The organism is Vreelandella zhuhanensis (genome assembly GCF_009793355.1).
Taxonomy (GTDB): Bacteria; Pseudomonadota; Gammaproteobacteria; order Pseudomonadales; family Halomonadaceae; genus Vreelandella; species Vreelandella zhuhanensis.
On sequence record NZ_WTKP01000013.1, the window covers coordinates 1 to 57,671 of the forward strand.

A 57,671-nucleotide genomic window follows, 5' to 3' on the forward strand; every position below is an offset into this window, starting at 1 on the left:
GTGGCGTCCCATAGGGGGTTCGAACCCCTGTTACCGCCGTGAAAGGGCGGTGTCCTGGACCACTAGACGAATGGGACACTTTTCTGCCTCGTCGAGGTGGCGCGTATAGTACTCAGCGCTTGATTGACTGTCAAGCACTGCGCCACACTGGCGAAGCGATCCAGGATCACGCATGCTAAACCTCAGGCCTATACCGCCCCGCTGTCATGCGCCTTAATGCACGAAGGAGAAACACATGGCCAAGATCAAAAAAACCCCTGAACAATGGCGTGAGCAGCTAACGCCGGAGGCGTATCACGTCACCCGTGAAAAAGGCACCGAACCGCCCTTCAGCGGCAATCATCGCGCCAGCGACGAAATCGGCATCTATCATTGCGTATGCTGTCATGCGCCGCTGTTTGAAAACGAACACAAGTTCGATGCCGGTTGCGGCTGGCCCAGCTTCGACCGTCCTTTGGGCAGTCGCAGCGTGGAAGAACATACCGACGCCAGCCATGGCATGCAGCGCACCGAAGTGCTCTGTTCGCATTGTGACGCCCATCTGGGGCATGTGTTTCCCGATGGGCCGCCGGAAACCACCGGCCTGCGCTATTGCATCAATGATGTGGCGCTTGAATTTCATCCCGGCGAATGACCAGGCATATCTCATAAGCATAGCGGGCGCCATCTGCTAGAATGGCAGCCCGCTTTTTTGTGCTTGCAGGAGAATGCCATGCTCGGTTGGTTCCCGGGACATATGAACAAGGCCCGCCGCCAGATAAAGGAGGCGCTGCCGGAAATCGACGTGGTGATTGAAGTACTCGATGCTCGTCTTCCCTACTCCAGTGCCAACCCCATGCTTGCGGTGTTGACCCAGCATAAACCCGTGCTGAAGATACTGTCGCGGGCGGATCTGGCCGACCCGATACGCACCCAGGAATGGGTCGATTATTTCGATGCCCAGGACGCCACGCGCGCCTTGGCAGTCACCACCACCAACCTGCGCGAACTCAAGCAGATTCCCAAGCTTTGCCATGAGCTTGCCGGACATATTCGCGCCGACCGTGACGTGCGCGTCATGGTGATGGGCATTCCTAACGTGGGGAAATCCACCTTGATCAACGGACTGGCCGGCAGAAAAATCGCCAAGACCGGCAACGAGCCTGCGGTAACCAAGCGCCAGCAAAAGGTGCGTATCGGCGGGCGCGTGGCCTTGATCGATACTCCCGGCGTGTTGTGGCCGAAAATCGAGGATCAAGCCAGCGCCTATCGCCTGGCCGCCAGTGGCGCCATCCGCGATACCGCAATCGAATACACCGATGTGGCCATCGTCACCAGCGCAGAACTAGCCAAACGCTATCCGGAAGCGCTCAAGGCCCGCTTCAAGCTCAAGGCACTCGCACCCTATGCTCCCGTCGAACAACCCCATGGCGTGGACGCAGACGGCCCGCAAAAGCCGGATTTCCTGGCGCTGGCAGGTTTTGATGGCTACGCCATTCTCAAGGAGATTGCTGCTCGGCGTGCTGGCCTGCGCCCTGGCGGTGAAGTCGACTTGCACCGAGGCGCAGAAGTCTTGCTGCATGAATTGCGTGACGGCAAGCTCGGGCGCTTGACGCTGGAAACGCCACAGGATATTCCGGAGCCTGCGCCTCCCGAGCAAGACAATGCCGAGCCTCCCATCGCATAATACGTTGCGCTACGTTGTGTCGGCCCGCCTTGTCGGGCCGCCCCTGGACCCCCTTTGGATACGCTACATGGATACCCCGCAACCCCTCGAATCACAAAAGCTTCGGAAGTCCGATAAACTCGCCAATGTCTGCTACGACATCCGCGGTCCGGTGCTGGATCATGCCAAACGCCTGGAAGAGGAAGGTCAGCGCATTCTCAAGCTCAACATCGGCAATCCCGCGCCGTTCGGCTTCGAAGCGCCGGAAGAAATTCTGCAAGATGTCATGCGCAACCTGGCCACCGCCCAGGGTTACTGTGATTCGAAAGGGCTCTACTCGGCACGCAAGGCGATCATGCAGGAATGCCAGCGCAAGGAAATCCCCGGCGTCGGTGTGGAAGATATCTATATCGGCAACGGCGTATCCGAGCTGATCGTGATGGCAATGCAGGCTCTGCTCAACGACGGCGATGAAGTACTGATTCCCGCCCCGGATTACCCTTTATGGACCGCTGCGGCGAATCTTTCCGGCGGACATGCCGTGCATTACCTTTGCGATGAACAGGCGGGTTGGGCACCGGACATGGCCGATATTCGCGCCAAGGTGACCAGCCATACCCGTGCGATTGTATTGATCAATCCCAACAACCCCACCGGCGCGGTTTACCCTCCAGCCGTGGTGCGTGAACTGCTGGACATCGCCCGCGAGCACAATCTGGTGGTGTTTTCCGACGAGATCTACGACAAGATTCTGTATGACGGCGTGGAGCACATCTCGACTGGCGCCCTGGCCGATGATGACCAACTGGTCATTACCATGAACGGCTTGTCGAAAAGCTATCGCTGCGCCGGGTTTCGCTCGGGCTGGATGATCATTTCCGGGGATATTGCCAAAAAACGTGCCGCCGATTATATCCAGGGGCTGACAATGCTGGCCTCGATGCGCCTGTGTGCCAACGTACCGGCACAGCACGCCATCCAAACGGCACTCGGCGGTTACCAGTCGATCAACGACCTGATCCTGCCCGGCGGGCGCCTGCTTGCCCAACGCGACATTACCTTCGAAAAGCTCAATGCAATTCCCGGGGTGTCCTGCGTCAAACCTCAGGGAGCGCTATATGCCTTCCCGCGGCTTGATCCCAAGGTCTTCAATATTCAGGACGACCAACAACTGGTATTGGATCTGTTGCTGCAAGAGAAAATTCTGCTGGTACAGGGCACCGCCTTCAACTGGCCGGAGCCGGATCATGTGCGCATCGTGACCCTACCCTGGGCCGAGCAACTGGGAGACGCCCTGGATCGCTTCGCCAACTTCCTGTCGCGTTATCGGCAATGAGTTAACGTCATGCCCGAGTTTGAAACTCGAGCGCGGCCGCCGCATCTAAGCCATCGTTTAGACACGGCTTCCTACATGTCCCACGGAGAATGTGCACCATGATGAGAATCCTGCTTTTTCTGGGAACCAACCTGGCGGTTATCATCATCGCCAGCATTACCCTGCGCCTGCTCGGGGTGGAGAGCTATCTGCGTGGGCAGGGCATCAACTTTACCAGTCTGCTGATTTTCTGCTTTATCTTCGGCATGGCGGGCTCGATGATCTCGCTGTTTATCTCCAAGTGGATGGCCAAACGCAGCACCGGCACGGTCGTCATCGAGACACCCTCCAATTCCACTGAAAAGTGGCTGGTGGACACCGTGGCCGAACTGGCCCGCGAGGCAGGCATCAAGACGCCGGAAGTGGGAATATTTCCGGCCCAGCAATCCAACGCCTTTGCTACCGGCTGGAACAAGGATGACGCCTTGGTGGCAGTGTCCGCCGGTCTGCTCAACCGCATGCGCCCGGACGAAGTACGCGCGGTGCTGGCTCACGAGATCGGCCACGTGGCCAACGGCGACATGGTGACCTTGGCACTGATTCAGGGCGTGCTCAACACCTTCGTGATGTTCTTCGCCCGGGTGGTCGCTCATCTGGTAGACAACTTCCTGCGTAGCCGCAGCGAAGGCGGAGGCTTGGGATTTATCGGCTATTTCGTGGTGGTTATCGTGGCGGAAATCGTCTTTGGCCTGATTGCCTCGATCATCGTCGCCTGGTTCTCGCGCTTTCGCGAATACCGTGCCGATTCCGCGGGGGCACGCCTGGCCGGCACCGGTGCCATGGTCAACGCTCTGGCACGCCTGAAAGCGGAAACCCAGATGCCCGACGAGATGCCGGACACCCTGACTGCCTTCGCCATCACCACCGGCCAGACCCGCAAGATCATGGAGCGCCTTTTTGCCAGCCACCCGCCGCTGGACGACCGCATTCGTGCCTTGAAAGAAGCCGCCTATCGTCAATAAGCGGTAACAGCCACGTTGCTTGCCAGCCATTTCCTGAGGATAAAGCCTGCTTATGCAGGCTTTATGTTTGTTGGTTGACTTGAAATCCCGCGGCTTGCAATAAAGACGCCAGTCTCAGGGCCTCCCCGCTCAGATTCACCTTCAATGTCGAGAACTCACGGCGTAGCGGATAGTCGGCTCGGCAGTGATCAAAACCCAGCGTGATTCCTTCCTCATGCATCTGACGCCACAGGCGGTCATGGTCTCTGCGCACGTCATATACCGCACGGACACACAGCCGGAGCGCGTCTTCGGCGTCCAATGCCTGCGCCAGGCTGAGCTCGGCGAGCGCCGGTGGCGGCAGCAGAGCGTCCAGGCTCAACGGTGTGCGGCCGGTCTTGGCGGCAAGCGCTGCGTGAATCATCCAGCTGCCGCGCAGCTTGCCATCCAGGCTGTAACCGGCGATATGCGGCGTGGCCAGCGCTGCCAGATCACGCAACCCGGCATCAATGCCGGGTTCGTGCTCCCATACATCCAGCACCGCACTGATACTGTCCCTGCCTACCAAACCTCTACCTGCCATGCCCCTGCCCACCAGGCATTGGCGAAGCGCCAGCCCATCGATACAATCGCCACGTCCGGCATTGAGCACGATGCTTCCCGGCGCCAGCCTGTCGAGCTCCTGGGCGCCCAGTAGATGATGGGTCGCATGCCGGCCGTCTGGTACCAGTGGCGTATGCAGGCAAATCACATCGCAGCGCTCGAGTAAGGTAGCCAAGCTGTCATAACCGTCTTCGCCTTCCTTCTCCGCCCGTGGCGGGTCACAGGCGAGCGTCGCCACGCCCATGGCTTGAAGGCGCGAGCGTAGCCGGCTACCCACATTACCCACCCCGACGATGCCGACACAGCGCTCTCCCAGCTGCCAGCCTCCCCGCTCGGCCAAGGTCAAAAGGCTCGAAAGCACGTAATCCACTACCGCCTCGGCATTGCACCCTGGGGCACTGGCAAAGGCGATATCCCGCGCCTTGAGAGCGTCGAGATCGATATGATCGGTGCCGATGGTGCAGGTTCCCACGAAGCTGAGCGCACTGTTCGCCACCAGAGCGGCATTCACCGGAGTAACCGAGCGCACGATCAACGCATCCGCATCGCGCACATCCGCCGGGGTTATCTCACGCCCCGGCAAACGCAGCATCTCCCCGAAAAATCCAAAACAGCGTTCAGCCGCCGGAACATTGGCATCGACAACGATTTTCACGGACGACTCCTTGTAGTTTCTTAGCCGTAAATAGGCGGATGTGAATAGGCTTTGGCGCTGGTCGGCTTTACAATAGGCGCGCCTTTCACCTACCCCTGCCCGGAGACATTTTGTGATCGTACGCTGGGAAACCGACCACGACTATGTACTGGTGCATATCCATCAGGATATGTTCGGAGACTGGATATTCAGCCGTGCCTGGGGCCAGATCGGCACCCAGTACGGCGGGCTGAAACATCAACTGGCCGAGCATCACGGCCAAGCCAGGATGTGGCTGGAAGACGAAACCACCATCCAGGCCTCGCGTGGCTTTTGCAAGGTACTGGATGTGGATGACGAGAGTCCCGAGGGCGTCGCGGCCATGCGCCAGCTATCGCTGCTGGACATGCTCTAGCTAGCCCAGAAACCGCCGCCCATGGCGCTGATACGCCGCTTTGGGCGAAGGGGCCGGGGCCGGGCCGGTAAACTTTGCCAGCGCTACTTCATCCAGCCAGCCGCGTACCTTCAACCATTCGCTCAAGCGTTCCAGCTCGAATCCACGGTCCAGCTCTTTCCCCACCTCATCCATCACGACCGGAATACGCATGCCGTAGCGCGCCATCAAGGCCTCGTCGTCGCTGATTTCAATAGGCGACAGTACGACCTCGTCGTTGGCCAGGGTATGAACCAGGGCTTCCAGCTGTTCGCACAGATGACAGCCTAGGGTGGTGTAAAGGCGAAGATGAATCACACCCCCTCCCGATGACGCAGCAGGAACACATGGTGCAGGTTGGTGCGGCGCTGGAAATCAGGATCAAAACTTTTCGCCGATATATCCTCCACCTGGTAACGCTCGGCCACCGCCCCATGCAGTTTGAAACGGCGCTGGTTGTTGGAAAACACCAAGGTACCGCCGGGAGCCAAACGGGCCATGGCCAAGTCCAGCAAGCGCGGGTGATCGCGCTGGATATCCAGGGTTTCCTGCATCTTCTTGGAATTGGAAAATGTCGGCGGGTCCAAGAAGATCAGGTCGAATTGGGTAGAAGCGGTTTCCAGCCAGTGAAAGCAGTCCTCTCGCACCAGGCGATGCTGGGCAGGGTCCAGGTCATTCAGGGCAAAGTTGTCCCGTGCCCAGTCCAGATAGGTATTGGACATGTCCACACTGACGCTGTCGCTGGCACCCCCCAGTGCGGCCTGCACCGTGGCGGTGGCGGTGTAGCAGAAAAGGTTGAGAAACCGCTTGCCGTCGGCCATTTCTTTCAGCATGCGACGCACCGGACGGTGATCGAGAAACAGACCGGTATCCAGATAATCGCGCAAGTTCACCCATAGCCGGGCATCGCCCTCGCGCACTTCAAAACGCTCGCCACTGGCGCCGCGCTTTTGATACTGAGCCTTGCCGGTCTGACGCTCGCGCTGCTTGACATAAATATTGCTGGCATCCACCCCCAAGGCTTCAGGCAATACTTCCAGGGCGTCGTAGAGGCGCTTTTGCGCTTGGGCGGGATTGATCGAACGCGGCGGCGCGTATTCCTGCACATGGACACGGTCGAGATAGCAGTCAATCGCCAAAGCGTACTCAGGCATGTCGGCGTCGTACAGGCGATAGCACGTCTCACCGCTTTGCTTGATCCATTTCTTCAGCCGCTTCTGGTTCTTGCGCAAGCGATTGGCAAACATCTGGGCGCCTTCGCCTGGCTCTGCAGCACTCTCTCCTGGCTCGCCTTCCGCTATTTCTTGGGTCGCTTCTTTCATCCCCACGCTCAGGTTTTCACTCACATCTTGCGGCATGCTTTTTGGCGACGTTTGCACGGCCTGCTCGGAGGTATCGGGAATATTCATGAGCAGCAGCTTGGCATCCAAAGGCCCGTTCTTTAGCGCGTACTGCTTATGGGCACGCAAGCCGAGGCGATGCCCCAAGTCAGGGTTGCCAGTGAATAGGGCAAGCGTCCAGCCGGGAAATTCTGCCTTGACGCGCTCACCCAGCTTTGCATAAAGCGTGACCAGCTCGGGTAATTCACCCAAGCGTTCACCATAGGGCGGGTTGGTAATCACCAGTCCCCGGTCAGTGTCTTCCAGGGATGCGGGACGCTGCAGTTGCGTTAGGCTTGCCCCTTCAAACTGGATCAAGGCAGGAATGCCTGCGCGCATGGCGTTGGCATTGGCGGCTGAAAGTGCCGTCGGGCTCTGATCGAATCCGAACAGTGGGGACTTGCAGCGCTTGCGCCCAAGGCTGGCACGCTCTTCGGCCTGTTTCTTGACGTCTATCCAGACATTTTCCTGATGCCCGGCCCAACCGTGGAAACCGAAACGCTGGCGCGCCAGGTTGGGGGCGACATCCGCCGCCATCATTGCTGCCTCGATCACCAGGGTGCCGGCACCGCACAGTGGATCAAGCAGGGCTTCGCCTGCTTCGGCCCGCTTGGGCCAGCCAGCTCTTACCAGCAAGGCGGCGGCAAGGTTCTCCTTCAGCGGCGCATGGCCCACCTCACGGCGATAGCCACGCCGGTGCAGGCTTTCCCCGGAAATATCTATACCCAGGGTCAGGTTGGCGCGATGCAGGTTGGCGTAGAGACGTAGGTCGGGCATTTTCAGGTCGATATCGGGACGTGGCTGGCCAGCCAGCTGCAGGGCATCCACCACGCCGTCCTTGACGGTCTGGGCGCCGAAACGGGTATGGCGAATCTGGTCGCTGCGTCCGTGAAAATCCACTGCAAGGGTGCGGCCCGGCACCACATGCTGCGCCCAGTTCAAGGCCGCAGTTGCCATGCGTAGCTGTTCCGGGGACTCCACCATCGATTCGCGCACCAGACACAAGATGATGCGATTGGCTAACCGGGACCACAGGCAGATGCGGTAAGCCGTTTCCAGGCTAGCGGTAAAATAAACGCCGGCGACGGTGGTCTTTCCAGGTGTGGCACCTAGGTCGGTGAGTTCATCGGCCAGGAGAAGTTCGATGCCTTTGGGGCAGCTCGCCAGCAGATTCAGAGGGGATTCGTGGGTCGGCTCGGTCATGGTATGTGTGGCGGCTCGGCGCCTATTCCTATTTATAACGATTAAGTTTACGTCTTATGACAATTTGGGGGTCGACAAAGGGGACCATAATGAGCTAACAATAACAGGGTAGCTACACAAAACGCATGCGTTCCTTGTCACGGTAACGGTATGGTTACCGCTGGCCAAAATGGGTACTTCATAGCCGGTCATTTCCGCTAGTATAGGTACCTTCTCTTGAAAGATAGCTCTTGAAATAAAAGCAGCAGTAGAGGCAGTGCTTCAAAAATCCAGCACGTCGAAACAGGCTTTTATTTTTAAAAAAACGGCTTTCATGATAAGAGGTTAGCCAATGAAACGACAAAAACGTGATCGCTTCCAGCGTGCTTATGTTCACGGTTATAAGGCAGGGCTTACCGGTCGTTCCCGCGATGATTGCCCCAGTCAAGAGGTCAATCTTCGCGAATACTGGATGAGTGGTTGGCGTGAAGGTCGGGGAGACCAATGGGATGGAATGACCGGCGTTTCCGGCATCCATAAAAACCCCATGGTCATGTAACCGACTCAGCCACCTTTCATCTTTTAATTGGCTCCATGCCTGGTTGAGTTGTGCACCTAGCCCGCGTTTTCGCGGGCTTTTTGATGCTATTAAGCCTCCTCCTTGTCTTTCTGGGCCAATGCCTTGGCGCACTCCTGAACAAGTTTGGGGCCACGATAAATCAACCCCGAATACAGTTGCACCAGATCCGCACCGGCCTCGCGTTTGGCTAACGCTGCTTCCTTGTTATCGATCCCGCCCACCCCGATGATCGGAAGTGTCGGCAGGTGGCGTCTCAGTTCACGAATGACGGTATTGGATGCCTCGAGCACCGGCCGCCCGGATAGCCCGCCCTGCTCTTGGGCATGTTCCAGGCCAAGTACTGCCTCGCGTGACACCGTGGTATTGGTGGCAATCACGCCGTCCAGGGCATTGTCACGAATACTTTGAGACACCAGTTCGACTTCTTCCGGCGTCATGTCCGGGGCGATCTTGATAAGCAGCGGCACGCGCCGCCCGCTTTGTTGATCCAGCCGGGTGGCTTGTTCACGCAGTGGCTCCAACAGCGCATTGAGTTGCTCACCAAACTGCAACGTGCGCAACCCCGGGGTATTGGGGGATGAAATGTTCACGGTGATGTAACCCGCCACCTCATGTACCTGGTTCAAGCACACCAAGTAATCATCCAAGGCACTTTCCACCGGTGTGGTCAGGTTTTTGCCGATATTGATACCTACCACGCCGGTATAACGGTGCTTTTTCACCTGGGCGACCAAATGCGCCACGCCGGCGTTATTGAAGCCCATCCGGTTGATGATGGCACCCTGCTCGGGCAGACGAAACATGCGCGGCTTGGGATTGCCTGCCTGCGCCTTGGGGGTCACGGTGCCTACTTCGACGAAACCGAACCCCAAGGCGCCGAGTGCATCCAGATGGTCGGCATTCTTGTCGAGCCCCGCCGCCAGACCTACCCGGTTGGGAAAGGTAAGTCCCATCAAGGTGACCGGGTCTGCGATTGCCTTGCCTGCCAGGCGCTGCACCAACCGCAGCCGATGTAACCGATCCAAGGCACTCAGGGTCGTGTCATGAGCGGTTTCCGGATCCAGGCGAAACAACAGCGAACGGGCCAATGCGTACATAGATGCTCCAAAGCAGGCGGGCGACAAATAACGATGCGCGGCGAGTATAGCGTAAAGCCGCATAACGACGAACCCCGCGCTCGGTAACGAGCACGGGGTTGAGGTTGCCGAGAACATCCGGCCATTGCGGCAGTGCTAGCTTTCGCTATCGCTCTCGGCCAGGTCCACCAGCTCGCGTACCGCGACGGCAAACAAGGCAAAACCGCCTTCGTTACCGCTGCGCACCTCTTCGATCAGGCGGCACCAGCGCTGATGCAAGTGAGCATGAAGCGCCAGCCATTGCGCCACCCTCTCCTGAGTGTCGCGATTTCCGGCCTCTAGTTTGAGCACGCTACTGGTAAGCGCCAGCTGTTGACGATCGATATCGTCGCGGAACGTTTCCCGCGCTTGCGCCTGCCAGCTGTCACGCACATCCAGCTCGGTGACCTGCTGAATCATCCACGGCAGTTCCAGGCGACTGCCGATTTCGTAGAACACCTCCGCCACTCGCTGAGGTTTTTCATTGGTCTGGCGTGCCGTCTGAATAATACCCAGCCCGGCATAGAGGCTCGGCGCAGCCGCCACCGAGGCAGCCAAGGTAGCCGGGGCACCGGCCCCGAGCAGCTGGTCACGGCGCTGCTCCCAACGCGCCTGTTCTTCGCCACGCAGAAGCTCACCGATATCTTCCTGCAATTGCCCCAGACGCGGGCCAAAGTACTCGATGGCCTCCCGAGTCGCAAGACCCAGATGTTGACGCAGGAACCAGCGCGTCGCGCGGCGCAACATCCGCATCACATCCAGCATCATGGAATACTGCACCTGGCTTTCGACCTGATTGTCCAAGGCTTCGATCTGCTGCCAAAGCTCGGATAAATTGAAGCTGTCGCGGGCCACGATATAAGCACGGGCGATATCGGCGCGCCCCGCCCCCGTGGAATCCATCAAGCGACGAGTGAACACGATGCCCATGTGGTCAACCAGGTCATTGGCTACCTGGGTCGCCACAATTTCACGCCGGAGGCGGTGATCGTACATCTCGGGCTTGAAGCGCTCGACCAGCACCTTGGGGAAAATGCGTTCCAGGTAGCGGGTAATGATCGGATCATCCGGTACTTCCGAGGCAATCAAGTCGCCTTTCAGGGTGCTCTTGGCATAGGAGATCAATACCGACAATTCCGGCAATGTCATTCCCTGGCCGCTTCCGGCACGCTCCTTGATCACTTCATCGGTAGGCAGAAATTCCAGTTCACGGTCAATTTGACCCGTGGCTTCCAGCTCGCTGATGAAACGCCGGAAAGGCCCGATGCTTTGACGCGATAGCAGAGCCGATAAATCCAGCGCTTGAGTCTGGCGATAATTATCCCTGATGACCAAGTCAGCGACTTCTTCGGTCATGTCCGCCAGGAGCTGATTGCGCTGCTTCTCGGTCATGTCACCGCGCTTGACCACTTCATCGATCAATATCTTGATATTGACCTCATGGTCGGAGCAGTTGACCCCACCTGCATTATCGATGAAATCGGTATAGAGCAGCACGCCTCGCTCAGCGGCTTCCATGCGCCCACGCTGAGTCAGGCCCAGGTTGCCGCCTTCGCCGACCACTCGACAATTGAGATCGGTGCCGTTAATGCGCAAGGCGTCATTGGTCTTGTCGCCCACATCGGCATCGCTTTCCTCGCTACTTTTGACGTAGGTTCCGATACCGCCGTTCCAGATCAAATCCACCGAGGATTTGAGCATGGCACGAATCAATTCATTGGGAGAAAGGTGGGTTTGCGTAATGCCCAAAGCACTTTGCATCGGCTTGGTAATCGCGATGGATTTGGCGCTGCGACTGAAGATACCGCCGCCTTCGGAAATCAGTTCACGGCTGTAATCATCCCAACTGGAACGCGGCATGTCGAACAGGCGCTTACGTTCCGCAAAGCTGGTTTGCTCATCCGGGGTGGGGTCGACAAAGATATGCAGGTGGTTGAACGCCCCCACCAGGTGAATCTTGTCGGAGAGCAGCATGCCGTTACCGAAGACGTCACCGCCCATGTCACCGATGCCCACCACCGTGAAGGGCTCTTGCTGAGTATCGATATTCAGGCTGCGGAAATGACGTTTGACCGACTCCCAGGCACCACGAGCGGTAATCCCCATTTTCTTGTGGTCGTAACCATTGGCGCCCCCCGAGGCGAAGGCATCCCCCAGCCAGTGGCCGTACTCCAGCGAGATTTCATTGGCAATATCGGAAAAAGTCGCCGTGCCCTTGTCGGCGGCCACCACCAGGTAGGCATCGGCTTCATCATGACGCACCACGCTCGGCGGCGGCACCACTTCACCGCCCACCAGGTTATCGGTTACGTCCAGCAGTGCCCGAATGAAGGTCTTGTAGCAGATGATCCCTTCGCGTTGCAACGTATCGCGGTCAGGGTTTTCCGGCATGCGTTTGCATATAAATCCACCCTTGGCGCCCACCGGCACGATCACCGCATTCTTGACTTGCTGTGCCTTGACCAGACCCAGCACCTCGGTACGGTAATCCTCATGGCGATCCGACCAACGCAACCCACCGCGTGCCACCTTGCCGCCACGCAGATGCAAGCCTTCGACCCGGGGCGAACACATGAAGATTTCATACATCGGGCGCGGCTTGGGCATCCCGGTGACTTTGGAGGGCTCCAGCTTGTAGGCGATGTAATCCTTGGGTTCACCGCTCTTGGTCAATTGATAGTAATTGGTACGCAGCGTAGCCATTATCAATTCTATAAAGCGACGAATCAGTTGGTCGTCGTTCAAGCTCGCTACGCTATCAAGCTGTTCATGCAGACGTGCCAGGCAAACCTCGGTATTCGCCTCTTGCTGAGATGGATCAAAACGCAGGCGAAACAGCTCTACCAAGTTGCGAGTAATATCGGGGTGGTTGGCCAGCGTGGCGGCAATGTAGTCCTGGGACATACCGAAACGAATCTGCTTCAGATAACGTGCGTAACCACGCAGCATGGCGACTTCTCGCCATCCCAGATTGGCGCCGATGATCAAGCGATTGTAGGCGTCATTTTCGGCTGTTCCCGACCAGATATGCCGGAAGGCCTCGACGAAGGAATCACGCATTTCACTCAAGCTCACGCTCACGCTACGGCTGTGCTCAAGTTCAAAATCATGAATCCAGTAACGCATATGGGTTGCATCGATTTCATAGGGCCGCTCACCCACCACTCTCAAGCCCAGGTTTTCCATCATCGGCAACACATCGGAAAGCGGGATCGGGGTCTGCTTATGAAACAGTTTGAGATTGACCCCACCGCCTTGCTCTTCCAGTGGCCTATATAACGACAAGGACAGGTCTTCGCCGCCATCCAGTTCCACTAGGTGCTGCATATCAAACACTGCGGTACGCGCACCGTAATCATCGCGATAGCTTGCGGAAAACGCATCGCGAAAATCATCCATCAAATGGTTAGCTTGTTCTTCGCCGAACCCCTCGATCATCGCGGCATGCAGTTCATCTCGCCAGCTGCGCGCCAGCTGCGCCACCTTGGCTTCCAGGCGCTTGAGATCGAAATCTTTGGGCGTTTCGCCATTGAAGCGCAATACCAGCTGAATGCGTGCCAATATCGATTCGGAGAGGTAGGTGTTGAAGTCGCCAAAACTGGCATCCAGTTCTTCACACAGCATATTTTGCAAGCGTTGGCGCAAGTCGGTGGAAAACACATCACGCGGCACGAACACCAGGCAGGAATAGAACTTACCGCTGAGATCAGCGCGAATGAACAACCGCACCTGCCGTCGCTCACGGATATTGAGAATCCCCAAGGCGGTGCTGGCCAGCGACTCGGTATCGATATGGAAAAGATCGTCACGGGGAAAGACTTCCAATACCTGCAAAAGCTGCTTGCCGTTATGCCCCTGCGGGTTGAAACCGGCAATGTCCATCACCGCCTTGAGCTTGCGCCTGAGTAGCGGAATATTGCGGGGCGATTCGTTATATACCGTGGCGGTGAACAAGCCGAAAAAGCGCCGCTCGCCAAGCACGTTGCCTTGTTCATCATAGCGGTCGACGGTGATGTAATCGGGATATGTCGGGCGATGTATCCGGGAATGATGAGCACTTTTGGCAAACGAGAGTAGCTGCGGCACCACGACATAGCCGTGAGTATCATCGATCCCTTCAGAGGTCCGAATGCGCTCGCGGTAACGCGGCTGGTTCAATCGGAACACCCCCAGCACACTCGACTCATCGCGCTTTAGCTCACCTTGCTCAAGCACATATTCGTCGTACCCCAACAGGGTAAAATTATCCTTGAGTAGCCACTCAAGAAAGGCAATCGCTTCTTCATGGTCATCCGGATCGACCTGCGGAGGGCAGACCCTTTCAGTTTCCTGAATAGCCGCCCTGATACGCTCACACATGGCGTCGTAGTCGCGCACGGCCGTGCGCACATCTCGCAGAACCTTGTGTAGCTGAACTTCGATATCATGCAGCGCGGAAGGATCGGTATGGCGGTCGACCTCGATCACAATCAGGGATTCCCGCATCGGCGGGGCATTTTCATCACGTGGCGAGGCCAAAGCTTGCAACTGGTATTGGCTATCACGCTCCACCGCCAATACCGCATTCTGAATGGCATGTACCGTCAAGCCATGGCGATTAAGCTCAATACGTACCGAGTCGACTAGAAACGGCATGTCCTCATGCAATACTGCCACGAAGGTATGCGTGGATTGCCAGCCATGCTCTTCGAAATCAGGATTGAAGACGCGAACCTTGGGCTTTTCCGGGTCATGCCGTTGTAAAAACTGCCAGACCGAAAGGGTCGCGCCATAGAGGTCATCCAGGCGGCGATCGATAAGGTCTTCGACCGGTACGGTGGCATAGAAATGACGGGCAAACGCCTCAATCGCAGCAGCGCGAGGGGCATCCAGGCGGCTTTGCAGACGTTCACGCAACTGCTTGAGTATATCTTGCCGGCTTTCTTCGATTGCAACGTAATGCATCCATCACCTCGACTGCCTGGGCCAGTAATTTGGCCGAAAAACACATGACAACAGGCCATTGGCCCACTTTGAACTCTAGCTTACTCTAGTGAGTCGCCACACCCTAACCCCTGCCATCTTGCTCATAACGCATACCGATCAGGCATCAAGCCCGTCATGCTGTACCATCGATTCGCTGCAGCAGCACGCCACATTCACAATGCTTGGTAAATGGGAACTGGTCAAATAAGGCAAATCGCGTTATTCGGTGAGTGCTCGTCAGTACCTGCAAGTTGTCAAGCAAGGTAGCGGGATTGCATGAAATATAGACAATTCGTTGATATTCGCTAAGTTGCCGACAGCTCTCCTCGTCCAGACCGGCACGCGGCGGGTCCACCAGTACCGTTGAAAATGCATAGGCTTCCAGCGCCATCTCGGCCACCCGCCGACCTTTTTTCTCGCCTTTCAATGCTTGCGAGAACTCCTCTGCGGACATGCGCGCCACCTGAGCGTTACTCACCTGATTGGCTTGCAGGTTGACGTTGGCACTTGCGACTGAAGTACGTGAAATTTCCGTTGCCAATACGCGGCGAAAATTTCCCGCTAACGCCACGGTAAAATTACCATTGCCGCAATAAAGCTCCACCAGATCCGCTGATTCGCTCCCTTGGGTCACCTCAAGCGCCCAGCTCAACATGGCCCGGCATATCTGCGCATTGGGTTGAGTAAAACTATTTTCCACTTGCTGATAAACCAGTTCTCGGCCACCCACTTCCAGCCGTTCCCATACATGGTCATGACTGAGTACCAACCGTTGCTTGCGCGAACGACCGATAATCATGATTCCCAATCGAGCTTCCAGGGCGCGCGCCTGAGCCTCCCAGGCATCCTCCAGCGGGCGGTGGTACACCAGCGTGACTAACGCTTCACCGGAAAGCGTGGTTAGAAATTCCACTTGAAAGAGCTTGCGTCGCAAGACATCGCTTTCCAGAAACGCTTCACGCAACTGAGGCATCAACTCATTGATTCGGCGGCTCGCCACTGGGTATTGATCCATTCGCACGGTGCGTTTGTCTTTGGGGTTTTCCGGATCAACCTCAAACATGGCATAAAATAGATCGTCGCCTTCATGCCAGATGCGAAATTCGCAACGCTGACGGTAATGGCTGGGAGGCGAGGTGAATACCTCAAGCTCGGGGGGCTCGAAACAGGCAAAGTCGTGGATGATCTGCTCACGCTTTTCAGCTAATTGTGCGGTGTAATGTGCGGGGTCAACAACGGGAATAGCCAAAGGAGCTCCTCTCAATGACGGCATGCTAGGTCGGTGTAATGCAAGTCGAATCAATACGGTGAATTAGTCCGCAACGGGCCAATAAAAACGCTTCGTACCTATGGTCGGCCAAGACGGGCATCAGGATATTTGGGGTATGTCCAGCAGATGAAAATCGACAAAGCCGTAGGCGGCAAGCCTGGGCTCAAGTGGCGTAATCGGTGCTGTGGTAAAGCAGCTGCCATCAAGCGGGTGAGTGGCTAGATCCGGGGCTACCTGAGCGACGCGGCGGGCAATCGCCGGGCTGGAATCGATCCAATTCAGAGGGCATGGGGCAAGTTCGACCAACCAGGGCAGCAACAATGGAAAATGGGTGCAGCCAAGTACCACCGCATCCATTGGCGGGGTCTGGCGAGTGGCTTGCCAAATCGGGCTCAAAACGGCGTTGATTCGCGTGGTATTCGGCGCCTTCCCCGTCGCCAAAAGGGTTTCCGCCTCCACGACCAACTCATCGGCAGCGACTCGCGTTACCTGGCAGTCAGAAGCGAAGGCATCGATCAAGCGATGGGTATAAGGCCGAGCGATGGTGGCACTGGTGGCCAGAAGCCCGATGTGATGCGTTCGGCTTGCCTGGGCGGCAGGCTTTATCGCCGGCACCGTCCCCACGACGGGAATGCTCAAATGTTCGCGCAGCTTGCCCAATGCCAGCGTACTGGCGGTATTGCAGGCCACAACCAGTATGCTCGGACGACAGGCATCCACGGCGGCACTGCATACCGCAAGAATGCGCGCAGTCAGCCAGTTATCTTCGCGGGTCCCATAAGGCAACATGGCATTATCACAGGCGTAGCACAGGGCCGCTTCAGGGTTATGAGCGCGCAATTCAGCGACAACGGACAACCCACCGACACCGGAATCAAATATCAGTACCGGCCCGGCCATGGCGCTTTCGACAAGCATCAAAACATCCACTCGGCCCTAAAAACCGCCATGCTACCATGCCTTGATCAGGTGATAACGACTTTAACTTCGCTCAAAAAGATGGGACTTCTGCCTCACGCAACTCCGCGTAAATCTCGGGGTAGGCTTCTTGCAAGCGCTTGAGCGCTTGCTCCGTGCCATCTGGCAGTGTCTTCTTGAGCTGCTGCATTTCTTCTTCATTCAAATGCTCGCGAATCAAGGGAAACAGCTCTTCACGTTCCTGGCGCAGGTAACGACGATGCGTTTCCACATAAGCCTTAAGGTCGGCAGCGAAGCGATCCATCGGCACTATCGCATCCATCAGGATCATGTCGATATCATTGGAAAGACGCTTGAGGCGACCGTGAAGTGCTCGGTAATCTTCCGCCATCTGCTTGCCAAGCTCGGCATATTCGGGCGCCTTGGTTTGAAGATAATCGACGCACACCCGTTCGATCGGCTGGGTAAACCCTTCCATGTAAGACAGGATGTAGTCGACGACTTCCCGCATCAGTTGGAAATTCGGGCGCTCCCCTTTGTCCAGGGTTTTATACTTAAGCTGCAAAACGTGCAGAATACGCGCCATATTGGCATGATCTTGACGTAGTTGACTTAACATCGAATCATCTCCTTTCTCAACTCATGCCGCTCGACTGGCTTCAGCCACTCAGTGACACATAATGCTGATGGTCTGATCGGCGAGTGCCAATGCCTAAGGTAGCCCGCTATGTAGGCTATTACCACAGGCAGCGCCTAAAAAGGCGGTTGTTCTACGGAGTTTCTCATGGATCTTTTTAGTCGCGCCACCCCTCACGACCAAGCACCGCTGGCATTTCGGATGCGCCCGCGCAATATGGACGACTATGTTGGCCAACAAGCTTTGGTCTCAGCCGGAAAACCCCTGCGACGCATGGTGGAAACCGGTGTTATCCGCTCCATGATTCTATGGGGACCACCAGGCGTAGGCAAAACGACCCTGGCCGAGATACTCGCAGCCGAGTCCGGTGCGCATCTGGAGCATCTAAGTGCCGTGATGGCGGGGGTCAAGGAGCTGCGCGCCGTGGTGGAGCGCGCCCAGGCTCTCGCACCCACGCCGGTCCTGCTGTTTCTCGACGAGATTCATCGGCTCAACAAAAGCCAGCAGGATGCCCTCTTGCCCCATGTAGAATCTGGGCTGGTTACCTTGATCGGCGCGACGACCGAGAACCCTTCCTTTGAAGTCAACTCCGCCTTGCTTTCGCGAGCCAGGGTCTATGTGTTGAAGCCGCTGAGTGATACTGAGCTGGTCGAGGTAATGTATCGAGCCTTACATGACCCAGCCCGCGGGCTGGGAAGCAGGTCAATTCAGGTAGATGAAGAGATATTGCGTGTATTGGCGCACGCCAGTGGCGGCGATGCCAGGCGTGCCTTGGGGTTACTTGAAACCGCCTGTGATTTCACTCAACAGCAAAACGGCCGGGAAGTACTTAGCCAAGAGGCGCTGGCCGATGTACTGGGCCATCAGGCTGGCGCCTTTGATAAACAGGGCGATGTCTACTACGACCTGCTTTCGGCGATTCACAAGTCCGTGCGTTCCTCACGTCCGGATGCAGCACTGCTTTACATGGCCCGTTTCATGCAGGGCGGCGGCGACCCTTTGGACGTGGTACGCCGATTGGCAGCCATCGCCTCGGAAGATGTCGGCAATGCCGACCCACGCGCCCTACCCTTGGTCATGGCCGCCTGGGATGCCTATTTACGTTTAGGCGATTACGAGGGCCAGCGCGCCTTGGCTCAGGCGGCGATTCACTTGGCGGTAGCCCCCAAAAGCAACCGTATCGATAGCGCCTGGAAAGCGGCCAATGCCTTTGTCAGGCAACAGCCGCAACTGGAAGTCCCTACGTACTTACGCAATGCCCCAACGGCGCTGATGAAAACCCTAGGGCATGGTCAGGGCTATCGCTACGCTCACAACGAACCCGGAGGCTACCCGGCGGGTAGTGAACATGATTGCTGGCCGGACGCACTACCTCATGAGCAGTTCTACCAGCCAAGCGATTTGGGACAGGAAAAGCGCTTCGCCGAAATTATGGCCTGGCGAGCCAGGCAGGATGACGAAGCGGGTCAAAAAGGGTGAATCACAAGAGATTGAATCAATAGGTGTCGCGAATTACATCGACCCCATCTGGCACGCTAAAAATGAAACGTTCAGGATCAATATAACGGTTGTAGTCGATATCGCTGAAAGTGATGGCCGTGCGCTGACCGGTGCTATCGGTCATCAACAGACGCGTCAAGGTGTCGTCATCGAAGAACATGGTGAGTTCTTCAAACAGGGTATCAGCTCCCATCGGTACCAACGTGAACACATCGCGGCCTTCTTCCCGGTTATGGAACACTTCATAGTTTTCCGTGAGCTCAGAACTACTGCCGGAAAGTAGCAGTGCCGGGGTATGGGTCACACGCTGATCCACTGCCTGAACGGTCACCTGCTCCAGGTCCGGGTCATACATGTACACTTCATCGCCGGTCGAGACCACCACTTGAGAATAAGGCGCTTCCACTTCCCAACGCAGAAGTCCGGGACGAGCCAGCCACATTTCACCTTGCGCTTCCTGGAGGCGTTCACCGGCACTGTCCAGAATCAACTGTTCGAAATCCGCGTGATAGGTTTCCAGCGGGTCGAGACGCTCGGTCAACATTTGCCCGGCATCGGCCCAAGCCATCGGTGCCATCATCACCCCTGCCACTGCCGTGATCAGGGTGGCGTAATGCTTGTATCCCTTCTGGGCGGTTACTTTCATGGCTAACTCCCTTGGCACTCTGTGCCTTGATTATTCAACTGGCTATTCAACGAATCACGTTGAAATCCGAAGACCTTCTCAAGAACTTATTCAGCAATTTGCTCAGTAACTTACTCACTAAGACGACAAAAGCGCCGCCGGGTTTCCTGACCGGCGACGCTTTCACGTTTCATGCACGATTGTCACATGAAAGACTGCTTCATGAGTGACCAGTTTAATGACCCACAGGCGGTGGCGCTAACACTTCCCGCGCGCCATTCGTTCCCATTGAGGTCACCACACCCGCGCTTTCCATGGCTTCCACCAATCTGGCCGCCCGGTTGTAACCGATCTTGAATCGCCTCTGTACTGCGGAAATCGACGCACGCCGGGTTTCCGTCACAAACTGCACGGCTTCATCGTAAAGCGCATCCTTTTCCGCGTCGTCGCCGTCCACACCCTCGGCCTCCAGGCCAGTCAAGGCATCGGCGGAAACCCCTCCTGAAAGAATTTCCTCGACGAATTCCGGTTCGCCGCGCCGCTTCCAGTCATCCACCACGCGATGGACTTCATCATCATCGACAAAGGCACCGTGGATACGATTGGGGGGACCTGAGCCCGCAGGCAAATACAGCATGTCACCATGGCCCAGCAAGCTTTCCGCCCCGCCCTGATCCAGGATGGTGCGCGAATCGATCCGCGACGACACCTGAAATGCCATGCGCGATGGAATGTTGGCCTTGATCAAGCCGGTTACTACGTCCACCGAGGGGCGCTGCGTGGCCAGAATCAGATGTATCCCGGCGGCACGTGCTTTTTGTGCCAGCCGTGCAATGAGCTCTTCGACCTTCTTGCCCACGATCATGAACATGTCGGCGAACTCATCAATCACCACCACGATATACGGCAGTTTCTCAAGAATCGGCGGCGTCTGGTGCATTTCCCAGGGCTGAGGCTCCCATAAGGGATCCGCCACCTGGGCACCGGCTTGCTTGGCTTCGTCCAGGCGCGCATTGAAACCCGCAATGTTGCGCACGCCCATGGCCGCCATCAACTTGTAGCGTCGCTCCATTTCTGCCACACACCAGCGCAGGGCATTGGCCGCTTCCTTCATGTCGGTGACCACCGGCGCCAGCAAATGCGGTATGCCGTCATAAACCGACAGTTCCAGCATCTTGGGGTCGACCATGATCAGCTTGAGCTCATCCGGGGTGGCTTTGAGCAACATGGAAATCAACATGGCATTGACCCCGACGGATTTACCCGAGCCCGTGGTGCCGGCGACCAAAAGGTGTGGCATCTTCCCAAGGTTGGCGACAACCGGTCCACCGCCGATGTCCTGGCCCAACGCCATGGTCAACGGGGAGGTTTCCTGTTGATAGCGCTCGGAGTCGATCACTTCGCGCAGGCGGATCATCGCCCGGTGCGGGTTGGGAATTTCGATCCCCACCGTGGGTCGCCCTGGAATCACCTCCACCACGCGCACGCTCTTTACCATCAAGGAGCGTGCCAGATCCTTGGCCAGGTTGCTGATTTTGGAAACCTTGACCCCGGCGGCGGGCTTGATTTCAAAACGGGTAATCACCGGCCCAGGCCAGGTATCCACCACTTCGGCCTTGACCCCGTATTCCCGCAGCCTGACCTCCAGCAGCTCGGCCATATCCGCCAGTTGCTGCTCGGTGTAGTTGGGCTGGTGCGGCGTCGGTGGGGTGAGCAATCGCAGGCTGGGCAGCTCACCTTCAGGCTCGGGCATATCTTCAAATACCGGACGCTGACTCTGCAGGTGCTCTACGGTCCATAGCGCCGGCTCATCCCCGCTATTCGCCGTTGGCGCTACCTCTTCCGGGGCCTCTCGCTCGGGCGATTCGGGAATGGAAACCTCGGGAGGAGACACATGGCGCTCTTCCTGGCGTGGCTCCTCAGGCGGCTTCTCTCGCGGTGCTGCCGGAGTTTGCCGAAAAGTGGGCAGGGGCTCAGGCTCCTCGTCGTCCCATACCGGTTCGGGTACCACTTCCGGGACCCTCTCGCGTTCCAAGGGTTTTTCTGGGATATCGGCTGGCGGAAGTGGCGCCTCTGCAGGCGGAGATACTGAAGCTGGCTGTGGCGCGGGCGCGGGCGCTGGCTTAAGCTCCGGTTCAGGCTTAAGTTCTGGCTCTGCTGGCACAGGGTCCGGCTCGACCGCTTGCTGTTGTTCTTTTTTGGGTTCGGATTCCTGCGGGGTAGCAGGTTCATTGTCAGGCTCGGCCGTCCATGCCGATAGGCTAGGCTCCTTGCGTGACGAAACCGGCTCAGGCTTGACTACCGGCGCCGGCTTGAGCGTTTCTTCTTCGGTTGCCTCCCAAGGAATCGTTGTTTCCTTTGCCGATTGCTCCCCTTCTGCCGCTCGCACCCCCTCATTCGAGCCGGCCGCAGTGCCAAGGCTGGGTTCACGGCGGCTTGCAGTGCTGGCACTAGGGTTGTCCTGAGAGGATGGCGTAACGGGACTTTCCGGCGCAGCCTGGCGTACGGCGTCATTCTTGCTAGCCGCCGTTTCAGCTGTGGCACCCTCGGCAGCAAAAGCTGAGTGATGCGCTGGTTTGGCCGGGCGATTGTTGCGTTTTGCTTTCAACCAACCACCCAAACGATAGGCCTGGCTACCCAGCTTGTCGGCAACCGTTAACCAGGACATGCCGGTAAACAGCGGAAAACCGCTCAAGATGAATGCCACCGCTACCAGGCCGACACCGCCACTGCCCAGCAACGGCAATAGAGCACTGACCAGTCCTTCGCCGAGAATCCCGCCGGAAGCATAAGGCAGAGAGCTTTCCGGGTGATAGAAATGCAAGGCCCCGAGCGTGGTCGTGCCCAGAATCAGCAACAGCAAGCCGCCGGCATGTACCGCAATCGACACCGGGTCCACGTCGAAACGTACCTGCCGGGAACGAATCAACCACCAGGCCGCAAACCCCAGCATGCCAGGCCACCAAAGCGCACTGGCGCCGAATAGTGAATACAGCACATCGGCAAGCCAGGCGCCAATGCTACCCATCCAGTTTTCGACCGCCGTTTCCGGGCCACGATGCGACCAACCAGGATCCGTGGATTGATAACTGAACAATGCCAACAGGAGGAAGGTACATAATGCCAGCAATACCACCACCACACCTTCGCGTACGGAGCCTTGCAACTTCAACCCCATACGGCGCGCCTTTTCCCTGGCGGCATTGACCCGCGGTGAAGCCACCTTACTTTGTGGCTTGCGCTGGGTACCGCCACGTCCGGTTGATTGTCCAGTCCGCCTGTTTGCAGCTTTATCGAGTTTCAAGCGACCTCTCCCTTTGCACCCAGAGGGTGTCTTTATACTCTGTCTTTCATACTCAGGCTTTCTACAAGTTCTTTATACGCGAACTTCATACTCTGTTGCGAGAATGCATCATACCGAGCATCCTGAGCTCGTCACAGGGCTTCTCGCGAACCATCACCGACAGGAATTGGCAATGTTACCTTGGTTACCCTCCGCTCATGCTGCTTTCCCGCCTGTTGCCCTGGCGATGGACTCGCCTAACGGTTTACTCGCTGCAGGTGGAGAGCTTACCCCGGCGTGGCTGGTACAAGCCTACCGACAAGGTATCTTCCCTTGGTATAGTGAAGGTGACCCCATTTTATGGTGGAGCCCCAACCCCCGGATGGTCTTGTTGCCCGGGGACTTCAAATGTCGACGCAGCTTGGCCAAGCGTTTGCGTAACGGTGGGTTCAGCATCAGCGTAAACCAACATTTTCATGAGGTGGTTGACGCCTGTGCGGCGCCTCGGCGGGGTGAGCCCGGCACCTGGATCACCGCCGAGATGAAAGCCGCCTATGCTCGGTTGCACAGCTTGGGTATCGCTCATAGCATCGAGGCGCATCACAACCAGCGCTTGGTGGGTGGCTTGTATGGTCTGGCGATGGGGCCGGTCTTTTTCGGAGAATCGATGTTTTCTCATGTGCCGGATGCCTCCAAAGTGGCTCTGGCGCACTTGGCCGACGCCATGCTCAGACAGGGAGGCAACTTGATTGACTGTCAAATGCACACCCCGCATCTGGCCAGTTTGGGGGCAACGACTATCGCTCGCCCGACGTTCATCAACTATCTTGAAAACTGGTTGCCCGATAACGCTTTCGAGGTAACCAATCAACCTGATAACCCCCCTGTGGTTCCTCCATCACCTTGGCTCGATGCTATCGGCCGCACTGATGACGAAGGCACCAGCTAATTCACAAGGAGGCAAGCCGTGAGCAGTAACGCTCCCCGGAAGCCGGTGCGGGATTTGCGCTTCTTCCTCACCGTGCCCCATGCCTGTAGCTACCTCGAAGACCGGGAAGCCACTACGTTGTTTCTCGACCCCCAGGAATCGCCAGTACCGGGTGTTTACGATTCGCTTTCATTGCTCGGTTTTCGTCGCAGTGGCCGCCATCTATATCGGCCTCATTGCGATGGCTGCAATGCGTGTCGTTCCGTTCGCATTCCCGTGGATAAATTCACTCCCAACCGCACCCAACGCAAACTGCAACAGCGCAACCAGGACGTGACCGTCACGCTAAAGCCCGCTCGCTTCGAGCCTGCGCATTACGCACTGTATGCCGCCTATGTCGGCCAGCGCCATGCCGATGGCGACATGTACCCCCCCAGCGAAGAGCAATACCGTACATTTTTAACGCTGAACGAATCTTATGCCCAGTTGATGGAAATGCATTGTGGCGATGCCTTGGTGGCCGTCGCCGCCTTCGACCAGCTGGAGCACGGGTTATCGGCGATTTATACCTTTTTCGCCACGGAACCCGCCTATGAGCGTCGTTCCCTAGGTACCTTTGCCATTCTCAAGCTGATCGAGCTGGCTCAGAAAAAACAATTACCCCATCTATACTTGGGTTACTGGATCGAAGAATGTCGCAAGATGCGCTACAAACAGACTTTTTCGCCGCTGGAAGTGCTCGACGGTCGTCATTGGCGACAATTAATCCTCCAATGAGCACGGCTTTTTTGCCTTGACGACGGGCTTACGGCACAATATAGCGCTGTTTCCCGGCGTGCTGATAATTCAGCTCGCCAGAAGACCTCTGAATGTCTCTGTTTTTTATCAAGTGAGGAACTGCCTATATGGCACGCGAAGATCATATTGAAATGGAAGGCGTCATCGTCGATACCCTTCCCAACACCATGTTTCGTGTCGAGCTGGAAAACGGCCACGTGGTCACGGCACATATCTCTGGCAAAATGCGCAAGAACTACATTCGCATTCTGACCGGCGACAAGGTCAAGGTAGAACTGACGCCTTACGACCTGTCCAAGGGACGTATCGTCTACCGCTCACGCTGAGCCGCCCCCTCCTGTCGACGGATTCTCCCCCGCCAGACACAACAACGCCCCGTCCATGGACAGGGCGCTGTCTTTTAGCGTCCGCTAACCCCGTTTAGGGCGCGTCAGCCATTTCCGACTCGGTGGAGAGTGTCAGCTCGTTATCTTCCAGGCCGATATGCACAATCCCGCCGTGCTCGGCAAGCTCGCCGAACAGGATCATTTCGGCCAGAGGCTTCTTGAGTTTTTCCTGAATCAGCCGAGCCATCGGCCGTGCACCCATATCCGGGTCATAGCCTTTTTCCGCCAGCCAATCACGCGCTGCAGCATCCACGTCCAGCTGGACGCGTTTCTCGTCCAACTGCGCCTGCAGTTCGATCAGGAACTTGTCGACCACGTTGCGCACCACCGAGGTAGGCAAGGAATGGAACTGAATGATGCTATCCAGACGGTTGCGGAACTCGGGTGAGAACGTCTTGCGAATGACTTCCATTGCATCGGTGGAATGATCCTGATGCTGGAAACCGATCGAACGGCGGGCTGCCTGTTCGGCCCCGGCATTCGAGGTCATTATCACGATGACATGGCGGAAATCTGCTTCACGACCGTTATTGTCGGTCAGGCGACCGTGGTCCATGACCTGCAGCAGCAGATTGAAGACCTCGGGATGCGCCTTTTCGACCTCATCCAGCAACAACACGCAATGCGGCTGCTTGGTGATGGCTTCGGTGAGCAAACCGCCCTGGTCGTACCCCACATAGCCTGGGGGTGCGCCTATCAAGCGAGAGACCGTATGGCGCTCCATGTACTCGGACATATCAAAACGTACCAGTTCGATACCCATGATATGGGCCAACTGCCTGGCCACTTCGGTTTTGCCCACACCGGTCGGACCGGCAAACAGGAAGCTGCCCACTGGCTTGTCGGGAGATTTGAGTCCGGCACGCGAGAGCTTGATCGCCGCTGCCAGGCTGTCGATCGCTTCATCCTGGCCGAATACCAGCATTTTCAAGTCACGGTCGAGTTTTTCCAGCAACTTGCGATCCGAACTGGAAACGCTCTTCGGTGGAATACGGGCAATCGATGCCACGACGGCCTCGACTTGATCCACGTCGATGGTATCAGCGCGCACTTCCGGAGGAAGCATGCGCTGATGCGCACCAGCTTCGTCAATCACATCAATGGCCTTATCGGGCAAATGACGGTCATTGATATAACGATCAGCCAGACGCGCCGCACTTTCCAGGGCACTGTCGGTGTACTTCAGCTGATGATGCTCTTCAAAGCGTGAACGCAGCCCCTTGAGAATGCGAATGGTGTCGTCCACTGACGGCGCCATTACATCCACCTTCTGGAAGCGCCGGGCAAGCGCTCGATCTTTCTCGAAAATCCCGCGGAATTCCTGAAAGGTAGTCGACCCGATGCAACGTAGATCACCGGAAGACAACAACGGCTTGAGCAGATTCGAGGCATCCATCACCCCACCGGAAGCGGCACCCGCCCCGATGACCGTATGAATTTCATCGATAAACAGCACGGCATGGGGTTGCTTCTTGAGCTCGCCCAACAGACTCTTCAAGCGTTTTTCGAAATCACCACGATATTTGGTACCGGCAAGTAATGCGCCCATATCCAGCGCATAAACCACGGCATCAGCGATCACATCGGGGACATCTTCTTCCACGATCCGCTTGGCCAATCCTTCGGCGATGGCCGTCTTGCCCACGCCGGCCTCACCCACCAATAATGGGTTGTTTTTGCGCCGACGGGCGAGAATCTGGACCACCCGCTCAAGCTCATGGTCACGGCCGATCAAAGGATCTATCTTGCCCAGCCGGGCCTGTTCGTTGAGGTTGGTGGCATAACCGGTAAGCGGATGTGCCGCTCCATCCGCCGTACCTTCTTCGGCATCTTCCGCTTCGGGGGAAGGCTGTGAAGGCGAGGGGCCATGACCGGCCACCTTGGAAATGCCATGAGCGATATAATTTACCGCATCCACGCGAGCAACGTTCTGTTGCTTGAGGAAGTATACCGCCTGGCTTTCCTGCTCGGAGAAGATCGCGACCAGCACATTGGCCCCATTCACTTCACTTTTACCGGAAGATTGCACATGAAAAACGGCACGTTGCAAAACGCGCTGAAAGCCCAGTGTTGGCTGAGTTTCTCGATCTCCCTGGTCATCAGGAATCAACGGCGTGGTCGAATTGATGAAGTCCTGTAAGTCGGACCGCAATTTATCGAGATTCGCCCCGCAGGCCTTCAGCACATCCGCAGCGGAAGCGTTATCCAGAAGCGCCAGCAGCAGGTGTTCAACGGTCATGAACTCGTGGCGCTTGGAGCGTGCCACGGTAAAGGCCGTGTTCAGGGTCATTTCAAGTTCTTTACTAAGCATGGCAGTCCCCTTTTGGCTACCTAGGACTCGTCGCCCCCTAGGGCTTGCGTCGAATCTGTGTCGCCTGACATCTTCAACATCAGGTACAAAGCGCGTGGTTGCAAGTATCGTCGCCAATTTTTTGGTCGATGTCGTCAATCAGTGGCTTCGATATCGCACATCAATGGATGTTCGCACTCACGAGCGTACTCGTTGACCTGATAACTTTTGGTTTCGGCGATATCTCGGGTAAATACACCGCAAGTCGCCTTGCCTTGGGTATGCACCGCCAACATTACTTGTACGGCGGATTCATTATCCATATGAAAAAAGCTTTGCAGTACTTCCACTACAAATTCCATGGGCGTGTAGTCATCGTTATGCAATATGACTTTATAAAGAGGCGGTTGCGCCAATGCCGGTTCAGCCGTCTGAACCGTTACGTCGTCACCTTCTTCCGGTTGCCCGGGACGCGTCATTCCCGCCACTTCCAGCATTGATTCCCTACCTGCACTCATTCTGGTTACATTGAACATAAAAGGCACTGTCGATTTACTCAAGTCAGACTGGCGCGGATCTCTCAACGCTATAAGACGTCACCAAGACTCAAGGGTTCATTGAATTTCCAATTCAGCATAGCGTAAAACGCAAAAACCCCCGCCCGCAGGCGCGGGCGAGGGTTTTTGCCAGCGACAATAAATTACATATTGTCAGCGACAGCCTGGCCAAACTCGGAGCATTTCAGCAGCTTGGCATCATCCATCAGGCGATGGAAGTCATAGGTGACTTCGCCCTTGGAAATGGCTTTTTCAACACCCTTGAGCACCAGGTCAGCGGCTTCGACCCAACCCATGTGACGCAGCATCATTTCGGCGGAGAGAATCAGCGAGCCCGGGTTGACCTTGTCCTGGCCGGCATACTTCGGCGCGGTGCCGTGAGTCGCCTCGAACATGGCCACGTCATCGGACAGGTTGGCGCCCGGGGCGATACCGATACCGCCCACTTCCGCCGCCAGAGCGTCGGAGAGGTAATCACCGTTCAGGTTCAGGGTGGCGATGACGTCATACTCGGCCGGACGCAGCAGGATTTGCTGCAGCATGGCGTCGGCGATCACGTCCTTGACCACGATATTCTTGCCGGTCTTGGGGTTCTTGAACTGCATCCAGGGGCCGCCGTCGAGCAGTTCGGCACCGAATTCGTTCTTGGCAAGCTCATAGCCCCAATCCTTGAAGGCACCTTCGGTGAACTTCATGATGTTGCCCTTGTGCACCAGGGTCAGCGACTCACGGTCGTTGTCCACAGTGTACTGCAGGGCCTGACGCACCAGACGCTCGGTACCTTCCTTGGAAACCGGCTTGACACCGATACCGCAGTCTTGCGGGAAGCGAATGTTGGTAACACCCATTTCTTCACGCAGGAACTTGATGACCTTGTCGGCTTCCGGGGTACCTGCCTTCCACTCGATACCGGCATAGATGTCTTCGGAGTTTTCACGAAAGATCACCATGTCGACATCGGCCGGCTTCTTGACCGGGCTGGGCACGCCTTCGAACCAACGTACCGGACGCTGGCAGACATACAGGTCGAGTTTCTGGCGCAGGGCCACGTTCAAGGAACGAATGCCGCCACCTACCGGCGTGGTCAGCGGTCCCTTGATGGAAACCACGTAATCCTTCACTGCTTGCAGAGTTTCTTCGGGCAGCCAGGTATCAGGTGTGTATACCTGAGTGGCTTTTTCACCGGCGTAAACTTCCATCCAGTGAATCTTGCGCTCGCCGTTATAAGCCTTCTGTACGGCAGCGTCGATGGCAATTTTCATGGCCGGCGTGACGTCGGCGCCGATGCCGTCACCTTCGATGAACGGGATGATCGGTTCATTCGGCACATTCAAGCTGGTGTCGGCATTGACGGTGATCTTTTCGCCGCTGTCAGGAACGACAATTTTCTGAAAACCCATAGAGAACTCCCCTGTTTGGTCTGTTCGTTGGAGCGCGAAGTATAGCATCTCACCCGCGCTGCGGAGTAGCCTTAGCACAGTCAACCGGTCTAAAGTCGGCCACTACTATAGTTTAACCAAGGGTCATCCAACCCCCATGAGCGACCTGTATTTACTGCATAAACCTTATCGCGTTCTGTCCCAGTTCAGTGACCGCGAAGGCCGCCGCACCCTTTCTGAATTCATTGATATAAAAGATATTTACCCTGCAGGTCGCCTCGATTACGACTCAGAAGGGCTGCTTTTGCTCAGCGCTGACGGCGGGCTGATTCACCGCATCGCGCATCCTCGCCATAAACAGCCTAAAACCTACTGGGTCCAGGTAGAGGGCTGCCCGGATGAAACGGCACTACAAGCATTGCGTAAAGGTATTACCTTGAAGGATGGACCGACTCGCCCGGCCAAAGTGCGCCTGATGTCACCCCCTGCCTTCCCCGAACGCGACCCGCCCATCGACCCCCGGCGGCATCCCGACACCGCCTGGCTGGAGCTTACGATCAGTGAAGGCCGCAACCGTCAGGTAAGGCGCATGACCGCCCACGTCGGTTTTCCGACACTCCGTTTGATCAGAGCCGCCATCGGCGCTTGGCGACTGGATGACCTGGCGCCGGGAGAGTGGCGTCGAGAGACCTTGCATGCCCCCCAGCCTGCCACACCACGTTCACGCACTAAGAGGTCCTGATGGAACGTTATTCTCCGCACGTGACGGTCGCCTGCGTCATCGAACGTCAGGGACGCTACCTGATGGTCGAGGAAGATCGTGGCGGCCCGCTCACATGCTTCAATCAACCGGCGGGGCATGTGGAGCCCGGCGAAGGCCCCATGGCGGCCATCAGGCGTGAGGTGGAAGAGGAAACCGCCTGGCAAATTCAGTTGACCGGCTACCTGGGGTTGTATGTGTTTCAAAGCGCGGAGGGCTTGACGTTTTACAGCCATGGTTTCGCGGCCCAGCCCAAGACGTACCTAGCCACACCCCTTGACGGCGACATTCACGCCACCCATTGGTTGACACTCGAAGAACTGGCTGCTCATGAGCATGCGCAGCGGTTGCGCAGCCCCCTGGTCATGCAGCGCTTGCATGACATGCGTGCCGGGCGCCTCTTTCCGCTGAGCGTTATCCACGAGTAACCGCGCAACACTCGAAGCGATGTGGCCGCATCGTGTATAATCGCCAGCCATCTGCAGACCACTTCAACCGAGGATGGCAATGACATCCACCACTGGCAAGGTGATCGTCGGCATGTCCGGCGGCGTCGACTCTTCCGTGTCCGCCCTGTTGCTGTTGCAGCAGGGCTATCACGTCGAAGGCCTGTTCATGAAGAACTGGGACGAGGACGACGGCACCGAGTACTGTACGGCCAAGGACGATCTCGCCGATGCCCAAGCGGTATGCGACAAGCTTGGCATTCCCTTGCATACGGCCAATTTTGCTGCCGAATACTGGGATAATGTCTTCGAGCACTTTCTCGCCGAGTACAAGGCCGGGCGCACGCCCAATCCCGATATCCTGTGCAATCGCGAAATCAAGTTCAAAGTATTTATCGAATACGCCGAAATGCTGGGAGCCGAGAAGATCGCCACCGGCCACTATGTTCGACAAGGACAGGTGCGTCAGGGGCTGGCAAGCCAAGGCACGGACGAGGTTCGCCCCCGCCTGCTCAAGGGACTCGACCCCAACAAGGATCAGAGTTATTTTCTGCACGCCGTGCCCGAAGCAGCTATCGCCAGAACTCTGTTCCCGGTGGGCGAGCTGGAAAAACCCGCGGTACGTGAGCTTGCCGAACGTCATGACTTGGTGACGGCCAAGAAGAAGGATTCCACCGGCATCTGCTTTATCGGCGAGCGCCGCTTTCGTGACTTTCTGCAACAGTACCTGCCCGCACAACCGGGCAAGATCGAAACGCCCGATGGCCAGGTGATCGGTGAGCACATGGGGCTGATGTACTACACCTTGGGCCAACGCCAGGGCCTGGGCATTGGCGGTCTGGCCGATTACTCGGAAGACCCCTGGTACGTGGCGGTCAAGGACCTTGAACGCAATGTACTGGTGGCCGTTCAAGGCAAGCATCACCCCCTGCTCTATACCGATTCATTGGCGACCGAAGCCATGGACTGGATTGCCGGCAAGCCTCCCGTTCACAAGGGGCGTTTCACCGCCAAGACCCGCTATCGCCAGAACGATGTACCCTGCATGCTACGTACCCGCGACGATGGCGGTGTCGAGGTACATTTCGACACCCCGCAACGCGCCGTCACTCCCGGGCAATCACTGGTCATCTATGATGGTGAAATATGCTTGGGTGGCGGTGTGATTCGAGATACCTGGAATGCCCTGGAGTCAATCGCATGAATTCTCCCACTCCGATTCATCGCGCTCCTGATTCCCCGGCAACGCGTCAGGCGCTGGCATTGGCCGGCGTCTTCCAGGCAGCCAGCCTGGTCGATGAACTGGCACACACCGGCCAGGTCGACCAACGTGCCTGGGATACCCTGATTCGCGCCACCGTCGACACCAACCCGGAAAGTTTCGAAGCGATCTACGGCGGTCACCCCAATAACCTGCGGCGCGGCCTGGAAACACTCGAAGCCCTGGTCGGTCGCAAGCAAGCCAATCCGGTGGTGCTGCGCTACGGCTTTTCGCTGTTACTGCTAACCAACAAACTGCGCGCCAACACCGATATGCTCGACTCCCTGGGCCGGAAGCTCAGTCATATTCAAGGCCAGGCCAACCATTTCGGCGCTACTCATGAAAATGTGATTGCCAGCCTGGGCGAGGCCTACCAGGAAACCATTTCCACCTTCAAGACCCGCATTGTGGTGCAGGGCGACCCCTCTCTATTGCAGACCCGCATGATGCCCGAGCGGGTGCGTGCCTGTTTGCTTTCCGGCATTCGCTTCGGCCTCCTGTGGCATCAGCAAGGCGGCCGTCGCTGGAAGCTGATATTCCAGCGCAAGGCCCTGCGCACCGCCCTGGATAGCTTGAGCTGAGTGCCCGTCACGTCTGTAGCCATACCCGCGCCGACCTCTTCGCCGCTTAACTTGATCACGATCGACCTGGAACCCATGCCATGCAACTTTCCGCTCTTACCGCCCTGTCCCCCGTCGATGGCCGCTACGGCGCCAAAGCCGCTTCTCTGCGTGAACATTTCAGCGAATTCGGGCTGATTCGTGCCCGTGTGATCGTCGAGGTGCGCTGGTTACAGCGCTTGGCCGAACACCCACAAATCCTCGAAGTGCCCCCGTTTTCCGCCCAGGCCACGGCATTTCTGGAAGCGCTGCTGCGGGACTTTTCGGTGGAAGACGCCGAACGCATCAAGGATATCGAGCGCACCACCAACCACGACGTCAAGGCGGTGGAGTATTTTCTCAAGGAACGCATCGAACCCCAGGCCGAACTCAATGCGGTCACCGAATTCATTCACTTCGCCTGCACCAGCGAAGACATCAATAATCTTTCCTATGGGGTAATGCTCAGCGACGGCCTCAAGGCCTTGTTGCCCGGCATGCACCAGGTGGCGGATGCGATCGGCGCACTGGCCGATGTCCATGCCGCCGAACCGATGCTTTCGCGCACCCATGGCCAAACCGCCACGCCCACCACGCTGGGCAAGGAAATGGCCAACGTCACCTATCGCCTGAAGCGTCAACTCAAGCAGATTGAAGCCGTGGAAATCCTGGGCAAGATCAACGGCGCGGTGGGCAACTACAACGCCCACTTGACCACCTATCCGGAGGTCGATTGGGAAGCCAACGCCCAAACCTTCGTCGAGGGCCTGGGGCTTGCCTTCAACCCCTATACCACTCAGATCGAACCGCATGACTATGTGGCGGAACTGTTCGATGCGATGTGTCGCTTCAATACCATTCTGATCGATTTCGACCGCGATGTGTGGGGCTATATTTCGCTGGGTTATTTCAAGCAGAAGACCGTGGAAGGCGAAATCGGCTCATCGACCATGCCGCACAAGGTCAACCCCATCGATTTCGAGAACTCCGAAGGCAATCTGGGGCTGGCCAATGCGATACTCGGCCATCTGGCACAGAAACTGCCCATTTCACGCTGGCAGCGCGACCTGACCGACTCCACCGTGCTGCGCAACCTGGGCGTCGGCCTGGCGTATGGCCTGATTGCCTATCAAGCCAGCCTCAAGGGCATCAGCAAGCTGGAAGCCAACCCGGAACGCCTGGCAGGCGACCTGGACAACAGCTGGGAAGTGCTCGCCGAACCCATCCAGACCGTCATGCGCCGCTACGGCATTGAAAAGCCTTATGAAAAACTCAAGGAACTGACTCGCGGCAAGCGTATCGATCAAGCGGGTTTCGCCGCTTTCATCGACACTCTGGCGCTGCCTTCGGCGGTCAAGTCCGAACTCAAGGCGCTGACGCCTGCCAGCTATATCGGTAACGCCGAAGAGCAGGCGCGGGCATTGTCGAGCCGAATCGCGTCTCTGTAGTTTTCTGTCAAAGCGTCGTTTCGACCGAATGACTTTCATCGCCATTACCGAGGGCAGCGCCATGCGCCACCGCGAGCCACCACCGTCTCTACTGGGCGATCTTACGCCCGCCGATTTTCTGGCCCATTACTGGCAACAGAAGCCGCTGCTGATTCGCGGTGCCTTGCCTGATTTCATCAGCCCTATCGATCCTGATGAACTGGCCGGCCTGGCTTGCGAAGACGGTATCGAAGCCCGCCTGGTTGAAGAAAACGGGCCCGAAGGCCCCTGGCAGATCAGCCATGGCCCCTTGGATGAAGCCACCTTCGCCCGGCTGCCCGAACAGGACTGGACGCTGCTGGTGCAAGCGGTTGACCACTACGTGCCGGAAGTGGCCGCTCTGCTCGAGCATTTCACCTTTCTGCCCCGCTGGCGGGCGGACGACATCATGGTCAGCTACGCCCCACCGGGAGGTAGCGTGGGTCCGCATGTCGACCAATACGATGTCTTTTTGCTCCAAGCAAGCGGCCAGCGTCGTTGGCAACTGGGGGGCAAGATAGGCGATGAGGCACCGATCATTGCCGGTATCGACCTGCGTATTCTCGAGCAGTTCGAGATCGAGGCCGGTGCCGACTGGGTGCTCGAACCCGGTGACATGCTCTACCTGCCACCGGCCTGGGCGCATCACGGCGTCAGCCAGTCCGATGACTGCATGACGATCTCGGTAGGCTTTCGCGCTCCCTCAGCGGATGAGGCCATCACGTCCTTCGCCGATTACCTGGGCGAGCAACTTCCGGCTTCACTGCGCTATTCCGATGCCGGCATGGCACCCCCTGCCGACCCCGGCGAAGTGGATGATGCCTCAGTGGAGCGCATGCGCGCATTGATTCTCGACACATTGGACAATCCGACTCAGCTGGCTCAATGGTTCGGCCGGGTAATGACCCAACCCAAGTATGCGGATCAACTGATACCTGCCGACACCCCCACCGATACCGAATCGCTTGTCGCTGAGCTACAAAACGGTGCTCAACTGATGCGCAGCCTGGGGTCACGCTTCGCCTGGCGCGCCCAGGACGGCAGTGAAGCCGCCTTGTTCGTGGATGGTGACGGTATTGCCTGCGCCTTGCCGCTGGCTAAAGCCTTGGCGTCGGACATACCGCTGGATGCAACACTACTCAAGCTTCCCGGCGCACCGGAACTCCTGGCGAACCTGGTCGATCGTGGAAGCCTTTTCTGGCCGATGGAGGAACTGGAGGAATGAGCCTTACCCTGACTCTTCAAGAGGGCGACTGGGCGAGCCTCAGTGAAGCCGCCGGGGCAATTCGCCGATGCGTCTTCATCGTTGAGCAACAGGTCCCCCAGGAAGAGGAATGGGACGGGCTCGACCCGCACTGCCGGCACTTTTTGGCATATCGCGGCATGCAGGCGCTGGGGGCCGCACGCCTGCTTCCCGACGGTCACATCGGCCGTGTCGCGGTACTCACGGAAGCGCGTGGCCAGGGGGTGGGGCGAGCATTGATGGAGGCCGCCATTGCCTGCGCTCAGCGCCACGGTCACCGCCGGGTGGTGCTCAGCGCCCAAACCCATGCACTGGCTTTCTACGAGTCCCTCGGCTTCGTCAGCCAAGGCGAAGAATTCCTTGATGCCGGCATTCCCCACTTGGAAATGGTGCGCCCCCTCACCGGTTGATCATCCCACCTCCTTGTTTTCCGCCAGCGAAAAATGACTACAGCAAGTGCGTCGCCAGACCACTTCTGTAGTCAAGCTACAACCATGCCTGCCCCCAACTGCCAATTGTGCCAATTGCCTGCTTCCAGGATAGTGATCACCAACACAGCGTCCTGATCACTGCCAAGGATTCCTTGGTACCCAGACTTTTATACTAGAGACCTTTTTGCTAGAGACAATCCACACCAAGTGGTCGAATCTAGACGCGACTTCGCAGGTGCAGCATAAGACAACGCTCATTTGCCGCAAGAGACATTTGCTATAAAAGACAACGGCAAACGGCTAACACTGAAAACGAAAGGATGGTTCTCATGTCAACACTGCTCGAAGACATCAAGGCAATATCACAATTGCGCGAAGCCCAGGGTGGCAAGTGGGCTAACATCAATCCTGAGCATGCGGCTCGCATGCGTGCTCAAAATCGTTTTCATACCGGCCTGGACATCGCCAAGTACACCGCCAAGATCATGCGTGACGACATGGCGGCCTACGACGCCGACACCTCCAAGTACACCCAGTCGCTGGGTTGCTGGCATGGTTTCATCGGCCAGCAGAAGATGATTTCCATCAAGAAACACTTCAACACCACCAAGCGCAGCTATCTCTACCTCTCCGGGTGGATGGTCGCAGCACTGCGCAGCGAGTTCGGCCCGCTTCCCGATCAGTCCATGCATGAAAAGACCTCGGTCGCCTCACTGATCGAAGAGCTTTACACCTTCTTGCGTCAAGCCGATTCCTGGGAACTCAATCACCTCTTCCGTGACCTGGAAGAAGCCCAGAAAGCCGGTGACGAGGCCAAGCAAGAAGAACTGATCAGCAAGATCGACAACCATGAAACGCATGTTGTCCCGATCATTGCCGACATCGACGCCGGTTTCGGTAACGCCGAAGCGACTTACCTGCTGGCCAAGAAAATGATCGAAGCCGGTGCCTGCTGTATCCAGCTGGAAAACCAGGTATCCGACGAGAAGCAGTGCGGCCACCAGGCTGGCAAGGTTACCGTCCCGCACGAAGACTTCATCGCCAAGATCAACGCCGTGCGTTATGCCTTCCTCGAACTGGGTGTGGATGACGGCATCATCGTGGCACGCACCGATTCACTGGGTGCTGGTCTGACACAGAAAATCGCCGTAACCAACGAGCCGGGTGATCTGGGTGACCAATACAACAGCTACCTCGACGGCGATGTCATCGAAAAAGCGGAAGACATCAATAACGGCGACGTGGTGATCAAGCAAGGTGGCAAGCTGGTCAAGCCCAAGCGCCTGGCCTCCGGCCTCTACCAATTCAAGGAAGGGACCGGTGAAGACCGCGTGGTGCTCGACTGCATTACCAGCCTGCAAAACGGCGCCGACCTGCTGTGGATCGAGACCGAGAAGCCTCACGTCGGTCAAATCGCTGCCATGGTCAACCGCATTCGCGAAGTGTGCCCAGACGCCAAGCTGGTCTACAACAACTCGCCGTCGTTCAACTGGACACTCAACTTCCGTCAGCAAGTGTTCGATGCATGGGAGCAGAAAGGCAAGGACGTTTCCGCCTACGAGCGAGCCGACCTGATGAACGAAAAGTACGATGATACCGAGCTTGGCAAGGTGGCCGACGACTGGACCGCCAACTTCCAGCGCGACGGCGCACGTGATGCAGGCATCTTCCATCACCTGATCACCCTGCCCACCTACCACACGGCGGCCCTGTCCACCGACAACCTGGCCAAGGGCTACTTCGGCGACGAAGGCATGCTGGCCTACGTTGCCGGCGTGCAGCGCAAGGAAATTCGCCAGGGCATCGCGACCGTCAAGCACCAGGATATGGCCGGCTCCAACATCGGCGATGACCATAAGGAATTCTTCGCCGGTGAAGCGGCGCTCAAGGCAGGTGGCAAAGACAACACCATGAACCAGTTCTAAGCATAGGTTTCAAGAACTGCTTCAAGCACCATCCGAAGGGAGGCCTCAGGCCTCCTTTTTTGCGTGTTATTTGCACCTTGCCCGCTTTTATTTTTTGCTACACTCGCGCTGAATTTACATGATTCGACATGAATGCCGCTTCTCTCGGGAGCTTTTGCATTATCCGCTGGTCTTAATGGCTTAAGTCGCGTATGTTGTTAAAGAACAGCGTTCTATAACTAAGCCCTACTCGAACCCGCTTTGAGTGCACGCCTAAAAATATTCGATAATCGTAAATACACGTCGTGATGTAACTGTCCTGGAGGTTTTGATGAAACGTATTCTCCCTATTGCCGCAATGAGCCTTCTGACACTAGCAGGTTGTGCCAATACAGCCCCTTATTCCGGTGATGTCTACCGTGGCGATCAGGCAAAAACCAGTCAAAGTGTCAGCTACGGTACCGTCGTGGCGGTACGCCCGGTACAAATCCAGGCCGACAGCCGTGTTGGCGGTCTCTTGGGTTCAGGTGGCGGTGCCATCATCGGTGGTTTGCTGGGCAATCAGGTGGGTGGCGGTAGTGGCCGCCAGTTGGCAACTGTCGCCGGCGCCTTGGGTGGCGCTGTCGCGGGTACTGCCGCGGAAGATGCAACTAACCGGGTCAATGCCCTGGAAATGGAAATCCGTCGCGATGACGGTACTGATGTCGTCGTGGTACAACGTGCCGACCATCAATTTCAGCCCGGCCAGCGGGTCCGCTTGATCGGTAGCGGCAGAAACGTCAGCGTAGCCCCCTACTGATCCGACAACGCCTCACGTCTGATAAGGACTAAAATCGAACGAAAAAATGCCCGGGAAAAATCCCGGGCATTTTTGTTCCCATTTCTACGCCTGTCTTCACTTCTCTTTCTATCAGATCTGTTGCTATCAGAGTGCCTCGCCGAGGCGAGGCACTGACATCAATGCGTGAACTTGCCGGAAAGCCAGGTCGCAAGCTTGACCGCAATAATCCCGATAATGGCAAGAAGCAACACCACCAGCAGTATATCCACTGGGCGCACAAGGGTAGTGGCGCCGAGAATGGCCAATACTACAGACCACATCAAGCGATTTTCTCCATGGCTTTTAAGCACACCTGGAAGCACTTTATCGAGACCTTGGCTGATGCCTTTATCCCAACGGGCGTAGGTAAAATAGAGAATCAAGGCAAACGCAATTACCCAAATCAATAAGATGGTCATGTGAAAGTCTCCGCAAGCAGTTCACTGGACGAGGGGAAAAGATGTGGCATAGGGTATCCCTGCCCGAGCAACGGCGCAACATCGCCGAAAGGCGAGTAAGCCCGGAAATTCTCGTTTCCCCCTGACACAGCCTCTTTCACGCGTTACCATATTGGGACATGCACTCAGCGAAAGGCTATTCCCATGCAAATCGCACAAAACGCAGTCGTCGCGTTTCACTATACCCTCACCAACGATGAAGGTGAGGTATTGGACAGTTCAGAAGGCCGCGAGCCGCTGACTTATCTCCACGGTGCGGGCAACATTATTCCGGGTCTGGAAAAAGAACTGGAAGGACATGAAACTGGTGAGAAGCTCACCGTCAAGGTAACACCGGAAGAAGGCTACGGTGAAGTCCAGACGCAACTGATGCAGGAAGTGCCGCGCGATGCCTTCCAGGGTGTGGAAAGCGTTGAGCCGGGCATGCAGTTTCAGGCGCAGACTCAGGGCGGCCCACTGATGGTCACCGTGACGAAAGTGGAAGGTGATACCGTCCTGGTTGATGGCAACCACCCGCTGGCGGGCCAACATCTCAACTTCGATGTCGAAATTGCCGAAGTGCGTGAAGCTAGCGAAGAAGAAGCCGAGCACGGCCATGTGCACGGCGAAGGCGGTGTCGAGCACTGATATCGCAGCCATTGCGCAATCAGACACAGAAAGGGCGGCTAGGCCGCCCTTTTGTCTTTTCTATAGCCATACCTATTGGTTAATCGTTTTATTGCTTGACCGCCGGCACCCGGCGTTCGAAGCGCCATAGCCCCACGGCGATAACCAACGTCACCGCCAGCAGCAACCAGGAAGCCGTTGCCACGCCTGACCAGCCGGCATGGCGCCAGAATGGTTCCAGCCAGAACCCACCCAAGCTCGCCCCCACGTAATAGAACACCAGATAAAGTGCCGAGGCACTGCCACGTGCGCCTTGGGCATGACGCCCCACCCAGCCGGAAGCCAGCGAATGCGCCAGAAAGAACCCGAACGCATTGATGGTCAATCCCAGAATAATCAAAGGCAGTGGTTGGGCAAGCGTGATCCCGGTTCCTAGCATCAAGATCACCACACCCGCCATCATGCACAATGATGGTGACCAGCGCTTCGCCAAGCGCCCTGAAAGCATCGAGCCCAGCGTTCCTCCCAGATATGTCAGGAAGATCAGCCCCAGCCCGCTGGCCGCCAACGCATAAGGTGCCTCCGCCAAGCGAAAGGTGATGTAGCTGTACTGATTGATGAAAATCAGAAAATTGATCCCGCCCAGCAGATAGGCTGCCAGTAGCACCGGATTGCGTAAATGGCCGCGCAGATCACCCAGCGCCCGATTCAGCTCGAAACGTCGCGGAACGAATGCCTGGCTCATGGGCAGCAGGCGCCAGAACACAACACCACCGACCAGGGTCAACCCACCCACGGTGAGAAACCCGGCCATGGGTCCGCCGATTTCCGCCACACTCCCGCCTATCACGCGTCCACTGATGCCTCCCAATGAATTGGCACCGATATAAAGCCCCACGGCACTGAGCAGCGCCGGCCGTTCGAATTCATCGGCCATCCAGGCAATCGCCACCGCCGGAAGCCCACCCAGCACAAACCCCTGCACCAGGCGCAACATCAGCAGCGCTTCAAAACTCGGCGCAAACGCCAGCGCCAACGAACACAACCCCGCCAGCAGCAGGGTCAGACGCATGATGCCTTCACGGCCGATCGCATCCGAGAGGGGACCGAATACCAGCAGCGAAAAAGCCAACGACAGGGTAGCTACCGACATCACCAAATTGACGCCCAGGGTCGAAACCCCGTAAACCTGACGCAGTTCGGGCAAAAGCGGCTGTGGAGCATAGAGGTTGATGAATACCAGGAAAGACCCCAGGCAAAGGGCCAGGGTGGCGCGCCACCAGGCGCGACTGTGAGCTTCAATCATGCATATGGCCAGCCGGAGGATTCGTCAAAAAGATTATTGGCTTAGAGCGACGCTCAGCTGTGCAATATGGTTTGGCTCGATAGCACGACGCGACTGCCAGTAATAACGCTGCCAGTAACTGTTATCCAGCCGCGAAATGGTAACCCCTTGAGAGGTAGAAGCATGCAGGAAGTGCCCATCACCCACGTAAATACCCACATGGTTGTAGGGGCCGGGAGGACGAAAGAAGACTAGATCGCCCGCCTGAAGCTCCTGGCGATCGATCTGGTTTCCTTGATGAATCTGTCCTCGGGTAGTGCGGGGTAATTCCAGATTGAAGGTGTCACGATAGATATTGCGTACCAGTGCCGAACAGTCGATACCCCGGTCGGTGGTGCCGCCGATGCGATACGGTGTCCCCGACCAGCGTTGGTGCTGGACCATCAAGGCTTGGCGCACCAAGGTAACGGGGGGATATTGCAAACCACGCTCCTGAGCAATAGGGCTGTTCACCGGCGACATCCATGCGCCCTCTTGCGTCGCCATACCCGGCAGCGTCAATGCAAAATAGTCTTCGGGGGGTTCGATATCGCCTTGGGAGGGGGAACCGGCACAACCAGCCAGCAAGACCACCAAAAGACAGGTGCTGACTGCACGGACTGCTGTCACAGCAGGGTGTGGCGTAGCATCCATGCGAATGATCTCCCGAAAACCGATTAAAAATGACAAGTTGAGTAAAACGCTGACGTCACGACTATAGCCGGATTAATCGCCGTTGGCGAGACTCAGCCACGCCGATTGACTGCGGCTCAATGCAAGGTGCGAAAATCTCCCGGCAACGTATCGATGTGCAGCGGGGCAAAATGGCGTGGCTTGGCACCGGGAAAATCCAGGCTCGTCCAGGCCCCGGCCAAGGGGGGCGCACCGCTGAGCCATGCGATGAGTGCTTGGCGAAAACCCGCCAGAAAACTTTCACGCTCCGGCGTTTCCCCCATGAAAAAAGAAAACCCGGCATACATGCCCCGCGCATAATCTTCCCAACCGGCATAGTGATTCGCCGCCAAGGCATGGGCTTTTTCCAGCTGAGCGACGAACTCGGTTGCCGACAGCCAACCCAGCTGGCGCCCGGCGATGGTTAGATCCACCAATTGCGCAACGTCCCAGGCGGCCATATCCACATCGTTGCACTGATCTTCGTTATCTCTGACCCGGCAGAGCCTCAGCAGATGATGGCGTTCCTCGTCGAGACAGTCTCCCGACTCCATGATGGCGATTTCCGCCTCCAGGCGCTCAGGATTAAGCGTATAGGGCGCGTAATTGATCTGGTATTCCTGCCGATCCCCGGACTCCAGCATGAAAGCCAGGAATTCCTTCATTTCCGTGGCGCCGTGGAGGCCATAATGCCCATCTACCCACTCACGAATGGCTTGGCACTCACGCTCGCTTTCGGGCTGAGGCTCGCTCCAGACAGCCGTATTGAGCGGGCCGACCAGCGCCATGGCGGTAAAATGCGACAGACTCGGCCGGGCGCCGGGCTCCTGCCAATCGCCGGGATGCCAGTCCAGCCAATGGAAGATGCTTCCCGGGTCTTGCAGGTGCCATTGAAGCTCTTGAATCAACGACGCCTCATCGAGTTCGGGCAGGCAAATTTCCCAAGCAAGCCAAGCTTCCAGCAATCGCCGAGCATCCGGATAGAAGCGGCATAAGCAGCTGCGTAGCGACGTGGAAAACTGATCCAGTTCAGCAGCCTCGAACAGACCGCTATCCATCGACATGTGCAGGTAAAAGGCGAACTTTTCTGCCATATGAATGGTTGCCGCATGGCGACTCACCCCTTTCAGGGCATTGCGCTGACGCAAGTCGTCGGGCATCGGATCGCCAAATAGCGTATGGGAGGCAGGCAGGGCACCATGGGCGGCATCGGCAGCCAACTGATTCAAATGATGCGCCTGGGCCGGCAACCAATAGCGAGCCAGTGATCTCGCACCTTCTTCGGCATGCAACCCCAGGGTTTCCTGAAGGTATTCAGCTGCATCAGCACGGCGCGCCTCAGGCACCGGGCCGCGGGGATTGGCCTGGCGCAACATCAAATCCGGCTCACGCACTCCTGCCAAGGCCAATAACCAATGGTCAGGGTCGCGTCGCCAGGCGCGCATGGCCTCTCGCGAGGCCTCTCGGGTGGTTGTATCCAGCAGCTCGATCAGGGGAAGGTGCCAAGGGCTAAGCGGGTTCTTGAGCAAGATATCATGACGTAATGCTGCCTTGTGGCGCAGATCCTTGCCTTCGAACAGGCTTTGCCCACGCTGAAAGGCGTTCAGCACTGCATGCCAGTCATGGTAGCGCCGCCCTAGCAAGTCGACGGCGTGGGCGGCAAAGGCATCGGCTTCTTGCTGCGTAAGCCAACCACAGCAGGCTCCCGCCCAGGCCAACTCGACCAGGCGAAGCCAGTCCCAGGCAGCCCACTCCAGCGGCTCACCCTGAGTGACGAATCCATACAGAATCGGCGAATGAGGCTCCTGTGAGGGCATACTTTCCCGCCACGCGCTAAGTTGGGACTCATCCAGCGCCACCAACATATCAGCCTCGATATCCCAACGCTGACGGTCGCCTTGAGCTCCCAGCCATAACAAAGCCGTTACTAACTCATCACGGCTTTGTAACTGCCATACCTGCTTTAACCATTCGCAAGCCTCGGGCCAGTCCCTGTCACCTGCGGGGTACACAACTACCGGACGCAACAACGCACATGCACGCCAGCTCTGCTGATCAGGCGTATCAGGCCACAGCGTCGGTGCATTGCCGGCATGCGCCAGCCACTCGATAAGTCGCTCCCAGGTAATGCCCTCCCCTTCACGTTCCAAGGTTTCCAGGGCTTCACAGGTTTGCATGAAGCCATCGTCACCTTCGAGCCAGCCGCGTGCATTTCGTGCGCGGCGCAAGGCCTTGAGCCAGTGCTCAAGGTCGCTATATTCACGCGTAATGCGCAGCACGAGCTGCCAGACCCATGCCTTGGCTCGCGGTTCGCTCAACCAGCCGGCCGCCCCTGCCAGGGCGGTCAATTCCAGCGCAGAGAGCAGTGTCTCGGCATTTGCCTGAGGCGACAAGGAATCCAGAAGGTAGCCAGCCAGAGTTCCCCGGTTGGCTACCTTTAGTTCGACCAGACGTTGCTCGGCGGCCTCAGCGTCCACCACCGTAGGGGGAAGAGTCAATGCCCAGTCGCATAACACCAGCTGCTGGGCCCACCAGGCATTCAGGGGGTCAACCAAGGATCACCTCGAAAAAATACAACCAAGCCGGATGAATACCGGCAGAACGGTATAGTGTAACGGAAAGCAGGCAATAGACTGGTATTCTGCCAACTCTTTAACGCTTATCGCAAATAGCCCGGCGCAAGGCCGGGCGAAATATGAAAATGTTTCGGGTTTAAAGAGCTGGGGTCAGGCTTGCCTGACCTTGCTGATCACCCAAAGCAACACCACCGCCCCCACGATTGCAGTGACCAGCGAGCCGATAAATCCACCGGCTTGTAGCCCCAGCAAGCTGAACAGGAAACCGCCGATCACACCTCCCACGACCCCGACACCGATATTGCCCAGAATACCGAAACCTCCGCCGCGCATGATGTTTCCGGCAATCCAGCCAGCCAACCCACCAATGATCAACCATGCTATCAATCCCATTGCATTCTCCTTGTGTTTTACCTCTTGGTTCAGCTTGCCATACCATAGTGCATAATAACTTTTAGTGTCTAACCATACCTTAGCAGAACGACAGCGTGCGCGAGACATTCGCTCCGCTCGCCCTCACTCAAAGGAGCTTTCATGATTCCCGCCTCGCTCAAGAACTTGCTGAACGCCACCCAAGGGCAACGCTCCACGCACTGGGAAGGCCGCGAGGTAGTGCTCTTTAATACCACCTGGGGCGAACTGGCAATCTCCCTGCAAGGTGCCCAGGTATTACATTTCCTGCCTCGCGGCTCGGGTGGAGAAGACAACGGCTGGTTATGGCTGACCCCGACCCCCAAGGCCTGCCCCGGCAGCATAAGAGGTGGAATTCCGCTGTGTTGGCCCTGGTTCGGTGACGAACGCTATGCCGATGAAACCCCCGATCGCAGCGGTCCCTTTCATGGCCTGGCCCGCAGCGCTCTCTGGCGACTGGAAGCGGTCGACGAGCACGAAGAAGGCATCGAAGCTCACCTTTCCCCCACGCTACGCCTACATTCTCAGCTCACAGCGCGAGTGGTCATCCAGGCCAATGCCCAGCGCCTGCATGTTGAGTTGATCAGCGAGAATATCGGGCATGAACCGCTCAAGGTGAGTGGCGCCCTGCATAGCTATCTGTCGGTGAGCGACGTCCACCAATGCCGCCTGGAAGGCCTCGCCGGTGCGCGTTATCTGGACAAGCTCAAGGATTTCTCGGAAAGCGAGCAACAAGGAACGCTGGCCATTCGTGGCGCTATCGACCGCATTTACCACAGCAACCAAGCCTTGCTGTTGAACGATGGTCAACGCAGCCTGCGAATCGGCAAGCAGTCCAGCGACTCCACGGTGGTCTGGCACCCGGCGGACAATCGGCCCGCCGATATTCCCGCAGACGCTGGCCGTCATTTCTTGTGCGTAGAGGCCGCCAATACACGTCTCGATCCTGTCTGGCTGGTGCCTGATGCCCAGCATCTATTGGGTACAACGTTAAGTCTAGGCTAACGTGAATGTGGCTGAGGCCTGAACCGGCCCAGTCGGTATGATATTGTGCTGATCCAATGGCTACCCTGCTCCAGTGATGCCCTTCTCCAAGGGCATCTTCTGCGCCAATGTCCTCTAAGGAAGTGTTATGTTTCCACAATACTGGCTTGAAGCAGCCACGCCGGCATTCAACCTGGTAGGTCTGGTGGTATGTATCGGCGGTCTGACGCTAGCGCAACGCATGACGCGCCGCTGGCCGGGCTACGTCATTGCATTGATCGGCTTCTTGATCGCCGCCACACCGATGCTCTATCAATACATCAGCGCCATGCGTTATGGCCAGTGAGCGCGGAAAAATCAGCCGTGAGCTGACCGATCTTCTCGCTCGCGGCCGAGACCGGCAGCTGCGCCTGGCGGTAACCGGGCTTTCCCGGGCGGGAAAGACGGCGTTTCTCACCTCGCTGGTCAACCAGCTGCGCCATGCCGGGCTTGAAGCGCGCCTGGACATGCTGCCCGCTGCCCGGGAAGGCCGCCTACTGGGTGCCCAGCGCCTCAATCAGCAAGACCTCGGTGTCCCCCGCTTTCCCTATGACCAGGCCATGGCGGCGCTTAATGCCTCTCCTCCCCGCTGGCCCGAACCCACCCGGGGCATCAGCGAGTTGCGCTTGCAACTGCGCTATCGTCCGGCGCGCAGTGGCTGGCTGACACCGCAGACCACCAGCCTGACGCTCGATCTGTTCGACTACCCCGGCGAATGGCTACTTGATTTACCGCTTCTCCAACACGATTTTTTCAGCTGGAGCCAGGCCCAGACTCGAGCCCACGGCCCACAGCGACAAGCCCTGTTCACCGATTGGCAAGAAGGGGTCGCCGCTCTCGACCCCGCCGCTGAGGCCGACGAAGCGCAACTAGCCGAACTGGCCGAACGCTATGCCCAAGGGCTGCGCCGCGCCAAGAAAGCCGGATTTTCGGATTTGCAGCCCGGACGTTTCCTGTTGCCCGGCGAGCTTGAAGGGGCGCCTGCGCTCCAGTTCTTTCCGTTGCCGGGGCTGATCGATACCCAGCGTGCCGAGCTTGACGCCCTACCCGCCGAAAGCCTTTACGCGACCCTGGCCCAGCGCTTTCGCTATTATCAGCAGCATGTGGTCCGCCCTTTTTACCGGGACCATTTCCGACGCTTCGATCGTCAGATCGTGCTGGTCGATGTGCTTGGCGCCTTGAACGCCGGGCCAGAACGGTTCGATGATTTATCGCGTGCCCTGAACCATTTGATGCAGAGTTTCGATTACGGCAAGCGCAGCCTGCTGACGCGGCTATTTGCGCCGAAGATTGACCGCCTGGCCATCGCCGCCACCAAAGCCGATCATGTTACCCCTGACCAGCATCCCAATCTCATTCATCTGCTCGAAGCCTTGCTGGCGGAACCGTTGCAGGATCTACGCTTTGCCGATGTGCCGGTCAAGGCATTCTCGCTGGCGGCCATTCGCGCTACCCAAGCCCGGGAAGTCACTCAACAGGGCCAACAATCGGCGGCATTACGCGGCACCACCCTCGAGGGCGAAGAGGTATTGGTCTACCCCGGCGACGTTCCCGCGACATTGCCCGATGCCGCGTTCTGGGACCAGCAAGGTTTCAATTTCCCGGCGTTTCGCCCCATGCCGCGAACCACCGATGTCTTGGCGCACATTCGTATGGATAGCGCCATCGACTGGCTGATCGGAGACAAGATCACATGAACCAGCCTTCACCCGACCACCCTAGGCCGCGCAGGCACTTCGCGCTGGATGATGACCCGGCGAAAGCCCCACCGACCGACACGACATCCGGGTTACGCGGCCACCAGCAGTTCGGTCAGGAGGTGGCTCACCGCCAGTGGCAAGAAGACCCTGGCGCTGAGGAACAGGCCCTTCCCGCTGCCAGCCTGGGAGCGCCGCGAAAACGTCGCTGGGGGCTTTTGACTGCCTTGGTCGGCGGACTGGGACTAGGCAGCGCAGAACTTGCCAGCGGCATGCTTGATGCCCTAGGCCGTGCCGACTGGCTGACCCTGGCCTGGCAGGCGTTCGGTATCATCCTGATCGGCTTGGGCGGGCTCTCCCTTGGACGCGAGCTGTTTCGCTTGAAGCGTTTGCGACGCCACGAACGCTTGCGCCGTCAGTTGACCCAACTCCCCGAGACATCCCCCGCTCAAGCGCATGCCATGGCCGAACAACTGCGTCGACAATTCAAGCTATCTAGCGACGACCCGCACTGGCAGGCGTTCAGCCAAGCGTGCCAGCCGCATCATGACGGTGCCGATATCCAGATACTACTGGCTCACCACCTTCTGGCGCCACGCGACCGACAAGCCCAACGTTTGATCTCACGGATGTCCGGGGAAACCGCCGTCATGGTGGCCATCAGCCCTCTGACTCTGGTCGACATGGGATTGGTGGCGTGGCGCAACCTGGCCATGGTGGATCGGCTGTGCCGGCTGTATGGCCTGGAACTGGGCTATGCCAGCCGCTTGCGCCTGTTCAAGAACGTGCTCCACAACATGGCCTTTGCCGGTGCCAGCGAATTGGTAACCGACGCCGGCATGGACATGCTGTCGCTCGATCTCGCCGGACGCCTTTCCTCGCGTGCCGGCCAAGGGCTGGCTTCCGGGCTGCTTAGCGCCCGCCTGGGGCTTCGAGCCCAACGGCTGTGTCGCCCCTTGCCTTTCGACAGTGAGAGCCGACCCAAACTGGCCGATTTACGCCGGGATCTTTGGCATCAACTGAAACGCTTGGAAACCCCGCCTTCCCAAGAGCGTTCCCAAGGGTCGTCATAAGCACATTCGTGCCGATCTTCCCGGGAGCTAAGGAGTTTACTGCACCAAACTGCTCGGTGCCCTGGGTTTATGTGGCTGTAACCAATTGAATTCATGTGCCCGAAACGCCTTTTCGGTTGCAGAGTTTGGCCCCGCGCGAAACCATCCGTATAGTGGCACCCTTATCTCGCCAATTGATCGTGCCCAATGTTGCAGAATAACTCCGTACTCGCTCAGCTCAAGCAGCAGATTCGTAAAACCACGCCACGCGTCGAAGGCGTGATCAAGGCCACGGCCAAGGCCTTCGGTTTCCTTGAAACCGAGGATGGCACGTCTTATTTCGTGCCGCCGCCCGCCATGAAAAAAGTGTTGCATGGCGACCGTGTCGAAGCCGTGATTCATGAAGAAGGCGACAAGACATCCGTCGACCCGGAAACACTGCTCGAGGCCGGGCTCAACCGGTTCGTCGGTCGCGTGCAAAAGCGTGAAGGTCAGCTTGCTGTGGTGCCGGATCACCCTTTGATCAAAAATGTGCTCAAGGCGCGTATCAAACGCGACCTAGATGAAGCCAGCATTGAAGAAGGTGACTGGGTAGTGGCGCGCCTGGTGCGTCATCCGCTCAAGCCGGATGACCGCGCCTTTTTCGCTCAGATCGACGAGTTAGTGGCTAAAAGCAGCAATCCCGCCGTGCCATGGCGTGTCACTCTGGCCCGCCATGCCTTGGAACAGGATTGCCCTCCGGCCGCGGATGAATGGCCGCTGCAGGACGAAGGCCTGACTCGCGAAGACCTGACCGCCGAGCCTTTTTTCACTATCGACAGTGAAAAGACTCGTGACATGGACGATGCACTGCGCATCGAGACCCACGAGAACGGTGGCTGGCGCTTAAGTGTGGCGATCGCCGACCCCACCGCCTACATCGAAGAAGGCCATGCGGCCGACCTTGAAGCCCGCACACGCGCCTTTACCGTCTATCTGCCGGGCCAGAACGTTACCATGCTGCCCGAGCAGCTCGCCGACGACCTTTGTTCGCTATGGGAAGGCAAGGAACGTCCGGTGCTCGCCTGTGCGCTGGAGATCGGTGCAGACGGCAGCCTGGGCGAATATCGTTTCTTCGCTGCCAACGCCAAATCGCATGCCAAGCTGGCCTATGAAAAGGTATCCGACTGGCTGGAAGGAAAAGGCGACTGGGCGCCGTCTGACGAGATTGGCGAGCAGCTCAAGGCACTACGTGACCTTACCGAAGCTCGCAGTGCCTGGCGTGCCAAACACGCGCTGGTGTTCAAGGACACACCGGATTACGTCTTCGACCTGGATGCTGCCGGCAATGTATTGGGCATTCGCACTGAAGACCGGCGTATCGCCAATCGCATGATCGAAGAGTCGATGATTGCCGCTAACGCTTGTTGCGCCGATCTGCTGGCCACTCATGTGGGCCATGGTATCTTCAATGTGCACCGTGCTTTCGAGCCGGAAAAAGCCGAGGCCGCTCAGGAGTTCCTCGCCACGCAGGAGATCGAAGTCGAGCGCGAAATGCTCACCGAACTGCCACGTTACCGTGAACTCAAGCGCGCTCTGGAAAGTCGTGAAGACGCCTGGCTGGATGTCCGTCTACGGCGCTTCCAGGGCTTCACCAGCATGTCGGCCCTGCCTGGCCCGCACTTCGGCCTGGGCCTGCCCGCCTACGCCACCTGGACATCGCCAATTCGTAAATACGGCGACATGGTCAATCACCGCTTGATCAAACGTGTGCTCAAGGGCGAGCAGGCACCGGCGGAAGCCAGCCAGCAGCTCACCGATCAGCTCACTGAACGTCGTCGTTTGAACCGCATGGCCGAGCGCGACGTCAAGGATTGGCTGTATGTGCGTTACCTGACATCGTCGGCGGAAAATCAGGAAACCTTCGATGCCGAGATCATGGCAGTCAATCGTGGCGGTATGCGCGTGCGCCTGGTGGCCAATGGCGCCACGGCTTTCGTCCCGGCGCCTCTGATGCACAGCGACCGCAGCAAGGTGGTGATCGACGATAAGGAAGGACGCATCCAGATCGAAGGCGAAGAACGCTACAAGCTAGGCGATAGTCTGCGCGTGGCTCTCACCGAAGCGCGTGAGGAAACCCGCTCGCTGGTGGCGCGTCCCGCCGATTGATCCCTAAGTAAGCACGCAGCAAGCACCACCCAAAAGGGGCAGCGATCACGCTGCCCCTTTTTTGGTGCGATTTGGTCAATGGCTAGATTCGCTGATGGCTAGAAAAGCGTGTCGCTTCGCTCACTGATCAATGGCCAACCAGCGTCCTTGTCGGACACCACCGTGGGCGGAAGGGGCCATTCGATCGCGAGACGTTCATCGTTATAGCGCAAGCCGCTTTCGGCCTCGGGATGATAGGCCGCCGAGACCAGATAACTGACTTCAACATCGTCGGTCAACGTCTGAAAGGAATGCGCAAAGCCTTGCGGCACATAAAGCTGGTGCCGGTTAGCCTCGGTCAGCTCGAACAGCTGATGGTGCAGGTAGGTTTCCGAGTCTTCACGAATATCCACGATGACATCGACAATCGCTCCCCGGATACAGCGTATCAATTTGGCTTCGGCATGCGGGCGTCGCTGGTAATGCAGCCCCCTTAAGGTACCGCGCTGGGAGGAAAAGGAGGTGTTCTGCTGCACAAAATCACCTAGCAGGCCATGGCGCTCGAACTCCGGACGACACATGGTGCGGGCAAAAAAACCCCGTTCATCCCCATGCGGCTCAAGCTCTATCAGTATGGCATCCTTGAGGTTCGTTTGATGAAAAAGCATGAATTACTCCATGGAAGTGGCGGCGTTACCAGGCAGGGGTGCCAAGGCAAACATGGCTTCCTGCTCGGCATACAGGCGGTCGATCAAGCGCCCTGGCGGTATACGCACATCATCAAGGGTCAGCGCCGCGTCCTTTTCCACATGCCCTATCACTTGACAACCCAGCGCCAACCCGACAGGCAACAGCCGTTCCCGCCGGATTACCTCGATGTTTTCAGCCACTCCATAGACTTCGAAGCCGCCAAGTTCCTCGATTGTCTCGCCCTCATGCAAGGTCTTTTTGGCCATGGCGATCACACCCACCTTGGGACCATCCAGGGGAGACAATACCGGATCACGGAACAATACCGCTCGGGCAACGGATGTGGGCACTTCGAAATGGCACAGATGATAGGGCGTCGTGAAGCAGTAATACGGCCCCTCCCCCATCTTGTAGAGTTCGAGATAATGGCGCTGGCGGGGATTGTCGATGGTGCCCAGCACGAACACACCCGGCCCCGGCCGCGCCCCGACAACGTAGTCAACCAGCCCCGGTCCCGTCGGGTCCAGGTAGGGTTCGAACGCCGATACTGTCTGCTCGATGGGTACCAGGGGACCACCAGGCACCCCGCCGGAAAAATCGGGGCCGAGCATGCCACGCTGTGCCACTTGCATGCCGGTGCCGTTGGCGACGATCGCCTGTTCGAACGAAATTTTGGTGCCATCGGCAAAAGACGCTACCATCGCCGGCTTTTGCCCCCAGCGCTTGGCAAAGCCTTCCTGGGTAGCCGGGTTGCGATAAGGGTCATGCAGACCCTTGATGTTGCCACATAGCACAGGTTTCACCCCCAGGCCGGCGACGAACCGATAGAGGTTCATCTGTACGCCGGGCTGATCGCCATCGGCAAAGCTGTAGACGACCCCCGCCGCATCGGCTTTTACTTTCAGGATGGGACCAATCGTGCCGTCGAGTTCCGCATTCATCTGAATGACGTCTTTACCGCTTTCCAGAGCCGCCAATATGGCATGCGCCGCGAACTCCAACGAACCGGTTACCTCGATGATCGCATCCAACCCCTCAGCACGAGCCAGTGCCACAGCATCCTCGGTGACTGCCGGCCGCCCAGCCGCAAGCGCCGCTTCCAGTTCCTGCTGGGTGTCACAGGCGACCGGCTCGACCTCGGTTTGCTGAAAGACCTTGATCGCTGCATCCAAGTGACGGTTGGCAATGGCGCAAAGCCGCATTCCAGGTGTCGCGGTCATGATCTGCAGGCCGATACCACTGGCTTGAAACCCCGCCCCGACCATCCCCACTCGAATAGGATTGCCTTGTGCCTCTCGTTCGGCAAGCGCTGTATCAACAATAATCATCGGTGGTTCATTCCTTCCAGAGCTTCCAGGGGGCACCTTCCGCCCAGGCGGTCTCAAGCACCATTCTATCTCTCAGGGTATCCATGCTTTGCCAGTAACCGTTGTGATGGAAATATCCCAACTTGCCAAGCTCGATCATCCGGTTCATGGGCTCGTTTTCCCACACGGTCTGGCTATCGTTGATCGTCTCGAACACTTCCGGCTCGCAGACGAAGAAGCCGCCATTGATCAAGCCTCCATCTATTTCTCCCTTTTCGCGAAAGCCTTCTACCTGACTGTTACCTTCCTTCAAGCGCAGCGCACCGTAGCGGCCGGGCTGCGTTACCGCCGTCAGGGTGCACCAATTCTTCGAAGCCAGATGAGAATCGATCAATGCCGTAATGTTCAGGTCACTCACCCCATCACCATAGGTCAAGCAGAAAGGTTCGTCCGCCAGGAAAGGCATGGCCTTCTTGAGACGTCCTCCGGTCATGGCATCGGCACCCGTATCCAACACAGTGACTTTCCAGTCATCATTCACACTCTGAAGCCAGTCGATGCTGCCCGTCTTCAGGTCGATGGTGTAATCGGTTCGATTGCCGCGATAGTTGAGAAAATAGTCGCGAATGTACTCCACCTTATAGCCTCCCAACACGACGAATTCCTTGAAGCCATGATGGGCATACATTTTCATGATATGCCAAAGGATCGGCCGCCCTCCCACTTCCACCATCGGCTTGGGGCGAATCGCCGTTTCTTCACTCAAGCGTGTTCCAAACCCCCCCGCAAAAATTGCGACTTTCATGATCTAACCTCCATTTCAGGCACCGAGGTAACGTGGGGAGAGGCAGGCAGAACACTGGGGGTCAATGCATTACGAATTTGCCAACTCAAGTTTTCGGATAGACGTCCTTCGTTGATATGCGCCTGTAGCGCATGCAGGCGCATATAGCGTGACGTTCGGAACTGGGCATCGGAGAATTTCATGCTCTTGAGCCCATTGACTACCCCCATGATCGAATGCAAAAGCGTCATTTGCGGTTGGTGCCCGGGTGCCAACTTGGCGAACAGGCTGAAATCCACCTGATAGGAACGGCTATCCGCCGGCGCTTGAGTATTGATACTCAGGGTGGTGCCGGGGATTGCCTGAGCAACGGCAGTCGCCAAGTCCCGCACTTGATGATTGCGTTCGTCAGAGCCGGTATTGATATTGAGTATGCGCCCCCCGTTTTCGGGCTTGCGCTGTACCGCCCAGTCGATAGCTCTGGCCATGTCGGAGACATCAATCAAGGGCCGCCAGGGAGATCCATCGCTAAGCACGGTAATATGTTGCTGGCTTAGGGCACAGGCAACGAAATCATTGAGCACCAGATCCAGGCGTAAACGTTCCGACATCCCGCAGGCAGTCGCAAAGCGCAAGCTGGTAATCACCATGTCCCCCTCGATGCCCGCCAAGGCTTCTTCAGCCGCTATTTTCGAGCAGGCATAGGCGGTAACGGGAGCCACGGGATCCGCTTCACAACGCGGAGCACCCAGAGCGACGCCATAGATGCTACAACTAGAGGCAAAGACGAAGCTTTCGACACCCGCCTGGGCCGCTGCCTGAGCCATATCCACCGTAGCCTGCTGATTGACAGCAGCCGTGACGGCAGCGAAACGATCTCCCATGGGATCATTGGAAATCGCAGCCAGTTGAATCACGGCCGTATAGCCTTCAAAAAAATCAGCCGAAATATCCCGAATGTCTCCCAGAAACTGTTGGTCAAGATAACGCTCGGGAAGAAGCTCGGTACCCGTCAAACAATGCGCGAAATAGGCATTGTCATAACCATGAAGAATAGCGGATGGGTGTTGTACGGCTAACTCACGTACCACGACGGAGCCGACGTAACCCATATTTCCCACGATCAAGATTTTCAAAATATCACCTCGGCATTGTCATCAGTTAACCAAGTCTTTCCATGGCCTAGCTTCAAGCTGATTTATTTATTTTTACCGCTATAAAAAAGCTGATTCCCGTTTCCTTTTCTCTCGAATTAGAGATTAAATTTCAGCCATTCCGGATTGCCGACCCAAACAAGCGACGATAAAAAACGCCTAAAAATTACTTTGAGTAACATTATTAACATTAAAATTACAATGTAAAAATAAGCGACACGGTATTTTCTGTCAAGCACAGGGCCGACCCAAACGCCCCGCTTGTAGTACCATTTTTTTCATTCAAAAAAGCAGAAGGGGCACCTTTTCAGGTGCCCCTTCTTGTTCATGCTTGAAGTAAAGACCAGGATTTTACCAGCCAGTCACTTCCTTCAATGCATCACCGATTTCCGCCAGCGAACGCACGGTTTTCACACCGGCATCTTCCAGAGCGCCGAACTTCTCATCGGCAGTCCCCTTGCCACCGGAAATGATAGCGCCGGCGTGACCCATACGCTTACCCGGAGGTGCGGTGACACCGGCGATGTAAGACACCACCGGCTTGGAAACATTGGCCTTGATGTAGGCTGCCGCTTCCTCTTCGGCGGTACCGCCGATTTCACCGATCATGACAATCGCTTCGGTTTTCGGATCCTTCTCGAACATCTCGAGAATATCGATGAAATTGGAGCCCGGAATCGGGTCGCCACCGATGCCCACGCAGGTGGACTGGCCGAAGCCATGGTCGGTAGTCTGCTTGACCGCTTCGTAGGTCAGAGTGCCCGAACGCGACACGATGCCCACACGGCCCGGCTGGTGGATATGCCCCGGCATGATGCCGATTTTGCATTCACCGGGAGTGATCACGCCAGGACAGTTGGGACCGATCAGGCGCACGCCCAGCTCGTCACACTTGACCTTGGCTTCCAGCATGTCGAGTGTGGCGATGCCTTCTGTAATGCACACGATCAGCTTGATGCCAGCATTGGCGGCTTCCAAGATCGAGTCCTTGCAGAACGGAGCCGGCACGTAGATCACGCTGGCCTCGGCACCAGTCTTTGCGACCGCTTCCTTGACGGTGTTGAACACCGGCAGGCCCAGATGCTCCTGGCCGCCTTTGCCCGGCGTGACCCCACCGACCATTTTCGTACCGTAGGCAATCGCTTGCTCGGAGTGGAAAGTGCCCTGGCCACCGGTAAACCCTTGGCAGATGACCTTGGTGTTCTTGTCGATCAAGATGCTCATTACTTGCCCTCCGCCGCTTTCACGACCTGCTGTGCCGCGTCAGTCAGGCTGGTAGCCGCGATGATGTTCAGACCACTGGAGGCCAGTTTTTCGGCACCCAGTTCGGCATTGTTACCTTCCAGACGCACCACGACCGGCACGTTGACACCGACCTGCTCGACGGCACCGATAATGCCTTCGGCGATCATGTCGCAGCGCACGATACCGCCGAAGATATTGACCAGAACGGCCTTGACCGAATCGTCGGAAAGAATCAGCTTGAAGGCTTCCGCGACGCGTTCCTTGGTGGCACCGCCGCCGACGTCAAGGAAGTTGGCCGGCTTGCCGCCGTTCAGGTTGACGATATCCATGGTACCCATGGCCAGACCCGCGCCATTGACCATGCAGCCGATATTGCCTTCCAGCGCGACGTAGTTGAGTTCCCATGCCGCCGCTTCGGCTTCACGCTCGTCTTCCTGAGACGGGTCGCGCATGGCCTGCAGGTCCGGATGGCGATACAGAGCGTTGCTGTCCAGGCCCAGTTTGGCATCCAGGCAATGCAAGTTGCCTTCGTCGGTAACAACCAGAGGGTTGATCTCGAGAAGTGCCAGATCCTTGTCGTGGAATAGCTTGGAAAGGCCCAGGAAGATCTTGGTGAACTGCTTGACCTGGTTACCCTTGAGGCCCAGCGCGAACGCCAGCTCACGGGCCTGATACGGCTGCGCACCGACCAGCGGGTCGATCTCGGCCTTGAGAATCTTTTCAGGCGTTTCTTCGGCGACCTTTTCGATTTCCACACCACCTTCGGTGGACGCCATGAACACCACACGACGTGTGGTGCGATCGACTACCGCACCCAGATACAACTCATCGGCGATATCGGTGCAGGTTTCGACCAGAATCTTGGCGACCGGCTGGCCATGTTCATCGGTCTGGAAGGTGACAAGGTTCTTGCCCAACCATTGCTCGGCAAAAGCCTTGGCTTCTTCCGGGCTTTTGATCAGCTTGACGCCACCCGCCTTACCGCGGCCACCGGCGTGAACCTGGGCTTTGACGACCCATTTATCACCGCCGATTTTCTTGCAAGCCTCGAAGGCTTCTTCGGGGGTGTCCACGGCGAAGCCCTTGGATACCGGCAGACCATAATCGGCAAACAGTTGCTTGCCTTGATATTCGTGAAGGTTCATCGATTCATGCCATTGGTTGCATGTGACTCGAACGATGATCGGAAAGCCCGCGCCTTTGCGGCTGCCGATCATCCCCGCGCTTTCGATACATAGCCGAGAGCGTCACGCCACCGAGACGGTGGCGCTTATTTATTTATCTAGGTATTACTTGCGTTTCTTGCGGTTGGCCATATGGATGGCATGGCCGTCAACGGCGAGAGCCGCTTCATGCACCGCTTCCGACATGGTCGGGTGAGCATAGCAGGTCAACGCCAGATCTTCGGCACTGGAGCCGAATTCCATGGCGATGACACCCTGAGCAATCATTTCACCGGCATGCTGGCCGACGATATGCATGCCCAGAATGCGGTCGGTTTCGGCATCCGCAATGATCTTGGCCTGACCTTCGGTGGCATTGTTGGCCATGGCACGACCACTGGCGGCAAACGGGAAGCTACCCGTCTTGACCTTGATGCCCTTGGCCTTGGCTTCTTGCTCGGTCAAGCCGACCCATGCCACTTCCGGAAAGGTATAGACGACGTTAGGAATGGTGTCGTAGTTCATTTCGGCTTTATGGCCGGCAATGATGTCCGCGACCATGATGCCTTCTTCGGAGGCCTTGTGCGCTAACATCGGACCACGCACACAGTCGCCCACTGCATAGATACCGGGTACGCTGGTGCGGCACTGGTCATCGACGAAGATGAAACCACGCTCATCCAGATCAATGCCCAGGCCATCGGCAACCACGCCCTTGGTGTAAGGACGCCGACCGACGCAGACGATCAGTTTATCGAACGTCATTTCCTGCTCACCGCTGGCATCGGTGTACTTGACGATGACTTCATCGTCCTTGACCTCGGAGCCTGTCACACGCGCACTGAGCTTGATATCCAGCCCCTGCTTCTTGAGCAGCTTCTGTGTTTCCTTGGCAATGGCGCCGTCCACCATGGGCAAGAAATCATCCATAGCTTCAAGCACGGTGACCTCACTACCCAGACGGTTCCACACACTGCCCAGCTCAAGACCAATGATACCCGCACCAATTACACCCAGACGCTTGGGGGT

The 57,671-nt window shown here is 57.4% G+C and carries 50 protein-coding genes and 1 tRNA gene (1 of these 51 running past the window's edge); 25 read left to right on the forward strand and 26 right to left on the reverse strand.

The annotated features are described in order from the left end of the window. Window position 1: 1 nt before the first annotated feature. Window positions 2–77: transfer RNA gene (locus tag GPM19_RS14385), tRNA-Glu, on the reverse strand. A 158-nt stretch (window positions 78–235) separates the two neighbouring features. On the opposite strand from GPM19_RS14385, the gene msrB reads away from it, so the two are divergent. From msrB to htpX, 4 genes are all read left to right on the forward strand, one after another. Then, complete coding sequence (gene msrB, locus GPM19_RS14390) at window positions 236–634, forward strand: peptide-methionine (R)-S-oxide reductase MsrB (protein ID WP_160419715.1); 399 nt, start codon at window positions 236–238, stop codon at window positions 632–634. A 78-nt stretch (window positions 635–712) separates the two neighbouring features. Then, window positions 713–1,666, forward strand: a complete 954-nt coding sequence (gene ylqF / locus GPM19_RS14395) for a ribosome biogenesis GTPase YlqF (RefSeq protein WP_160419716.1) — start codon at window positions 713–715, stop codon at window positions 1,664–1,666. Window positions 1,667–1,733: 67 nt separating this feature from the next. Continuing rightward, window positions 1,734–2,981, forward strand: coding sequence for a pyridoxal phosphate-dependent aminotransferase (locus GPM19_RS14400; RefSeq protein ID WP_160419717.1), 1,248 nt, complete (start codon window positions 1,734–1,736; stop codon window positions 2,979–2,981). 98 nt (window positions 2,982–3,079) lie between these two features. Beyond that, the gene (htpX, locus tag GPM19_RS14405) at window positions 3,080–3,982 is read left to right on the forward strand and encodes a protease HtpX (RefSeq protein WP_160419718.1); all 903 of its coding nucleotides are present in this window, start codon (window positions 3,080–3,082) and stop codon (window positions 3,980–3,982) included. 61 nt (window positions 3,983–4,043) lie between these two features. Here htpX and pdxB read toward each other — a convergent pair whose 3' ends face one another. Next, window positions 4,044–5,219: a 4-phosphoerythronate dehydrogenase PdxB gene (pdxB, locus tag GPM19_RS14410; RefSeq protein WP_160419719.1), complete on the reverse strand. Its 1,176-nt coding sequence runs from the start codon at window positions 5,217–5,219 to the stop codon at window positions 4,044–4,046. A gap of 112 nt (window positions 5,220–5,331) precedes the next feature. Here pdxB and GPM19_RS14415 point away from each other — a divergent pair, with 112 nt between their 5' ends. Beyond that, the gene (locus tag GPM19_RS14415) at window positions 5,332–5,613 is read left to right on the forward strand and encodes a hypothetical protein (protein ID WP_160419720.1); all 282 of its coding nucleotides are present in this window, start codon (window positions 5,332–5,334) and stop codon (window positions 5,611–5,613) included. On the opposite strand, the gene GPM19_RS14420 is transcribed toward GPM19_RS14415, so the two are convergent. After that, a complete protein-coding gene (locus GPM19_RS14420; protein WP_160419721.1) occupies window positions 5,614–5,949 on the reverse strand; it encodes a glutaredoxin family protein in 336 nt (111 codons plus the stop codon). Continuing rightward, on the reverse strand, window positions 5,946–8,213 hold the full coding sequence (rlmKL, locus tag GPM19_RS14425) for a bifunctional 23S rRNA (guanine(2069)-N(7))-methyltransferase RlmK/23S rRNA (guanine(2445)-N(2))-methyltransferase RlmL (RefSeq protein WP_160419722.1): 2,268 nt from the start codon (window positions 8,211–8,213) through the stop codon (window positions 5,946–5,948). The genes GPM19_RS14420 and rlmKL overlap by 4 nt, the downstream gene beginning before the upstream one ends. A gap of 331 nt (window positions 8,214–8,544) precedes the next feature. Here rlmKL and rmf point away from each other — a divergent pair, with 331 nt between their 5' ends. Then, on the forward strand, window positions 8,545–8,751 hold the full coding sequence (gene rmf / locus GPM19_RS14430; RefSeq protein ID WP_114487113.1) for a ribosome modulation factor: 207 nt from the start codon (window positions 8,545–8,547) through the stop codon (window positions 8,749–8,751). Window positions 8,752–8,840: 89 nt separating this feature from the next. Here the strand turns inward: rmf and GPM19_RS14435 are convergent, their stop codons facing one another. The 5 genes from GPM19_RS14435 to GPM19_RS14455 all read right to left on the reverse strand — a co-directional run bounded on the left by GPM19_RS14435 (window position 8,841) and on the right by GPM19_RS14455 (window position 17,659). Continuing rightward, window positions 8,841–9,869 (reverse strand): quinone-dependent dihydroorotate dehydrogenase, encoded by a 1,029-nt coding sequence (locus GPM19_RS14435; protein WP_160419723.1) that lies wholly within the window; start codon window positions 9,867–9,869, stop codon window positions 8,841–8,843. 135 nt (window positions 9,870–10,004) lie between these two features. After that, window positions 10,005–14,831: an NAD-glutamate dehydrogenase gene (locus GPM19_RS14440; RefSeq protein ID WP_160419724.1), complete on the reverse strand. Its 4,827-nt coding sequence runs from the start codon at window positions 14,829–14,831 to the stop codon at window positions 10,005–10,007. Between the two features lie 154 nt (window positions 14,832–14,985). Next, the gene (gene trmA, locus GPM19_RS14445) at window positions 14,986–16,101 is read right to left on the reverse strand and encodes a tRNA (uridine(54)-C5)-methyltransferase TrmA (protein WP_160419725.1); all 1,116 of its coding nucleotides are present in this window, start codon (window positions 16,099–16,101) and stop codon (window positions 14,986–14,988) included. Window positions 16,102–16,221: 120 nt separating this feature from the next. After that, a complete protein-coding gene (gene murI, locus GPM19_RS14450) occupies window positions 16,222–17,022 on the reverse strand; it encodes a glutamate racemase (RefSeq protein WP_160419770.1) in 801 nt (266 codons plus the stop codon). A gap of 91 nt (window positions 17,023–17,113) precedes the next feature. Next, entirely contained in the window at window positions 17,114–17,659 is a 546-nt protein-coding gene (locus GPM19_RS14455) for a hemerythrin domain-containing protein (protein ID WP_160419726.1), read from the reverse strand. 165 nt (window positions 17,660–17,824) lie between these two features. On the opposite strand from GPM19_RS14455, the gene GPM19_RS14460 reads away from it, so the two are divergent. After that, entirely contained in the window at window positions 17,825–19,156 is a 1,332-nt protein-coding gene (locus tag GPM19_RS14460) for a replication-associated recombination protein A (protein ID WP_160419727.1), read from the forward strand. Between the two features lie 16 nt (window positions 19,157–19,172). Here GPM19_RS14460 and lolA read toward each other — a convergent pair whose 3' ends face one another. Both lolA and GPM19_RS14470 read right to left on the reverse strand, forming a co-directional pair. Next, window positions 19,173–19,823, reverse strand: a complete 651-nt coding sequence (gene lolA / locus GPM19_RS14465) for an outer membrane lipoprotein periplasmic chaperone LolA (RefSeq protein WP_160419728.1) — start codon at window positions 19,821–19,823, stop codon at window positions 19,173–19,175. Window positions 19,824–20,037: 214 nt separating this feature from the next. Next, on the reverse strand, window positions 20,038–23,106 hold the full coding sequence (locus tag GPM19_RS14470; RefSeq protein ID WP_227842474.1) for a DNA translocase FtsK: 3,069 nt from the start codon (window positions 23,104–23,106) through the stop codon (window positions 20,038–20,040). 172 nt (window positions 23,107–23,278) lie between these two features. Between GPM19_RS14470 and aat the strand changes: the two genes are divergently transcribed. The 3 genes from aat (at window position 23,279) to infA (ending at window position 25,137) form a co-directional block, all read left to right on the forward strand. Next, the gene (gene aat / locus GPM19_RS14475; RefSeq protein ID WP_160419729.1) at window positions 23,279–24,034 is read left to right on the forward strand and encodes a leucyl/phenylalanyl-tRNA--protein transferase; all 756 of its coding nucleotides are present in this window, start codon (window positions 23,279–23,281) and stop codon (window positions 24,032–24,034) included. 18 nt (window positions 24,035–24,052) lie between these two features. Continuing rightward, window positions 24,053–24,790, forward strand: a complete 738-nt coding sequence (locus tag GPM19_RS14480) for an arginyltransferase (RefSeq protein WP_160419730.1) — start codon at window positions 24,053–24,055, stop codon at window positions 24,788–24,790. A gap of 128 nt (window positions 24,791–24,918) precedes the next feature. Beyond that, a complete protein-coding gene (infA, locus tag GPM19_RS14485) occupies window positions 24,919–25,137 on the forward strand; it encodes a translation initiation factor IF-1 (RefSeq protein ID WP_007111068.1) in 219 nt (72 codons plus the stop codon). Window positions 25,138–25,231: 94 nt separating this feature from the next. Here infA and clpA read toward each other — a convergent pair whose 3' ends face one another. The 3 genes from clpA to icd form a co-directional block, all read right to left on the reverse strand. After that, complete coding sequence (clpA, locus tag GPM19_RS14490; protein ID WP_160419731.1) at window positions 25,232–27,508, reverse strand: ATP-dependent Clp protease ATP-binding subunit ClpA; 2,277 nt, start codon at window positions 27,506–27,508, stop codon at window positions 25,232–25,234. Window positions 27,509–27,642: 134 nt separating this feature from the next. Next, window positions 27,643–27,984 carry an ATP-dependent Clp protease adapter ClpS gene (gene clpS / locus GPM19_RS14495; RefSeq protein ID WP_371829370.1) on the reverse strand — a complete coding sequence of 114 codons (342 nt, stop codon included), beginning with the start codon at window positions 27,982–27,984 and terminating at the stop codon, window positions 27,643–27,645. Between the two features lie 203 nt (window positions 27,985–28,187). Next, the gene (icd, locus tag GPM19_RS14500) at window positions 28,188–29,444 is read right to left on the reverse strand and encodes an NADP-dependent isocitrate dehydrogenase (RefSeq protein WP_160419732.1); all 1,257 of its coding nucleotides are present in this window, start codon (window positions 29,442–29,444) and stop codon (window positions 28,188–28,190) included. Window positions 29,445–29,580: 136 nt separating this feature from the next. Between icd and GPM19_RS14505 the strand changes: the two genes are divergently transcribed. From GPM19_RS14505 to GPM19_RS14545, 9 genes are all read left to right on the forward strand, one after another. Then, window positions 29,581–30,165, forward strand: coding sequence for a pseudouridine synthase (locus tag GPM19_RS14505; RefSeq protein ID WP_160419733.1), 585 nt, complete (start codon window positions 29,581–29,583; stop codon window positions 30,163–30,165). Further along, complete coding sequence (locus GPM19_RS14510) at window positions 30,165–30,611, forward strand: NUDIX domain-containing protein (protein WP_160419734.1); 447 nt, start codon at window positions 30,165–30,167, stop codon at window positions 30,609–30,611. Before GPM19_RS14505 ends, GPM19_RS14510 begins: the two co-directional genes overlap by 1 nt. A gap of 79 nt (window positions 30,612–30,690) precedes the next feature. Then, on the forward strand, window positions 30,691–31,833 hold the full coding sequence (gene mnmA, locus GPM19_RS14515; protein ID WP_160419735.1) for a tRNA 2-thiouridine(34) synthase MnmA: 1,143 nt from the start codon (window positions 30,691–30,693) through the stop codon (window positions 31,831–31,833). After that, a complete protein-coding gene (gene hflD, locus GPM19_RS14520) occupies window positions 31,830–32,471 on the forward strand; it encodes a high frequency lysogenization protein HflD (RefSeq protein WP_160419736.1) in 642 nt (213 codons plus the stop codon). The genes mnmA and hflD overlap by 4 nt, the downstream gene beginning before the upstream one ends. An 80-nt stretch (window positions 32,472–32,551) precedes the next feature. Then, the gene (gene purB, locus GPM19_RS14525) at window positions 32,552–33,937 is read left to right on the forward strand and encodes an adenylosuccinate lyase (protein ID WP_160419737.1); all 1,386 of its coding nucleotides are present in this window, start codon (window positions 32,552–32,554) and stop codon (window positions 33,935–33,937) included. Window positions 33,938–33,998: 61 nt separating this feature from the next. Beyond that, window positions 33,999–35,180, forward strand: a complete 1,182-nt coding sequence (locus tag GPM19_RS14530) for a cupin domain-containing protein (RefSeq protein ID WP_160419773.1) — start codon at window positions 33,999–34,001, stop codon at window positions 35,178–35,180. Beyond that, window positions 35,177–35,608, forward strand: a complete 432-nt coding sequence (locus GPM19_RS14535) for a GNAT family N-acetyltransferase (RefSeq protein WP_160419738.1) — start codon at window positions 35,177–35,179, stop codon at window positions 35,606–35,608. Before GPM19_RS14530 ends, GPM19_RS14535 begins: the two co-directional genes overlap by 4 nt. A 350-nt stretch (window positions 35,609–35,958) precedes the next feature. Beyond that, the gene (locus GPM19_RS14540; RefSeq protein WP_160419739.1) at window positions 35,959–37,554 is read left to right on the forward strand and encodes an isocitrate lyase; all 1,596 of its coding nucleotides are present in this window, start codon (window positions 35,959–35,961) and stop codon (window positions 37,552–37,554) included. A 310-nt stretch (window positions 37,555–37,864) separates the two neighbouring features. Further along, complete coding sequence (locus GPM19_RS14545) at window positions 37,865–38,332, forward strand: outer membrane lipoprotein (RefSeq protein ID WP_160419740.1); 468 nt, start codon at window positions 37,865–37,867, stop codon at window positions 38,330–38,332. Between the two features lie 158 nt (window positions 38,333–38,490). On the opposite strand, the gene GPM19_RS14550 is transcribed toward GPM19_RS14545, so the two are convergent. After that, window positions 38,491–38,772, reverse strand: a complete 282-nt coding sequence (locus GPM19_RS14550) for a hypothetical protein (RefSeq protein WP_160419741.1) — start codon at window positions 38,770–38,772, stop codon at window positions 38,491–38,493. A gap of 183 nt (window positions 38,773–38,955) precedes the next feature. Between GPM19_RS14550 and GPM19_RS14555 the strand changes: the two genes are divergently transcribed. Next, on the forward strand, window positions 38,956–39,438 hold the full coding sequence (locus GPM19_RS14555; RefSeq protein WP_160419742.1) for an FKBP-type peptidyl-prolyl cis-trans isomerase: 483 nt from the start codon (window positions 38,956–38,958) through the stop codon (window positions 39,436–39,438). 88 nt (window positions 39,439–39,526) lie between these two features. Here the strand turns inward: GPM19_RS14555 and GPM19_RS14560 are convergent, their stop codons facing one another. The 4 genes from GPM19_RS14560 to GPM19_RS14575 form a co-directional block, all read right to left on the reverse strand. Beyond that, window positions 39,527–40,723, reverse strand: coding sequence for an MFS transporter (locus GPM19_RS14560; protein WP_160419743.1), 1,197 nt, complete (start codon window positions 40,721–40,723; stop codon window positions 39,527–39,529). 33 nt (window positions 40,724–40,756) lie between these two features. Further along, on the reverse strand, window positions 40,757–41,395 hold the full coding sequence (locus tag GPM19_RS14565; RefSeq protein ID WP_160419744.1) for a C40 family peptidase: 639 nt from the start codon (window positions 41,393–41,395) through the stop codon (window positions 40,757–40,759). 116 nt (window positions 41,396–41,511) lie between these two features. Continuing rightward, window positions 41,512–43,968 (reverse strand): DUF1266 domain-containing protein, encoded by a 2,457-nt coding sequence (locus GPM19_RS14570; RefSeq protein WP_160419745.1) that lies wholly within the window; start codon window positions 43,966–43,968, stop codon window positions 41,512–41,514. Window positions 43,969–44,139: 171 nt separating this feature from the next. After that, entirely contained in the window at window positions 44,140–44,382 is a 243-nt protein-coding gene (locus tag GPM19_RS14575) for a GlsB/YeaQ/YmgE family stress response membrane protein (RefSeq protein WP_160419746.1), read from the reverse strand. Between the two features lie 141 nt (window positions 44,383–44,523). On the opposite strand from GPM19_RS14575, the gene GPM19_RS14580 reads away from it, so the two are divergent. From GPM19_RS14580 to GPM19_RS14600, 5 genes are all read left to right on the forward strand, one after another. Next, window positions 44,524–45,405, forward strand: a complete 882-nt coding sequence (locus tag GPM19_RS14580) for a D-hexose-6-phosphate mutarotase (RefSeq protein WP_160419747.1) — start codon at window positions 44,524–44,526, stop codon at window positions 45,403–45,405. Between the two features lie 127 nt (window positions 45,406–45,532). Next, window positions 45,533–45,730, forward strand: coding sequence for a hypothetical protein (locus tag GPM19_RS14585; protein ID WP_160419748.1), 198 nt, complete (start codon window positions 45,533–45,535; stop codon window positions 45,728–45,730). Continuing rightward, window positions 45,720–47,120, forward strand: a complete 1,401-nt coding sequence (locus GPM19_RS14590) for a YcjX family GTP-binding protein (RefSeq protein ID WP_160419749.1) — start codon at window positions 45,720–45,722, stop codon at window positions 47,118–47,120. Before GPM19_RS14585 ends, GPM19_RS14590 begins: the two co-directional genes overlap by 11 nt. Continuing rightward, a complete protein-coding gene (locus GPM19_RS14595) occupies window positions 47,117–48,193 on the forward strand; it encodes a YcjF family protein (protein WP_160419750.1) in 1,077 nt (358 codons plus the stop codon). The genes GPM19_RS14590 and GPM19_RS14595 overlap by 4 nt, the downstream gene beginning before the upstream one ends. A gap of 186 nt (window positions 48,194–48,379) precedes the next feature. Beyond that, window positions 48,380–50,320, forward strand: coding sequence for an exoribonuclease II (locus GPM19_RS14600; protein WP_160419751.1), 1,941 nt, complete (start codon window positions 48,380–48,382; stop codon window positions 50,318–50,320). A gap of 98 nt (window positions 50,321–50,418) precedes the next feature. On the opposite strand, the gene rfbC is transcribed toward GPM19_RS14600, so the two are convergent. From rfbC to lpdA, 7 genes are all read right to left on the reverse strand, one after another. Beyond that, window positions 50,419–50,967, reverse strand: a complete 549-nt coding sequence (gene rfbC, locus GPM19_RS14605; protein WP_160419752.1) for a dTDP-4-dehydrorhamnose 3,5-epimerase — start codon at window positions 50,965–50,967, stop codon at window positions 50,419–50,421. Window positions 50,968–50,970: 3 nt separating this feature from the next. Further along, window positions 50,971–52,317, reverse strand: coding sequence for an NAD(P)H-dependent oxidoreductase (locus GPM19_RS14610; protein ID WP_160419753.1), 1,347 nt, complete (start codon window positions 52,315–52,317; stop codon window positions 50,971–50,973). A 7-nt stretch (window positions 52,318–52,324) separates the two neighbouring features. Continuing rightward, complete coding sequence (gene rfbF / locus GPM19_RS14615) at window positions 52,325–53,101, reverse strand: glucose-1-phosphate cytidylyltransferase (protein WP_160419754.1); 777 nt, start codon at window positions 53,099–53,101, stop codon at window positions 52,325–52,327. Further along, the gene (locus tag GPM19_RS14620) at window positions 53,098–54,216 is read right to left on the reverse strand and encodes an NAD-dependent epimerase/dehydratase family protein (RefSeq protein ID WP_160419755.1); all 1,119 of its coding nucleotides are present in this window, start codon (window positions 54,214–54,216) and stop codon (window positions 53,098–53,100) included. Before GPM19_RS14620 ends, rfbF begins: the two co-directional genes overlap by 4 nt. Before the next feature lie 369 nt (window positions 54,217–54,585). Continuing rightward, complete coding sequence (gene sucD, locus GPM19_RS14625; protein WP_160419756.1) at window positions 54,586–55,458, reverse strand: succinate--CoA ligase subunit alpha; 873 nt, start codon at window positions 55,456–55,458, stop codon at window positions 54,586–54,588. Further along, window positions 55,458–56,624 carry an ADP-forming succinate--CoA ligase subunit beta gene (sucC, locus tag GPM19_RS14630; RefSeq protein WP_160419757.1) on the reverse strand — a complete coding sequence of 389 codons (1,167 nt, stop codon included), beginning with the start codon at window positions 56,622–56,624 and terminating at the stop codon, window positions 55,458–55,460. The genes sucD and sucC overlap by 1 nt, the downstream gene beginning before the upstream one ends. A 144-nt stretch (window positions 56,625–56,768) precedes the next feature. After that, window positions 56,769–57,671 carry the 3' portion of a dihydrolipoyl dehydrogenase gene (gene lpdA, locus GPM19_RS14635; RefSeq protein WP_160419758.1) on the reverse strand. It continues 540 nt past the right edge of the window, so the window shows 903 of its 1,443 coding nt (coding positions 541–1,443); the start codon falls outside the window, past its right edge; its stop codon occupies window positions 56,769–56,771.

Coding starts and splice junctions, on each gene's coding strand:
- GPM19_RS14530 (WP_160419773.1), top strand. CDS start 33,999: ATGCGCCACCGCGAGCCACCACCGTCTCTACTGGGCGATCTTACGCCC.
- GPM19_RS14590 (WP_160419749.1), top strand. CDS start 45,720: ATGGCCAGTGAGCGCGGAAAAATCAGCCGTGAGCTGACCGATCTTCTC.
- GPM19_RS14535 (WP_160419738.1), top strand. CDS start 35,177: ATGAGCCTTACCCTGACTCTTCAAGAGGGCGACTGGGCGAGCCTCAGT.
- lolA (WP_160419728.1), bottom strand. CDS start 19,823: ATGAAAGTAACCGCCCAGAAGGGATACAAGCATTACGCCACCCTGATC.
- mnmA (WP_160419735.1), top strand. CDS start 30,691: ATGACATCCACCACTGGCAAGGTGATCGTCGGCATGTCCGGCGGCGTC.
- hflD (WP_160419736.1), top strand. CDS start 31,830: ATGAATTCTCCCACTCCGATTCATCGCGCTCCTGATTCCCCGGCAACG.
- GPM19_RS14505 (WP_160419733.1), top strand. CDS start 29,581: ATGAGCGACCTGTATTTACTGCATAAACCTTATCGCGTTCTGTCCCAG.
- rfbF (WP_160419754.1), bottom strand. CDS start 53,101: ATGAAAGTCGCAATTTTTGCGGGGGGGTTTGGAACACGCTTGAGTGAA.
- GPM19_RS14455 (WP_160419726.1), bottom strand. CDS start 17,659: ATGTTAAGTCAACTACGTCAAGATCATGCCAATATGGCGCGTATTCTG.
- GPM19_RS14610 (WP_160419753.1), bottom strand. CDS start 52,317: ATGATTATTGTTGATACAGCGCTTGCCGAACGAGAGGCACAAGGCAAT.
- GPM19_RS14550 (WP_160419741.1), bottom strand. CDS start 38,772: ATGACCATCTTATTGATTTGGGTAATTGCGTTTGCCTTGATTCTCTAT.
- clpS (WP_371829370.1), bottom strand. CDS start 27,984: ATGCTGGAAGTGGCGGGAATGACGCGTCCCGGGCAACCGGAAGAAGGT.
- GPM19_RS14595 (WP_160419750.1), top strand. CDS start 47,117: ATGAACCAGCCTTCACCCGACCACCCTAGGCCGCGCAGGCACTTCGCG.
- GPM19_RS14545 (WP_160419740.1), top strand. CDS start 37,865: ATGAAACGTATTCTCCCTATTGCCGCAATGAGCCTTCTGACACTAGCA.
- aat (WP_160419729.1), top strand. CDS start 23,279: ATGTTACCTTGGTTACCCTCCGCTCATGCTGCTTTCCCGCCTGTTGCC.
- GPM19_RS14575 (WP_160419746.1), bottom strand. CDS start 44,382: ATGGGATTGATAGCATGGTTGATCATTGGTGGGTTGGCTGGCTGGATT.
- GPM19_RS14460 (WP_160419727.1), top strand. CDS start 17,825: ATGGATCTTTTTAGTCGCGCCACCCCTCACGACCAAGCACCGCTGGCA.
- sucC (WP_160419757.1), bottom strand. CDS start 56,624: ATGAACCTTCACGAATATCAAGGCAAGCAACTGTTTGCCGATTATGGT.
- GPM19_RS14440 (WP_160419724.1), bottom strand. CDS start 14,831: ATGCATTACGTTGCAATCGAAGAAAGCCGGCAAGATATACTCAAGCAG.
- ylqF (WP_160419716.1), top strand. CDS start 713: ATGCTCGGTTGGTTCCCGGGACATATGAACAAGGCCCGCCGCCAGATA.
- rmf (WP_114487113.1), top strand. CDS start 8,545: ATGAAACGACAAAAACGTGATCGCTTCCAGCGTGCTTATGTTCACGGT.
- GPM19_RS14585 (WP_160419748.1), top strand. CDS start 45,533: ATGTTTCCACAATACTGGCTTGAAGCAGCCACGCCGGCATTCAACCTG.
- purB (WP_160419737.1), top strand. CDS start 32,552: ATGCAACTTTCCGCTCTTACCGCCCTGTCCCCCGTCGATGGCCGCTAC.
- GPM19_RS14555 (WP_160419742.1), top strand. CDS start 38,956: ATGCAAATCGCACAAAACGCAGTCGTCGCGTTTCACTATACCCTCACC.
- murI (WP_160419770.1), bottom strand. CDS start 17,022: ATGGCCGGGCCGGTACTGATATTTGATTCCGGTGTCGGTGGGTTGTCC.
- rlmKL (WP_160419722.1), bottom strand. CDS start 8,213: ATGACCGAGCCGACCCACGAATCCCCTCTGAATCTGCTGGCGAGCTGC.
- GPM19_RS14560 (WP_160419743.1), bottom strand. CDS start 40,723: ATGATTGAAGCTCACAGTCGCGCCTGGTGGCGCGCCACCCTGGCCCTT.
- GPM19_RS14565 (WP_160419744.1), bottom strand. CDS start 41,395: ATGGATGCTACGCCACACCCTGCTGTGACAGCAGTCCGTGCAGTCAGC.
- GPM19_RS14435 (WP_160419723.1), bottom strand. CDS start 9,869: ATGTACGCATTGGCCCGTTCGCTGTTGTTTCGCCTGGATCCGGAAACC.
- GPM19_RS14580 (WP_160419747.1), top strand. CDS start 44,524: ATGATTCCCGCCTCGCTCAAGAACTTGCTGAACGCCACCCAAGGGCAA.
- GPM19_RS14400 (WP_160419717.1), top strand. CDS start 1,734: ATGGATACCCCGCAACCCCTCGAATCACAAAAGCTTCGGAAGTCCGAT.
- GPM19_RS14600 (WP_160419751.1), top strand. CDS start 48,380: ATGTTGCAGAATAACTCCGTACTCGCTCAGCTCAAGCAGCAGATTCGT.
- rfbC (WP_160419752.1), bottom strand. CDS start 50,967: ATGCTTTTTCATCAAACGAACCTCAAGGATGCCATACTGATAGAGCTT.
- GPM19_RS14540 (WP_160419739.1), top strand. CDS start 35,959: ATGTCAACACTGCTCGAAGACATCAAGGCAATATCACAATTGCGCGAA.
- htpX (WP_160419718.1), top strand. CDS start 3,080: ATGATGAGAATCCTGCTTTTTCTGGGAACCAACCTGGCGGTTATCATC.
- infA (WP_007111068.1), top strand. CDS start 24,919: ATGGCACGCGAAGATCATATTGAAATGGAAGGCGTCATCGTCGATACC.
- sucD (WP_160419756.1), bottom strand. CDS start 55,458: ATGAGCATCTTGATCGACAAGAACACCAAGGTCATCTGCCAAGGGTTT.
- icd (WP_160419732.1), bottom strand. CDS start 29,444: ATGGGTTTTCAGAAAATTGTCGTTCCTGACAGCGGCGAAAAGATCACC.
- msrB (WP_160419715.1), top strand. CDS start 236: ATGGCCAAGATCAAAAAAACCCCTGAACAATGGCGTGAGCAGCTAACG.
- clpA (WP_160419731.1), bottom strand. CDS start 27,508: ATGCTTAGTAAAGAACTTGAAATGACCCTGAACACGGCCTTTACCGTG.
- GPM19_RS14510 (WP_160419734.1), top strand. CDS start 30,165: ATGGAACGTTATTCTCCGCACGTGACGGTCGCCTGCGTCATCGAACGT.